Source organism: Streptomyces sp. NPDC058291, from assembly GCF_042880855.1.
Lineage (GTDB): Bacteria > Actinomycetota > Actinomycetes > Streptomycetales > Streptomycetaceae > Streptomyces.
Map to the genome: position 1 here is coordinate 26223 of NZ_JBHVYK010000026.1, position 56959 is coordinate 83181.

Consider the following 56959-nt stretch of genomic DNA (forward strand, 5'->3'; position numbering starts at 1 on the left):
GTGCTCGCCACCCTGTCAAGGTGGAGGCCGCGGGTTCAAATCCCGTCAGGACCGCTGGAGTTCCTCGTGGACTCCTCGGCTGGGTAGCTCAGTTGGTACGAGCGACCGCCTGAAAAGCGGTAGGTCGCCGGTTCGACCCCGGCCCCAGCCACAGCAAAGGCCTCGATCCTCGGATCGGGGCCTTGTTGTATGCCCGGGAGCGTCCCCCGGACAAAAGGGTTCGCCACGAATTTCGCCGAGGTGAGATCCTGGTTCCCGTATGTCTACGCACCCTGCCCCCGCCCTCGGCGCCCTCGCCCCCCGTCTGGCCGAGCTGTCCCTGCGCGACGCGCACCGGCTCGGGCGCCGACTCGAAGGCGCGCGCAAGATCCGCAAGCCGGAGGCCCGCGCCGCCGTCCTCGCCGAGATCGAGACGGAGGTCGCCAAGGTCGAGGAGCGGATGGCCGTCCGGCGCGGCCGCGTGCCCGCCGTCTCCTATCCCGAGCAACTGCCGGTCAGCCAGAAGAAGGACGACATCGCGGCCGCCATCCGTGATCACCAGGTCGTCATCGTCGCCGGTGAGACCGGCTCCGGCAAGACCACCCAGATCCCCAAGATCTGTCTCGAGCTGGGGCGCGGCGTCCGGGGCATGATCGGCCACACCCAGCCCCGCCGGATCGCCGCCCGCACCGTCGCCGAGCGCGTGGCGGAGGAGCTGCGGTCGCCGCTGGGCGAGGCCGTCGGCTGGAAGGTCCGGTTCACCGACCAGGTCAACCCCGACGCCACCTTCGTGAAGCTGATGACCGACGGCATCCTGCTCGCCGAGATCCAGACCGACCGCGAACTGCGCGCCTACGACACGATCATCATCGACGAGGCCCACGAGCGGTCCCTCAACATCGACTTCCTGCTGGGCTACCTGGCGCAACTGCTTCCGCGCCGCCCGGACCTCAAGGTCGTCATCACCTCCGCGACCATCGACCCCGAGCGCTTCTCCCGGCACTTCGGCGACGCCCCGATCGTCGAGGTCAGCGGGCGGACGTACCCGGTGGAGGTGCGGTACCGGCCGCTCCTCGAAGAGGACTCCGAGGACGCCGACCGCGACCAGATCACCGCCATCACCGACGCCGTGGAAGAGCTCATGGGCGAGGGGAAGGGCGACATCCTCGTCTTCCTCTCCGGCGAGCGCGAGATCCGCGACACGGCCGACGCGCTGGAGAAGAAGAAGTACCGGTTCACGGAGGTCCTGCCCCTGTACGCCCGGCTCTCGCACGCCGAGCAGCACCGGGTGTTCCAGCAGCACACGGGCCGCAGGATCGTTCTGGCGACGAACGTCGCCGAGACGTCCCTGACCGTCCCGGGCATCAAGTACGTCATCGACCCCGGCTTCGCCCGCATCAGCCGCTACAGCCACCGCACCAAGGTCCAGCGGCTGCCCATCGAGCCGATCTCGCAGGCCAGCGCCAACCAGCGCAAGGGCCGCTGCGGCCGTACCAGCGACGGCATCTGCATCCGGCTGTACGACGAGAACGACTTCCTGGCCCGCCCGGAGTTCACGGACGCCGAGATCCTGCGCACCAACCTGGCGAGCGTCATCCTCCAGATGACCGCGGCCGGCCTCGGCGACATCGAGAAGTTCCCGTTCATCGACCCGCCGGACCACCGCAACATCCGGGACGGCGTCCAGCTGCTGCAGGAGCTCAACGCGCTCGACCCGGCCGAGAAGGACCCGCGCAAGCGGCTCACCGAGACCGGCCGCAAGCTGGCCCAACTGCCCGTCGACCCCCGGCTCGCCCGGATGGTCCTGGAGGCCGACAAGAACGGCTGCGTCCGCGAGGTCATGGTCATAGCCGCCGCGCTGTCCATCCAGGACCCGCGCGAGCGCCCGGCCGACAAGCAGACGCAGGCCGACCAGCAGCACGCCCGCTTCAAGGACGAGACCAGCGACTTCCTCGCCTACCTCAACCTGTGGCGGTACGTCCGCGAGCAACAGAAGGAGCGCGGCTCCTCGTCCTTCCGGCGGATGTGCAAACAGGAATACCTGAACTTCCTGCGCATCCGGGAGTGGCAGGACATCTACACCCAGCTGCGCACGGTCGCCAAGCAGATGGGCATCCACCTGAACGAGGAGGACGCGCCCGAGCAGAGCGTCCACGTCTCCCTCCTCGCCGGCCTCCTCTCGCACGTCGGCATGAAGGACGTGAAGGACGGCAACAAGAACGAGTACCTGGGCGCGCGCAGCGCCAAGTTCGCGATCTTCCCGGGCTCCTCCCTGTTCAAGAAGCAGCCGCGCTTCGTGATGTCCGCCGAGCTGGTGGAGACGAGCCGGCTGTGGGCCCGCGTCAACGCGAGGATCGAGCCGGAGTGGGTCGAGCCGCTCGCCGGGCACCTGCTGAAGCGGACGTACAGCGAGCCCCGCTGGGAGAAGGACCAGGCGGCCGTGATGGCCGACGAGAAGGTCACGCTGTACGGCGTGCCGATCATCGCCCAGCGGAAGGTCAACTACGGGCGGATCGACCCCGAGACCTGCCGGGACCTTTTCATCCGCAACGCGCTGGTGGAGGGCGACTGGCGCACGCACCACAAGTTCTTCTCCGACAACCGCCGGCTCCTCAGCGAGGTCGAGGAGCTGGAGCACCGCGCCCGGCGCCGGGACATCGTGGTCGACGACGACACGCTGTTCGACTTCTACGACCAGCGGGTGCCCGAACACGTGGTGTCCGGCGCGCACTTCGACTCCTGGTGGAAGCACAAGCGGCACGAGCAGCCCGACTACCTCGACTTCGAGCGGGAAATGCTCATCCGGGAGTCGGCGGAGGCGGTCACCAAGGACGACTATCCGGACTCCTGGCGGCAGGGCCCGCTGAAGTTCCGCGTGACCTACCAGTTCGAGCCGGGCGCGGACGCGGACGGCGTGACCGTCCACATTCCTCTCCAGGTGCTCAACCAGGTCACGGACGAGGGCTTCGACTGGCAGATCCCGGGCCTGCGCGAGGAGGTCGTCACGGAGCTGATCCGTTCCCTGCCGAAGCCGATCCGCCGCAACTACGTGCCGGCCCCGAACTTCGCCCAGCGTTTCCTGGAGCAGGCGCAGCCCCTGCGGGAGCCGCTCACCACGGCCATGGCCCGTGAGCTGAAGCGCATGGTCGGCGTTCCCTTCGAGGCGGACGACTTCGACTGGTCGCGACTCCCCGACCACCTGAAGATCACCTTCCGGATCGTCGACGAGCGGCGGCGCAAACTGGCCGAGGACAAGGACCTGGAGGCCCTGAAGCTCCGGCTGCGGCCGAAGGCGCGCGAGGCCATCTCCCAGGCGGCCGCGGCCATCGCCGAGCGCCAGGGCGGCGAGTCCCTGGAGCGATCGGGCCTGACGGACTGGACGATCGGCACGCTCACCCGCGTCTTCGAGACCCGCCGCGCGGGACAGCCGGTGAAGGCGTATCCGGCGCTGGTCGACGACGGCGACACGGTCTCGGTGCGCCTCTTCGACACGGAGGCGGAACAGGCGGAGGCGATGTGGAAGGGCGCCCGCCGGCTGATCCTGCGCAACATCCCGGTCAATCCGGCGAAGTTCGCATCCGAGAAGCTGACGAACGCCCAGAAGCTCGCGCTGTCGGCCAATCCGCACGGTTCGATCCAGGCGCTGTTCGACGACTGCGCGATGGCGGCCGCGGACCGGCTGATCGCGGACTTCGGCGGGCCGGCGTGGGACGAGGAGTCCTACCGGAAGCTGTACGAGAAGGTGCGCGCGGAGATCGTCGACACGACGGTGCGCACGGTCGCTCAGGTGCAGCAGGTGCTGGCCGCCTGGCAGGCCTGTGAACGCCGCCTGAAGGGCGTGCGCAGCCCCGTGCTGCTGGCGAACCTGGCGGACGTCCGGGCGCAGCTGGACGCCCTGGTGAAGCCCGGCTTCGTGACCTGGGCGGGACTGCGCCGCCTGCCCGACCTGATGCGCTATCTGGTGGCCGTGGACCGGCGCCTGCAGCAGATGCCGACCGGTGTGCAGCGGGACACCAGCCGCATGGAGAAGGTCCACGAGATGCAGGACGAGTACGCGTGGCTGCTGGAACAGCTGCCGCAGGGCCGGCCGGTGCCCCAGCAGGTCCTGGACATCCGCTGGATGATCGAGGAGCTGCGGGTCAGCTATTTCGCCCACGCGCTGGGCACGGCGTACCCGGTGTCCGACAAGCGGATCGTGAAGGCGATCGACGCGGCCGCACCGTGACGACGACATCACGGAGGGTGAGTTCGACCAGCGGGCTCACCCTCCTGTACAGTCCTTCTCGCAGCACAACGCACCATCAAGTGCCGCGAAAACCTGGTCCTGTGGAGCAGTTTGGAGTGCTCGCCACCCTGTCAAGGTGGAGGCCGCGGGTTCAAATCCCGTCAGGACCGCAGTGAAGAACAGAAGGCCCGCACCCCGCGAGGGGCGCGGGCCTTCTGCACGTCAGGCCCGGGTCATCGGATCCGGGCCTTTCGGCGTTGCCCTGGCGCTCTTGACGGCGTCACCGCCGGCCGGTACCCCAGAACCCAGGGGCCGTTTCGCGCGGCGCCCGGGGAGGTAGGAATGACGGCATCGGTCAGGCACGAGACGCGGGCGCTGCTCCGCGCCCATCTGTCGGCCGCGTCGTCCTACCGGCACCTGACCCGCCACTGCCCGATCTGCCACCGCCTGCAACGGCTGGCGATGGACGGCGGCGTACGGGGCGTCCAGGCCCGCGAGGAGGCGGTGGAGGACCTGGCGGGCGAGCCCCCACCGGGGGTCTGACGGCCTGACAGGCCCGGCCGGATCGTCTGTCGCGCAGGGGGCGTTGACGCGCGGAGCACCGGAACGGGTGCTTCCTCTAACGCACCTGAACCGGCGGTAACAAGACCTCTGGCATGTGACGGGTGTCACTGCATGAGTTTTGGAAAAGCAGGTTCTTACCCCGCTCCTACAGGGAGTCGATTTTATATGTGCAATTGCACCACTCCGGAGGATGCCCCCCAGAACCCTCCCAGAGCCTCCCCAGACTCCGACAAGGGTGCTCACAGAGCCACCTGATACCACTCCCGAGACGACCCCCAACGCACAAAAAAGATCGCGCCGGACTCAGCGGAGTCCAGCGCGATCGACGACGTTCCCGGGGGCGAGGGCCTGTTGGGGCAGGACCCACGTCGCTTGGAGCTAGGTTTCGGGCGTCCGCACAGATGGGGGGACCTGACGTGTTGCCCGGTTATGCACTTGTTCAGGCCTCGCTGCGCTGCTGCGGAATGCCCGCGAGCAGTGCGCGGACCTCAGCCTCGCGGTAACGGCGGTGTCCGCCGAGCGTGCGGATCGACGTGAGCTTGCCGGCCTTCGCCCACCGCGTGACCGTCTTCGGGTCGACGCGGAACATCGTGGCAACCTCAGCCGGGGTCAGCAGCGGCTCAGCATCAGGGGTGCGAGCGGTCATGAGCGGCCTCCTCGGGAGAACCGAACCTTCTCGGTTCTTTCCTCTAAATTCTGCACCTTGACCCGCGTTGCCCGAAATGGCGGACGCGAGTCGAGTCGGTTATAGGACGAACGGCTTGTCCTCGGCACTACAACTACACCATCCGTCCAGCCGCGTCGGCCAAACCGATGGAATTGCCCCCCAGGTGTTCATCGGCGACGGAAGACGATGGACCATGCCATAGCGGACAGTCACGCCCCTGTGACGATCAGTCACAGGGGCGCTCAGGAGTCACCAGAACCCCCAAAGCAGTGCAATGCCGAGATTCCCCCCACCATGGAGCATAAGTAGGCGGACGGAGCCCTCCCCGGACTCCTTGTCCTATTTTGGCACGAGGAGGGGCAAGCGGCGCAAGGGCCGCGTACGTGCGGTCCGTCACCCTTGGGACATAAGCCCGGATCGGGACCTACGTCCCGTGAGTTCCGTGAAGTCCCGCTGACCGTACGCTGTTCGAGCGCTTCATGGCCGTGACGCACGTCACTCAGGCAGCCGCTGTCATATCTGTCACACCGTCAGCTGAACGCCCGCCCCGCCCAGGCCCTGCACGCGGCCGGGCCGCCGTGTCAGTTCGCCGAACGCCGGTCCCGCACCGCGCGCCACCGCTCCACGAGCCGCCCGTAGGCCTCGCCCGCCGCCTCGCCGTCGCCGGCCCGCAGCGCCTCGACGCCGTCGGCCACGTCCTTCGCCGAGCGGTCGTCCTCCAGATCGCCGGCCGGCAGCACGTGCACCAGCCCGCCGTAGTCCAGTTCCACCAGCGAACGCGGGTGGAACTCCTCCAGCCAGCGCCCGACGTCCACCAGCCCGTCGATGAGCGGCCCCTCGTCCACGGCGTCCTTCAGCGTGCGCAGCGACCGGGCCACCCGCCGGCGCGCCTGCACCATCGGCGTGCGGTAGCGCAGCACGGGCGCCACCTCCGCCGTCCCCTTCTGGTACTCGCGCTCCTCGTCGGAGACCAGCACGAACCAGTTGAGCGGCACCTGCCAGACCGCGGTGCGGATCCACGGCCGGGCGTCCGGGTTGCGCTCCCGCCACCGCTCGTGGTCCTTGGCGGCCTGCAGCCGCACGACCTCGGGCAGCGCCGCGTCCAGGACCGGGCCGGGCAGCTCCTCGTCCAGCTCGGCCAGGGCCAGCCAGCCTCGCAGCCGGGTGCGCCAGGGGCAGACGCAGAGCACGCCGTCCACCTCGGTCACGAACGCGTCGCCGCTCTCCTGCACCGGCACCGCGACCGGCGGGGTCGGCAGCAGATCGGCCAGCGAGCGGCGCAGCTCGTCCTGGTAGGAGGGCAGCTCGGGGCGGCGGGCGTAGCGCGCCCAGTGGGAGCGCTCGGGCTCGGGGAAGGCGGCCAGCGGCTCGTAGACGCGCAGATAGACCGCGTACGGAACGATCACCGAGGACACCTGGGGCACGCCTGCTCCCTCCCCCTTCGGCCGGCCGGGAAACCCTGCGCATCGTCCGCGAAGCGTCCCACGGAGGTACTCCGCAAGAGGGTGATCCCCGACGCTGCGGGATCAGCGGGGCGCGCAGGCTCTACGCTCGTCCCACAGGCCCCGCCACCCTTACGGCGCCTGCTCCCCGACCCGCCGCTAGTTACCCGGGAGTCACCACAGTGACCGACGTATCCGGCGCACCTGCTGATGTTCTGCACACCCTGTTCCACTCGGATCAGGGCGGCCATGAGCAAGTCGTGCTCTGCCAGGACCGAGCGAGCGGCCTCAGGGCCGTCATCGCCCTGCACTCCACCGCTCTGGGCCCCGCCCTCGGCGGCACCCGCTTCTACCCGTACGCGACCGAGGCGGAGGCCGTCGCCGACGCGCTGAACCTGGCGCGCGGGATGTCGTACAAGAACGCCATGGCCGGTCTGGACCACGGCGGCGGCAAGGCCGTGATCATCGGCGATCCCGACGTGATCAAGACCGAGGAGCTGCTGCTCGCGTACGGCCGTTTCGTGGCCTCGCTCGGCGGACGGTACGTGACCGCCTGCGACGTCGGCACCTACGTGGCCGACATGGACGTCGTGGCGCGCGCGTGCCGCTGGACCACCGGGCGCTCGCCGGAGAACGGCGGCGCGGGCGACTCCTCGGTGCTGACCGCCTTCGGCGTCTACCAGGGCATGCGGGCCTCGGCGCAGCACCTGTGGGGCGACCCGTCGCTGCGCGACCGCACGGTCGGCGTCGCCGGCGTCGGCAAGGTCGGCCACCACCTGGTGGAGCACCTGCTGGCGGAGGGCGCCCGGGTCGTGATCACGGACGTCCGCCAGGAGGCCGTGCAGCGGATCGCCGACAAGCACCCCTCGGTGGGCGTCGTCGCCGACACCGAGCGGCTGATCGGACTCGACGGGCTCGACGTCTACGCCCCCTGCGCGCTCGGCGGGGCCCTGAACGACGACTCGGTGCCGGTGCTGACCGCGAAGATCGTCTGCGGCGCGGCCAACAACCAGTTGGCCCACCCGGGCGTGGAGAAGGACCTCGCGGACCGCGGGATCCTCTACGCGCCGGACTACGTGGTGAACGCCGGCGGGGTCATCCAGGTCGCCGACGAGCTGCACGGCTTCGACTTCGACCGGTGCAAGGCGAAGGCGGCGAAGATCTTCGACACCACCCTCGCGATCTTCGCACGTGCGAAGGCGGACGGGATTCCGCCGGCCGCTGCGGCCGACCGGATCGCCGAACAGCGCATGCACGAGGCGGGCCGGACACAGGGTCGGTGACGTCCGGACAGGGCTTCGCGACGCCCCGTCCGAGGGTTTCGGCGGTACCGGCCGGCGGAAAGTTGGAGAGAACTCTCACTCCTCCGGGCGGGTCGCCCGCGGATTAGTGGTTAAACTCGCCACTGACCAGCGAGGACGGGGCGTCCGAAAGGTGCTGCGCACACGCGCGTGGTACGGGCGACGTACCGTACGGGCGTGGGCTCAGGTACCGTGGGAGCCCTACGACGGGCTCTCCGCGGAGAGGCCGTCCTGGATCATGAACGCGTGTCAACCTGGGGCCGTCGAGCCCCGTCGTTGAGGGGGTCGAGCCATGGGGCGCGGCCGGGCCAAGGCCAAGCAAGCGAAGGTCGCCCGCCAGCTGAAGTACAACAGCGGCGGGACTGATCTCTCACGCCTGGCCGAAGAGCTGGGCGCATCGCCATCGAATATTCCGCCGAACGGTCAACCGTTCGAGGACGATGACGATGAGCAGGACGACGACCCGTACGCACGGTACGCCGAGCTGTACGGGGCCGACGACGAGGATGACGGCGAGGACTCCTCGCAACACCGTCGCGGCGCTTGACCTTGTACTGAGCACCCACCCGGTCGGTGATTCCGGTCACCGGCCGGGTCTTGTGCTGCCCACTCGGTCTGTCCGGCCCGGCGGCTCGCCGGGCCGGTCCGCCCGGCGGGGTCAGCTCGCGTAGTCGCCGACCAGTTCGGCTCCTGCGGCGTGCTCGCCGCGGTCGGTGATCTCACCGGCGACCCAGGCCTCGACGCCTCGGTCGGCCAGGGTGGTCAGGGCGACGTCCGCCGACTCCGCGGGCACGATCGCCATCATGCCCACGCCCATGTTCAGCGTCTTCTCCAGCTCCAGGCGCTCGACCGAGCCGGTCCTGCCGACCAGGTCGAAGATCGGCCCCGGGGTCCAGGTGGAGCGGTCCACGCGCGCGTGCAGCCCGTCCGGGATCACGCGGGCCAGGTTGGCCGCGAGACCGCCGCCGGTGATGTGCGAGAAGGCGTGCACGTCCGCCGTGCGGGTGAGCGCCAGACAGTCCAGCGAGTAGATCTTGGTGGGCTCCAGGAGCTCCTCGCCGAGGGTGCGGCCGAACTCCTCGACGCGCGCGTCCAGCGAGAGACCGGCCTGGTTCAGCAGCACGTGCCGGACCAGTGAGTATCCGTTCGAGTGAAGCCCGGAGGCCGCCATGGCGATCACCGCGTCACCCGTGCGGATGCGATCCGGGCCGAGCAGCCGGTCGGCCTCCACGACGCCGGTGCCGGCGCCGGCGACGTCGAAGTCGTCCTCGCCCAGCAGACCGGGGTGTTCGGCCGTCTCGCCGCCGATGAGGGCGCAGCCGGCCAGCACACAGCCTTCGGCGATGCCCTTCACGATGGCGGCGACCCGCTCGGGGTGGACCTTGCCGACGCAGATGTAGTCGGTCATGAACAGCGGTTCGGCGCCGCACACCACGATGTCGTCCATGACCATGGCGACCAGGTCGTGGCCGATCGTGTCGTACACGCCGAGCCGGCGCGCGATGTCGACCTTCGTACCCACGCCGTCCGTGGCGGAGGCGAGGAGCGGGCGCTCGTAGCGCTTGAGGGCGGAGGCGTCGAAGAGGCCGGCGAAGCCGCCGAGGCCGCCGAGGACCTCGGGGCGCTGCGTCTTCTTCACCCACTCCTTCATCAGCTCGACGGCGCGGTCTCCCGCTTCGATGTCGACGCCCGCGGCTGCGTAGCTGGCACCAGTTGTCTCAGACATGGCTAGGGAGAACCTTCGTGTCGTACGGCGGGTGTGACGGGCCGTCTACGGGCGACGGATCGCGTCGGCGGCGGCCGTGGCGGCCGGACCGGCGGCCAGCTCGGTCTCCAGGAGCTGCTTGCCGAGCAGCTCGGGGTCGGGGAGGTCCATCGGGTACTCGCCGTCGAAGCAGGCGCGGCAGAGGTTCGGCTTGGCGATGGTGGTCGCCTCGATCATGCCGTCGATGGAGATGTAGGCGAGCGAGTCGGCGCTCAGGGAGGTGCCGATCTCGTCGATGGTCATGCCGTTGGCGATCAGCTCCGCGCGCGTGGCGAAGTCGATGCCGAAGAAGCAGGGCCACTTCACGGGCGGCGAGGAGATCCTGATGTGGACCTCGGCCGCGCCCGCCTCGCGCAGCATGCGGACCAGGGCGCGCTGGGTGTTGCCGCGCACGATCGAGTCGTCGACGACGACCAGACGCTTGCCCTTGATGACTTCCTTCAGCGGGTTCAGCTTCAGGCGGATGCCCAGCTGGCGGATCGTCTGCGAGGGCTGGATGAACGTCCGGCCGACGTAGGCGTTCTTCACGAGACCCGCGCCGAAGGGAATGCCCGAGGCCTCCGCGTAGCCGATGGCAGCCGGGGTGCCGGACTCCGGGGTCGCTATCACCAGGTCGGCGTCGACCGGAGCTTCCTTGGCGAGCTTGCGGCCCATCTCCACGCGGGAGAGGTACACGTTCCGCCCGGCGATGTCGGTGTCGGGGCGGGCCAGGTACACGTACTCGAAGACACAGCCCTTGGGCTTCGCTTCCGCGAACCGGGAGGTCCGCAGCCCGTTCTCGTCGATGGCGATGAACTCGCCGGGCTCGATCTCACGGACGTAGGCGGCGCCGCAGATGTCGAGGGCGGCGGACTCGGAGGCCACCACCCAGCCGCGCTCGAGACGGCCCAGGACCAGCGGGCGGATGCCCTGCGGGTCGCGACCGGCGTACAGCGTGTGCTCGTCCATGAAGACGAGCGAGAAGGCGCCCTTGACCTGCGGGAGGATCTGGTGGGCCGCCTCTTCGATGGTCAGCGGCTTGCCGTCCTCGTCGACCTGGGCCGCGAGCAGCGCGGTGAGCAGGTCGGTGTCGTTGGTCGCCGCGACGCGCGGGGAGCGGCCCTCCTGCTTGGGCAGGTCGGCGACCATCTCGGCGAGCTGGGCGGTGTTGACCAGGTTGCCGTTGTGGCCGAGCGCGATCGAACCGTGCGCGGTGGCGCGGAACGTCGGCTGGGCGTTCTCCCACACGGAGGCGCCGGTGGTCGAGTAGCGGGCGTGTCCGACCGCGATATGACCCTGGAGCGAACCGAGCGAGGTTTCGTCGAAGACCTGGGACACGAGGCCCATGTCCTTGAAGACGAGGATCTGGGAGCCGTTGCTGACCGCGATTCCCGCGGATTCCTGGCCTCGATGCTGGAGGGCGTAGAGCCCGAAGTAAGTGAGCTTGGCGACCTCTTCACCGGGAGCCCAGACACCGAAGACGCCGCAAGCGTCCTGGGGGCCTTTCTCGCCGGGGAGCAGATCATGACTGAGTCGACCGTCACCACGTGGCACGCCTCCGAGTGTAGGCGAGGTCCATCACTGGTCCGAATTGGGGATACCCGCGGGTAACTGGATCGCTCGTCGGCGACCGCCTTCGCGATCCTCTCGTTCCCGCAGGTCAGACGCCGATTCGGTGAGTCCGGGAGGGGCGTGGGCCCCGCCCCGGCGGCCCGCGCGCGAAGCCGTCGTCCGGAGGCGAGTGAGGTGTCGCACACCGATCAGGCCGGCGGCGGAGCCGGTCTCACTCCCCGGTCAGCCGGACCCGGTCGCCGTCGGCCGTGCCGAGCGTCTGCGTGTCGGCCTTGATCTCGCTGGTCAGAGCGCCGTCGGCGAGGACGCCGGCCAGCGCGCGCTCGAAGTCCATGGTCCGGGTCCCGCACGCCATCCGGGTCGCCCTGGCGTCGCTGAACCGGACGCCGCCGTCCTGGACGTCGGCCTTGGCGGAGAAGGCGTTGCAGCCGTAACTTCCTGCCGCCTTGCCGTTCTCGATCCTCAGACGGGCGTCCTCGGGAGCCCGGCGCGTCGTGCCGTCCACGGTCACTCCGTCGACCTTCCACGGGACTCCGGTGAGCGACGGCTCGGCGCCGACCGCGCCACTGCCGGCCCGCCGCCCGTCCGCCTGCTCGTCGCCGCAGGCCACGGCGAGCGGCGCGAACGCGAGGACGGCCGCCAGCCTCAGCGTCGACCCGGTCCGCCGCTCGCCGGTGCGCCGGGGGCGGTTCCTGTGCCTGCTCCTGTGCCCATCCATGCCGGTTCGACGGGGCGAGGAGGGTGGGCGGTTCCGCCGCCCGCGGGCGGAGTCCCGCTGAGATCGCGCGCGGCCGCCGGGACGGCACGGACCGCGCGGGTCACAGCGCTCCCGGGGTTCGGTCAGGACAGGAGCGGGAGGAGGGGGGCGAGGTCGGCTCGTTCTCCGCTGGCGCTGACCTTCGCCGTCTCGACGGCGTCCCGCCAGGTCAGGCGGCCGGTCGCGAGCCGGATCCAGGTCAGCGGGTCCGTCTCGACGACGTTGGGCGGGGTGCCCCGGGTGTGGCGGGGGCCTTCGACGCACTGGACGACGGCGTAGGGCGGGATCCGCACCTCGGTCGCGCCTCCGGGGGCACGGACGGCGAGGGCGTCGGCCAGGAGCCGGGTCGCGGCGGCGAGAGCCTGCCGTTCGTACGGGACGTCCAGGCCGGGTACGGCGTCGTTCAGGTCGTCGGTGTGGACGACGAGTTCCACGGTGCGGGTGACGAGGTGGTCGGCGAGGGTCATGGCGCCCGTGCGGGCGGCGAGGAGCCGGTCGCCGGAGGCGCCGTCGAGGGCGGCGACGAGCCGGTCCTCGGCACGGGCGTACAGGGCGTCCAGGTCGGGGTGGGCCGCGGCCAGGGCCAGGGTGGCGTCGGAGATGTCGGCGGAGCGGGCCCGGGTGGCGAACGGCCAGTCCAGGAGGGCGAGGTCCGCCATCGGGGGCTCGTCCCGGTCGAGGTTGCGGCTGACGGTCTCCACCGCCGTCGTCACGTGCGCGGCCAGGTCCCGCACGGTCCAGCCGGCCAGCCGCGTGGGCAGGGCGAGCTGATCGGGGGCGAGCGTGGCCACGGCCCGCCGTACGTTCCCGAACTGCGCGAGGACGGCGGCGCGGATCTTGACGGGGTCGTAGGCGCGGGTGCGCTTCTTGGCCGGAGGCATGCCGGTGAGCCTAGACGGGCGGGGAACGGGCGGGAGGCCGGGCATCGGCGCCGCAGGCGCGGGCGGCCCTGGGCCGGGCCCGGCCGCGACGGGGGAAGGCCCCGCCCGTGGGAACGGACGAGGCCTTCGCCACCGCGGACGCGTCCGGGCGGCTACGCGAGCAGCGCCGGAATGGTGTCCTCGTGGGCCCTGCGCAGCTCCTCCAGGGACAGCTCGAACTCGCCCTGCAGCTCGACCGTGTCACCGTCGACGACGCCGATGCGGGTGACGGGCAGGCCCCGCGCCCCGCACATGTCGTTGAAACGGAGCTCCTCGGAGCGCGGCACGGCGACGACGGCGCGGCCGGCCGACTCCGAGAACAGCAGGGTGAAGGCGTCCAGGCCGTCGGGCACGATCAGCCGCGCGCCCTTGCCGCCGAGCAGCGCCGACTCGACGACCGCCTGGATCAGACCGCCGTCGGACAGGTCGTGCGCGGAGTCGATCATGCCGTCGCGGGAGGCGGAGATCAGGATCTCGGCGAGCAGCCGCTCCCGCTCCAGGTCGACCTTCGGGGGCAGGCCGCCGAGGTGGTCGTGGACGACCTGGGACCACGCCGAGCCGCCGAACTCCTCACGCGTGTCGCCGAGGAGGTAGAGCAGCTGGCCCTCCTCCTGGAAGGCGACGGGCGTGCGCCGGGCCACGTCGTCGATGACGCCCAGCACCGCGACCACCGGGGTCGGGTGGATGGCCGCCTCGCCGGTCTGGTTGTAGAGCGAGACGTTGCCGCCGGTCACCGGGGTGCCCAGCTGCTGGCAGGCGTCGGCGAGGCCGCGGACGGCCTCCGCGAACTGCCACATCACCGCCGGGTCCTCGGGCGAGCCGAAGTTCAGGCAGTCGGAGACGGCGAGCGGCTTGGCACCGGTCGTCGCCACGTTGCGGTACGCCTCGGAGAGGGCCAGCTGCGCGCCCGCGTACGGGTCGAGCTTGGCGTACCGGCCGTTGCCGTCGGTGGCGATGGCGACGCCGAGGCCGGTCTCCTCGTCGATGCGGATCATCCCGGAGTCCTCGGGCTGGGCCAGCACCGTGTTGCCCTGCACGAAGTGGTCGTACTGAGAGGTGATCCACTTCTTGGAGGCCTGGTTCGGGGACGACACCAGCCTGAGGACCTGGTCCTTCAGCTCCTCGCCCGTCGTCGGCCGGGGCAGCTTGTTCGCGTCGTCCGCCTGGAGCGCGTCCTGCCAGCCCGGACGGGCGTAGGGGCGCTCGTAGACCGGGCCGTCGTGGGCGACCGTGCGCGGGTCGACGTCGACGATCTTGCCGCCGTGCCAGTAGATCTCCAGCCGGTCGCCGTCGGTGACCTCGCCGATGACGGTCGCGATCACATCCCACTTGTCGCAGATCTCCAGGAACCGGTCGACCTTCCCCGGCTCGACGACCGCGCACATGCGTTCCTGCGACTCGCTCATGAGGATCTCCTCCGGCGAGAGCGTGGAGTCGCGCAGCGGCACGTCGTCCAGCGTCACGCGCATGCCGCCGGAGCCGTTCGAGGCCAGCTCGGAGGTGGCGCAGGACAGACCGGCCGCGCCGAGGTCCTGGATGCCGACGACCAGCTTCTCCTTGAACGCCTCCAGGGTGCACTCGATGAGGAGCTTCTCCTGGAAGGGGTCGCCGACCTGGACGGCGGGGCGCTTGGAGGGCTTGGCGTCGTCGAAGGTCTCGCTCGCCAGGATCGACGCGCCGCCGATGCCGTCGCCGCCCGTGCGGGCCCCGTACAGGATGACCTTGTTGCCGGCGCCGGACGCCTTGGCGAGGTGGATGTCCTCGTGCCGCATCACGCCGATGGCGCCGGCGTTGACCAGCGGGTTGCCCTGGTAGCAGGCGTCGAAGACGACCTCGCCGCCGATGTTCGGCAGGCCCAGGCAGTTGCCGTAGCCGCCGATGCCGGCGACGACGCCGGGCAGGACGCGCTTGGTGTCGGGGTGGTCGGCCGCGCCGAAGCGCAGCGGGTCGACGACCGCGACCGGGCGGGCGCCCATCGCGATGATGTCGCGCACGATGCCGCCGACGCCGGTGGCCGCGCCCTGGTAGGGCTCGACGTACGACGGGTGGTTGTGCGACTCGACCTTGAAGGTGACCGCGTAGCCCTGGCCGACGTCGACGACGCCCGCGTTCTCGCCGATGCCGACGAGGAGGGCGTCGGACTGGGGGGCCTTCTCGCCGAACTGGCGCAGGTGGACCTTGGAGGACTTGTACGAGCAGTGCTCGGACCACATGACGGAGTACATGGCGAGCTCGGCGCCGGTCGGGCGGCGGCCGAGGATCTCCACCACCCGCTCGTACTCGTCCTTCTTCAGGCCGAGTTCGGCCCAGGGCAGCTCGACGTCGGGGGTCTCGGCCGCGTGCTCGACCGTGTCCAGAGGCGTCCGGCTCATGCGTTGACCAGCTTCTTGAGGATCGAGGTGAAGAACGGGAGACCGTCGGTGCGGCCCGACCCGATGAGCGGCTCGACGGCGTGCTCCGGGTGCGGCATGAGGCCGACGACGTTGCCGGCCTCGTTGGTGATGCCGGCGATGTCGCGGAGGCTGCCGTTGGGGTTGGCGTCCAGGTAGCGGAAGGCGACCCGGCCCTCCGCCTCCAGCTCGTCGAGCGTGTGCTCGTCGGCGACGTACCGGCCGTCCATGTTCTTCAGCGGGATGTGGATCTCCTGGCCGGCCGAGTAGTCGGTCGTCCAGGCGGTGTCCGCGTTCTCCACCCGCAGCTTCTGGTCGCGGCAGATGAAGTGGAGGTGGTCGTTGCCGAGCATCGCACCCGGGAGGAGGTGGGCCTCGGTGAGGATCTGGAAGCCGTTGCAGATGCCGAGGACCGGGAGGCCCGCCTTCGCCTGCTCGATGAGGGGCTCCATCACCGGCGAGAAGCGCGCGATCGCTCCGGCGCGCAGATAGTCGCCGTAGGAGAAACCGCCGCACAGCACCACGGCGTCCACCTGGTGGAGGTTCTTGTCCTTGTGCCAGAGAGCGACGGGTTCGGCCCCCGCGAGGCGGATCGCGCGCTGGGTGTCCCGGTCGTCGAGGCTGCCCGGGAAAGTGACGACGCCAATACGAGCGGTCACTTCGCGGCCCCGGCGACGGCTTCTTCCGACTCGACCCTGACGGTGAAGTCCTCGATCACCGTGTTGGCGAGGAAGGATTCCGCGAGATCGTGGATGCGGGCGAGCGCGGCCTCGTCGACCGGACCGTCAACTTCCAGTTCGAATCGCTTTCCCTGACGTACGTCGGAGATGCCTTCGAAACCCAGTCGCGGCAGTGCGCGCTGCACCGCCTGGCCCTGGGGGTCGAGGATCTCCGGCTTGAGCATGACGTCGACTACGACGCGTGCCACTGGCACTCCCGGTGGTGTGGTGCTGAGCAGGTTCCTGCGGGTGTCTCCAACAGGTGTCTTCAGACTACCCGTACAAAATTTCTACGCGGGTAGAGTTGTAGGAAGCTACGTGACAGCCATCACGATCCGGCGTCGGCCGGGGGTGTACACGAAAAGTTACGGGAAAGATCCCCGGTCGTCCCCGGATACCTATTGCGCCCGGACACGCGGACAGATTTAGTCGGGCTTCACAATGTATTGCCGCGCACTGTACAAATGAATTGGAAATAGCCGAGACTCGGCTACGACGCCACGGCCTGAACCGTTTGTGGCGCCGGACGAAGGGACCGATATTCGTGGCGCAGAAGGTCGTGGTCACTCTCTTTGACGACATCGACGGCTCGGAAGCGGCGGAAACGATCGCCTTCGGGCTCGACGGCAAGTCGTACGAGATCGACCTGAATGAAGGCAATGCCGAGAAACTGCGTAAGGCGCTCGCGCCCTACGTGGAGGCCGGCCGCAAGCGGTCGAAGTCGGGCAAGGCCTACCAGCAGACGGAGGTCGCCCCCGACCCCGCCGCGGTCCGGGCCTGGGCCCAGGCCAACAAGCTGGATGTGCCGGCCCGCGGCCGCATCCCCAAGAAGGTCTACGAGGCGTTCACCGACGCCCAGTGAGCCGCGCCCGTCGAGCCGCACCCCGTGAGCGGCACCCGTCACGCCCCCGCGCGGGCGCGGGCCGACGGCCGGTCACGCGCCCCTCGGACGAACCGACTTGCGCTGCACCCCTCCCGGTCGGCTAGAGTCTGGAGCACGCCGAGGGGCGAGGCCGAAAAGCCCAGCTCACGGAGTACACGCGGGTGTAGTTCAGTAGTAGAACATCCCCCTTCCAGGGGGAAGGCGCAGTGTGCAATTCCTGTCACCCGCTCTGCACCGCCGGTCTGACCAGTCTTCTGGATCAGGTAGGCTGGTGCTCGCGCCGATCGGTGAGAGCCGGTCGGAGGCAATGCGGACGTAGCTCAGTTGGTAGAGCGCAACCTTGCCAAGGTTGAGGTCGCGAGTTCGAGCCTCGTCGTCCGCTCGGGAATCAGACCCCGGTCCACTGGACCGGGGTCTTTTCGTGTGCCCGAACGCGTCGTGTGCCCCGGACGTGGCGCGTGCCCCGCACGTGTCTGCACTTCGGACGTGTCTGCCCTCCCGGCGGGCAGGCGCCGCGAGGGTCGTCTGACATATGTCATAGGGAGTGGTGACACCTCGCACTGCTGCGGGCCTCCGGACGCCGGGAGCCTGGAGGCATGAACACGAATGAACACGTGATCGAGGTCACCGGCCTCCGGCGTGTGTACGGGGGCGGGTTCGAAGCGGTCCGCGGAATCTCCTTCCACGTCGGCCGGGGCGAGATCTTCGCGCTGCTCGGCACCAACGGCGCCGGAAAGACGTCGACCGTCGAGTTGCTGGAAGGGCTGGCGCGGCCCGACGGAGGTCGGATCTCGGTGCTCGGCCACGACCCCTACACCGAGCGGGCCGCCGTACGGCCGCGCACCGGCGTAATGCTCCAGGAGGGTGGATTCCCCTCCGAACTGACCGTCGCCGAGACGGCGCGGATGTGGGCCGGCTGTGTGAGCGGCGCCCGTCCGGTCGGGGAGGCGCTGGCCCTGGTCGGGCTCACCGCGCGGGCCGGCGTCCGGGTCAAGCAGCTGTCCGGGGGCGAGCGGCGGCGCCTGGACCTGGCTCTCGCGGTGCTCGGCGAGCCCGAGGTGCTGTTCCTGGACGAGCCGTCCACCGGCCTGGACGCCGAGGGCCGGCGGGACACCTGGGACCTGGTGCGCGCCCTGCGCGACGCCGGCACCACCGTGCTGCTGACCACCCACTACCTGGAAGAGGCCGAGCACCTCGCCGACCGGCTGGCCATCCTGCACCAGGGCCGCATCGCCGCCGCCGGGACGCCCGCCGAGGTCATGGCCGCCCAGCCGTCCCGCATCGCCTTCGAACTGCCCGAGGGGTACCTCCCGGGCGATCTGCCGCCGCTGGCCGAACTGGGCGTGTGCGGTCACGAGGTCGACGGACGCGTCGTACGACTGCGCACCCGCCAGTTGCAGCGGGCCGCGACCGGGCTGCTGGTGTGGGCGCAGCGGGCCGGGGTCGAACTGCGGCGGCTGGACGTGCGGTCGGCCTCGCTGGAGGAGGCGTTCCTGGAGATCGCCCGGGAGGCGTCGCGCGGCACGGCGAACGGCGGAGCCGAGGAGGTCGCGGCATGAGCGGGACGACGGTGAAGGACACGGCCGGCCGTACGGCCCGGGGAGCGGTCACGACTCCCGCCCGCCGGATGGCCGCCCTCGCGCGGGCCGAACTGACGCTGCTCTGCCGCAGCAGGAGCACGCTCCTCACGGCGGTGCTGGTGCCGCTGGCGCTGCCGGTCGGCCTCGCCCCGGCGATCGACGGCATGCACGTGCAGGACGCCGGGCTCACCGCCGGCCTGGTCCTGCTGCCCGCCGCGATCGGCTTCTCCCTGCTGTTCGGGGTCTATTCGGCGCTGACCGTCATCTACACCGCCCGGCGCGAGGAGTTGGTGCTGAAGCGGCTGCGCACCGGCGAGCTGCGGGACGCCGAGATCCTCGGCGGGGCGGCGCTGCCGGTCCTCGCGACGGCACTGGTGCAGTCGTCGGTGCTGGTGGCCGGCTCGACCGTGCTGCTGGACGTGCCGGTTCCGAAGGCGCCCGTTCTCGCCGTCCTGGGCCTGCTGTTCGGCCTGGTGATGTGCGCGGCGCTCGCGGCCGTCACGGCGACCGCGACCCGGACCGTGGAGAGCGCGCAGGTCACCACGGCGCCGCTGGTGCTCGTGTCGATGGCGGGCTCCGGAGTGGCCGTCCCCCTGGAACTGATGCCCCACGGGCTCGCCTCGGCCTGCGCCTCGCTGCCGCTGTCCCCGGTGATCACCCTGATACGCGGCGGCTGGACCGGGGCCCTCTCGGCGCACGACGCCCTGGGCGCCGTGGGAACCGCACTGGCCTGGACCGCGTTGGCGGTGTTTGCTGTGCGGAGGTGGTTCCTGTGGGAACCCCGGCGCTGAGCGGCGCCGGGCGCCGGGCCCGCGCAGACGCGGACAGGGGGGACCACGGGGAACTGCGTGCACGGGGCACGGGGCACGGGGATGCCAGGACACGGGAACAGGGGGGCATGCGGATGCGCAGGCCGGGGGGCTGGTGGCGGCGCAAGAGCACGCCCGCGAAGGTCGAGACGTACACCCGGTGGTCGTTCCACTTCTTCGCCGCGGCGGAGTTCCTGGCGGTGGTGCTGCCCTTCGCCGGCACACTGCACGCCGAAGCGGGGCCGTGGCTGCCGGCGCTGACGCTCGGCCACTGCGCGCTCGGCGCGGTGACGGCATCACGGGCGCTGGACTGGACGCGCGGCCGCCGTCCCCAGCCCGTCCGGCTGCTGTGGGCGCTCGCCGCCGTCACCGCGGCGGTCGCCGCCACCGCGATCGTCATCGCGGAGCACGGCCCGGACCGCGAGGGCGTCGACGCCGCCGCGGGCGCCGTCTTCGGCGTCGTCCTGGTCTTCGGAGCCGGCTTCACCGCGCTCGGCGTGCGCAGCCGACGGCGGGTGTCCGCGGTCGTCGCCGGCTTCACGCTGGGCGCCGGGGTCGTGGCGTTCCCGGCCGGACTGCCCGGCGCGGCCACCCTCGCGGTCATGGTGGCGGTGTTCCTCGGCGCCGGCTTCCTCGCCTTCACCTCCGTCTTCTCCGTCTGGCTGCTCGACGCCGTCTTCCGGCTGGACGAGGCCCGTGACACCCGGGCGCGGCTCGCCGTCGCCGAGGAGCGGCTGCGGTTCGGGCGGGATCTGCACGACGTACTGGGCCGGAACCTGGCGGTGATCGCCCTGAAGAGCGAGCTGGCCGTGCAACTGGCCCGGCGCGGGCGGCCGGACGCCGTGGAGCAGATGATCGAGGTGCAGCGCGTGGCGCAGGAGTCGCAGCGCGAGGTGCGCGACGTCGTGCGCGGTTACCGGGAGGCCGACCTCGGCGTCGAACTCGCGGGAGCGCAGGGCGTTTTGCGGGCGGCGGGCATCAGCTGCGAGGTGAGCGGGGAGCCCGGCGGACTGCCCGCCGAGGTGCAGTCCGCGCTGGGCTGGGTGGTGCGGGAGAGCACGACCAACGTGCTGCGGCACGGGGACGCGGGCCGCTGCTCGGTGGCGCTGCTGAGGACGGCGGAAGGCGTGGTGCTGACGGTGGAGAACGACGGGGCGGGACCCGGCGGCTCGGGCGGCGGCTCGGGCGGCGGCTCGGGGCTGGCCGGACTGCGCGAGCGGCTGCGGGGAGTCGCCGGGACGCTGGAGGCCGGGCTCGTCGGGACGGGCACGTTCCGGGTGGTCGCCGCGGTGCCGCTGAGCGAGACGACGGCAGTGAGAGAGGTCACTTCATGACGGTGCGAGTGCTGCTCGCGGACGACGAGCACCTCATCCGGGGCGCGCTGGCGGCGCTGTTGTCCCTGGAGGACGACCTGCTGATCGTCGCCGAGGCGGCCACCGGGCCGGAGGCGCTGGCGATGGCACGGGCCCACGAGCCCGACGTGGCCGTCCTCGATCTGCAGATGCCGGGCGCCGACGGTGTGAAGGTCGCCACATCGCTGCGGACCGAACTGCCCGGCTGCCGGACGTTGATCGTCACCGGTCACGGCCGGCCGGGCCATCTCAAGCGGGCGCTTGCAGCCGGTGTGCGCGGGTTCGTCCCCAAGACGCTCAGCGCCCAGCGGCTCGCCGAGATCATCCGCACGGTGCACGCCGGCAACCGTTACGTGGACCCGGAGTTGGCGGCCGACGCGATCGCCGCAGGCGACTCGCCGCTCACCCCGCGCGAGGCCGAGGTGCTCGAACTCGCCGCCGACGGGGCGCCCGTCGCGGAGATCGCGGAGCGGGCCGCGCTGTCGCCGGGGACCGTGCGGAACTACCTGTCCTCGGCCGTCTCCAAGCTCGGGGCGGGGAACCGGCACACGGCGGTGCGGATCGCGCGGGAGCGGGGTTGGGTATAGTTGGCGTCGCGCCACGGCATGTTCACCACGGCGCGGTGCGGACGTAGCTCAGTTGGTAGAGCGCAACCTTGCCAAGGTTGAGGTCGCGAGTTCGAGCCTCGTCGTCCGCTCCATCACCAAAGGCCCCGGTCATCGACCGGGGCCTTTGGCGTCGGCGCTCACGCCCAGGCGGTGCCCGTCAGACGCTCGTAGGCCTCGACGTACTTCGCGCGGGTCGCGTCCACGATGTGCTGGGGCAGCGGCGGCGGGGGCTGCTCGCCGCGGCGGTCCCAGCCGGACTCGGCCGAGGTCAGCCAGTCCCGCACGAACTGCTTGTCGTAGGAGGGCTGCGCGCGGCCCGGCTGCCACTGGTCGGCCGGCCAGAACCGGGAGGAGTCCGGGGTGAGGACCTCGTCGGCGATGACCAGGGTCTCGCCCTCGAAGCCGAACTCGAACTTGGTGTCGGCGAGGATGACGCCCCGGTCGCGGGCGATGTCGCGGGCCCGGCTGTAGACGGCCAGGGTGGCCTGCCGCAGCTGGGCCGCGGTGTCGGCCCCCACCTGCCGGGCGACCTCCTCGTAGGAGACGTTCTCGTCGTGCTCGCCGACCGCGGCCTTGGTGGCCGGGGTGAAGATCGGCGCCGGGAGCTCGCTGCCGTCGACCAGGCCCTCGGGGAGGGCGAGGCCGCAGACCGTGCGGGACTCCTGGTACTCGGCGAGGCCCGAGCCGGTGAGGTAGCCGCGGGCCACGCACTCGACCGGGACCATCCGCAGCGACTTGCAGATCAGGGTGCGGCCCGCCCAGTCGGCGGGGGCCCCGGCGGGCGGCTCCGTGCTCAGGACGTGGTTCGGGACCAGGTCGGCGAGCCGGTCGAACCACCACAGGGAGAGCTGCGTGAGGATGCGGCCCTTGTCGGGGATCTCGGTCGGCAGCACCCAGTCGTAGGCGGACGTGCGGTCGCTGGCGACCATCACGAGGTCGCCCGCCTCGTTCTGGTACAGCTCGCGCACCTTGCCGGTGTGCAGATGCACCAGGCCCGGCACCTGAAGGGGCTCGGGCTTTTCTACGAATCCGGACACGGTTCCTCCCCGTGGTTCTGTCCTGAGAGGCTGATTGTCCCGTACATCGGGACAGACCGAGGACAGCGGGTGGGGTCAGCGGGGGCCTGCGGCGCTGCCCGCGTCGACGGCCCTCGTCAGCAGCGCTTGCAGATGCGGTCCAGCAGGTTGGCCGTGGCGCGCTGGACCCGGGGGTCCACATGGCCCGGGCGGTCCAGGGCCGGTGACCAGGCGAAGGTGCCGGAGGCGAACACCAGGGCTCCCGAGGGGGCGCGGTAGAGGGAGGTCTCCTGGTGGCGCAGGACGCCCTCGCCGTCGCGGTAAGGCGAGTGGGCGAGGAGGATGCGGTCGTCGTGCCGCGGAAGGGGGGCGCGCGGGAAGTAGCGGTCGGCCTCGCCCGCCACCAGGCCCTCGATGCCGTCGCCCTCGACCGCGCCGGTCGCCTCCCACAGCCAGTGCCCGGCGTTGCGCACGATCAGCGGATGCGGCTCGGGCACCCGGCCCGCGTACTGGATGCCCACCAGCTGCTGCTCGGCCCGGTCGATCTCCCGCCACAGCACGGGCTTGCCGGGTCCCTTGCGCTTGCGGCAGGTGAGCAGCCGGCTGGGCACGCCGGACGGCGACGGCCCGAGCTCCACCTGCCAGTAGAGGGAGTTGGCGGACAGGAACACGAGCGAGGTGCCGCTGTCGCGGGCGAGTTCCACGGTGCGGCGCATGGCCGCGGACCAGTACTCGTCGTGCCCCGGGAAGACGAGGCCACGGTAGCGGGACGGGTCGACGTGACCGGCGTGCAGGTCGCGGGCGTCGGCGTAGGCGAGGTCGTAGCCGTAGCGCTCCGCCCAGCGGATGAAGTCGTAGGCGTGGCCGACGTGCAGGGGTAAGCCGGCCCCCGCGTACGGCCGGTCGAAGGAGACCGTGGTCGCCGCGTCGGCCTCGCCGAGGAGACGGCCCCGCTCGTCCCAGGCGTGGTAGAGGCTGGCGCCGGTGCGGCCGTCCTCGGGATAGAGGTTGTAGGCCTGCCAGGTGATGTCGGGCAGCACCAGGAGCAGATCGGCGGGGTGCTGGTCGCGGACCGTGAAGGGGATGTGGGAGCGGTAGCCGTCGGCGGTGGTCAGCACGGCGACGTACGCGCCGACGTTCCAGTACGAGGGGACCTGCAGACGCCAGGAGAGCCACCAGTGGTGGCAGGAGACCGTGCGGTCGGCGGTCAGCGGCGGGGGCTGGACGATGCCGGACAGGCGCGGGCTGGTGGTGATCTTGGCGGCGCCGTCTCCCTCGTACTGGCCGATGCGGTAGACGTCGACGCTGAATTCCTGCGGCGGGTCGACGGTGACGTGGAAGTCGACGGCTTCTCCGGGCGCGACCGCGCCGGTCGAGACGAAGCCCTTGATCTGACGGCGCACGTCGTCCGCGGAGCGGGGGCCGCCGGCTGCCGGCGCGGTGCGGGGGCCGGGGATGCGGGGGCCGCCCGGCGCCACGGCGGGGGCCGCCGGGTCCACGTACCAGGGGACCACCTGGCCGGTGTCGTCGAAGTAGGTCTCGCTGCCGCGCAGCCAGGGCACCGGGCCCTGGCCGAAGGGGTCGGTCACGGCGTGGGCCAGTGCTCCCGACTCCCATCGGCGGATGTGCTCCGGTCCCGGTCCGGGTCCCATGGTGTGCTCCCCTCCCTCGTGCCCCCGCGCCTGCTCGTACGGACGTGACCGCCCTGTGTGTTCGGTCCTGCGCCGCCTGTCCTATGTCGCAAGCCCTTGCCATGGGCTCTATCGGTCCCAGCACATCACATAACGCGCGCAGGCAGTCACTAGTCGTTGCGAATTGGCCGAAAGTGGAATTCACTCCTCCGTTAGCCGCCGGCGACCGGCGGGGGCGAGGCGGGGCGCCGGGCTGTGGGTGGCAGGAGCGCGGGCGCCAGGACTGCGGGCGGCAGGACTGCGGTTCGGGTTCTGCGGGCGGCCGGGAAGCAGCCGTCGGCGGCTGGCGGCTGGCGGCTGGCGGCTGGCGGCTGGCGGCTGGCGGCTGGCGGCGGATGTTCGGCCGGGGCGCGGGACGTGCTCAGCCGAGCCGCACCGGCTTCTCCGGCCGTATCCCGAGCTCCACGAGCCACGTGCGCAAAGGGCCGGCGTCGCCGTCCTCCACGAGGCTGAGGACCCGGGAGGGCAGGTCGGCCACGCGCTCGCCGTCGACCAGGAGGGTCGGCCCGTCGAGCCAGTCCAGGCCCGGTGTCGCGCCCACGGTGTCCATCGCCGCGCAGCAGACCATCGCCGTGACGTGGTCCGCGAGCAGCTCACGGTCGGTGCGCGGGGGCTGGAGCGGGAACAGGGGCAGCGCGGCGTCGTCCCAGAGGGCCGTGTCGGGCCCCTGCCCGGCCGCGAGCGGTCCCGTGTCGGCCGCGGGCACGACCGACGCCTCCTCCCGGCCGACCTCCACACCGAGCCGGGCGGCGAGCGCGGCGCTGCGGGGGTTGGCGGGCGGCGGATCGTCCTCGCCGTCGGGGGGGAAGACGAAGGGCGGATCTGAGGTGGGGGTGGGGGGCGAGCCGGGCGCGGGACGGGAATCCCCGGCGGTGAGGGGGTCGGCGGCCTGGGCCGCGGAGACGAGCGGGAGGTCGGGGGCCTGCCCCGGCTGGGACGCCGGGCCGGAGGCGGGGGACGGATGCTCGTGCGGTCCGACGACTGGGTTCGGGTCCGGGGCGTCCGAGGTCGGGTCCGGGCCGGACGCCGGGCTCGGGGCGGAGACCGCATTCGGGTTCGCCGGGTTCGGGTTCGGGTTCGCCGGGTTCGGGTTCGGGTTCGCCGGGTTCGGGTTCGGGTTCGGGTTCGCCGGGTTCGGGTTCGGGTTCGCCGGGTTCGAGGCGGACGCCGGACCGGAAGTGGACGCCGGATTCGGGTCCGGGGCCGGGTCCGCCCGATGGGCCGGGTCCGCTGTCAGAGGGGGCGCGTCGGCCGGAGGCTGGGCTCCTGTCCGGCGGTCGGGGGCGGGGGCGGACGGGCGGCCGTACGACGTCCGGGCGGCCGGGTGGGTGCCGTCCGTGAGGTGGTCCAGGACCCGGGCCAGGGTGGGGCCGCCGGGGTGGCGGACGGTCGCGGGGTCGGGGGCGCGGCGGACGCCGAGCGCGTCCAGGACGCGGTGGAGACGGGCCGCGTCGGTGCGCCACTTGCGGTCGACGACCTCGTCCGGGTAGTCCTCCCAGGCGACCGGGGACCAGTCCGGGCCGGGCTCCGCCGGGCCGCCGTGGAAGAGGCGGGCGGCGAGCAGCGAGGCTGCCTCGTCGACGGTGCCGGGCTCTTCCAGCAGGTCGCAGGCGGGGCGCTCGCCGAGACGGGAGGCGAAGCCCTCGGCCAGCCGGTCGCGCCGGGACAGCTCGGTGAGGGCGGCGACGACTCCCGCGTCGAGCCGGGAGGGCCAGCGGCCCATCCGCCACGCCGGCAGCGCCACGCGCGTGAGCAGCCGGTCCCAGCCGGCGTACGCCAGGCCCACCTGCTCCTGTGCGACGATCCGCAGCCCGTAGTCCACGGCCTGTGCGCGCTCGGCGGCCGCGGCGGCCACCCCGCGCTCCATCTCGCCGGCGTGCACCTGGCAGCCGTGCAGCATGAGACGCGCCATCCAGCCGATGCCCGAGCAGGCGGGCCGCAGGACGGGGTGCCGGCTGCCCCGCTGGGCGCAGACGGCCACCGCCGCGTCCAGCCCGCGCACGAAGCGCCGGGCCGCCGCTATGTCGGGGTGCGCCGAGGGGCCGGTCCCGGCGACGACCGGGGCGAGGACGGCACGCAGCTCGCCGACGCGCATCCACCACAGGAACGGGGAGCCGATGACCAGGACGGGCGCCGCCGTCGTACGCCGGTGGAGCGGTCCGTGCATACCGCCCGGGCCGGCTATCTCGTCGCCCTCGCGGGGCGGGGGCGGCCCGTGGGCCGGATGGGTGCGGTCCTCCAGCCAGCTGTCGCAGTCCGGCGTGAGGGCTATCGCCGAGGGCGCGGGGACGTCGAGGCGGTCGGCCAGGTCGCGGACCAGCCGGTAGAGATCGGGGGCCGCTCCTTCGGCGACGGCGACCGTGGGACTGACGGCGGGCCGGGCGCGGGCGACGACCAGGCCGATCACTCCGGCGGCGAGCAGCACGACGAGGGCGACGGCGTACACGACCGCGCGCGCGACGTCCCATCCCGGGCCCACGAGGTGCCCGGTGACGCCCCCCGCGCCCAGGATCACGGCGGCGGCCGCGGGCAGCAGCGCGACGGCCAGCGCCCGGCTGCGGATGCGCAGCACGGCCACTGCCCGGGCACGCGCCGCCTGCGCGCCCATCTCCACACCCATACCGGTCACGGCCGGACGTCACCCCCTCCCTGCAGTCCTGTGTCCCCCGGCTGTCTTCGCTGTGCTCACTCCCCCACTGTGGCACCGACCACTGACATCGCAATGCCGGTGGGCCAAGTGCCGGAACGAGGGCCGGGAGGCTTGCGCCGCACCCTAGTTGGCGGTCCGGCCCCCGTCAGCCGGATGCTGCAGGGTCACTCGATGGAATGGCTATGGGGAAAGGTGTATGACGGTGGGCAAGGATCAGGCCCCGGGTTCCCCGGCTCCCCCGTGCGGAGGTTCCTGGTGGCCCGGGGCCTGCGAAACGCCTGATGAAGCACCCGGCCCGGCCTCTGACCGGACGCCTGGGCGGAGGCCGGAGGCCGGAGCCAAGGCCCGAGGCGACGTCTGAGCGAAGGCGGGAGCCGATGCCTGAGCGAAGGCCGGAGCCGACGCCTGCGCGAAGGCCGGAGCCGACGCCTGATCGGGCTTCTGACGTGGGTGGTGCAGTGGGAGGCGCGTAGGACGCGCTACGCGCCCGCCGCCGCCTTCTCGGCGATGTCCGTACGGTGCTGGGAACCGTCGAGTCGGACGCGCGCGACCGCCCGGTACGCGCGGTCGCGGGCCTCGGTGAGGTCGGCGCCGGTCCCGGTCACCGACAGCACACGGCCTCCCGCGCTGACGACCGCGTCGCCGTCCTGCTTCGTGCCGGCGTGCAGCACGTACGCGTGCGGGGCGTCCTCGGCGGCCACGTCGGCGAGCCCGGTGATCGGGTCGCCGGTGCGCGGTGCGCCGGGGTAGTTGTGCGACGCGATGACGACGGTGACGGCCGCGTCGTCGCTCCAGCGCAGGGGCGGCAGGTCGGCGAGCCCGCCGGTGGCGGCCGCCGCGAGGACCCCGGCCAGCGGGGTCTTCAGCCGGGCCAGGACGACCTGCGTCTCGGGGTCGCCGAAGCGGGCGTTGAACTCGATGACCCGGACACCGCGGGAGGTGATCGCGAGGCCCGCGTAGAGCAGTCCGGAGAACGGGGTGCCGCGGCGGCGCATCTCGTCGACGGTCGGCTGCAGGACGGTCTCCAGGACCTCCTCCACCAGCTTCGGGTCGGCCCACGGCAGGGGCGAGTACGCGCCCATGCCGCCCGTGTTGGGGCCTTCGTCGCCGTCGAGCGCACGCTTGAAGTCCTGGGCGGGCTGCAGCGGGACGACGCTCACGCCGTCGGTGATCGCGAAGAGGGAGACCTCCGGGCCGTCGAGGAACTCCTCGATGACGACCCGGTCGCAGGCCGCCGCGTGCGCCGCGGCGGCCTCCGGGTCGTCGGTGACGACGACGCCCTTGCCGGCGGCCAGACCGTCGTCCTTGACGACGTACGGCGCGCCGAAGGCGTCCAGGGCCTCGGCGACCTCGTCGGCGGTGGTGCAGACGTAGGAGCGGGCGGTCGGCACGCCGGCGGTCGCCATCACGTCCTTGGCGAACGCCTTCGAGCCCTCCAGCCGCGCGGCCTCCTTCGAGGGGCCGAACACCGGGATGCCGGCCTCGCGCACGGCGTCGGCGACCCCGGCGACCAGGGGCGCCTCGGGGCCGACGACGACCAGTTCGGCGCCGAGTTCGACGGCCAGCGCGGAGACGGCCGCGCCGTCCAGGGCGTCGACCTGGTGCAGCTCGGCGACCTCGGCGATGCCGGCGTTGCCGGGCGCGCAGTGCAGCGCGGTGACGGCGGGGTCGAGGGACAGTGAGCGGCACAGGGCGTGTTCGCGGGCGCCGCTGCCGATGACGAGGACGTTCACGGGGTCAGCCTAACCGGCGCGGGCGACGCGCCTTGTGCGGGCCGCCGAGGGACGGGCTCCGCGCACCCTGTGCTTTCCTCCAACAACGGCGGTCCGCCGAGGGGAGGTGGGGCGAGGTTTCGGCGGGTTCGGCTGCGGTCCAGCGAGGTGCCGTCGAGCGCGTGCGGCCGGGAGTCCCTCGCTGCCCGTCAAGGGATTCCCTCGCTACTCGTTGGTGAACTCCTCCACCACGGTCGCCCCCAGCTCACGCACGATCAGTTCGTAGCCGGAGAGGGCGGACTCGTTGAGGTCGGGGTCGTCGTCCTCGGGGGTGTCGTCCTCGGGGGCCACCGGTTCCGGGGCGGGCGGTCGGGAGGGGCCCGGTGCGGAACCGGCGGGAGCGGAGGCCTGCATGGACGCCGAGGGGGGTCTGTGGCGGGCCGACGCGCCCCCGGCCGGTCCGGAGGCCGAAGCGGACGCAGAGGGCGAGGTCGAGGTCGAGGAGTAGGAGGCGGAGGCCGACGGGGTCGTCGTCCCGTCACCGCTTGGACCGCCGTAGCCGGCGCCGCCGCCCGGGCCCGCGCCGCCGCCCGGATTGCCGTACCCGCCGGTACCGCCTGGTCCGCCGGACGTCCCGTAACCGCCGGGGGCGCCGCCGAAGCCGCCACCGCCCCCGAAGCCACCGGACGGCGGGGGCGCCGAACCGCCGGACGGGTCGACGACCGCGTCGATCTTCCACTGGACGTTGAACTGCTCGGCCAGCGACTGACGCAGCACGTCCTCGCTGCCGCTGCTCGCGAAGTTGTCGCGGGCGCCGGCGCTGGCGAAGCCGATCTGGAGGGTCGTGCCGTCGAAGCCGGCGACATGGGCGTTCTGGCTGAGCAGGATCCACGTGAAACGACGGCGGTTCTTCACGGCTTCGAGGATGTTCGGCCAGAGCGTGCGGGGATCGGGGCCGCCGGACGGGGGCGCGTACCCGGCGGGCACGGCCGCCGAGGCCGACGAAGGGCCCGGGGCGGCTGCCGGAGCCGGGGCCGCGGGACCCGTCCGGGGGGCGGGGGCCGGGCTCGCGGCGGGCCGTCCGCCGCCGCCCGCGGGTGCGGCCGTGGGCCAGCCGCCGGGTCGCCGCCCGCTGCCGACCGCCGTGGCGGTGGGCCAGGCGCCCGGAGCCGGCTGGGCGGGGGGCTCGTCCTGCGGCGGGACCGACTGGGCGGCGGGCGCGGCAGCGGGAGCCGGGGCGGACGGGGCGGGCGGGGGCGTGGGCGCATGCGCAGGAGAGGCCGCAGGAGGAGCGGCCGGGGACTGGTCGGAGGCGGAGACCGCCGCCGGTGCCGCAGCCGGGAAGGGCGCGGCCCCCTGCCCCGACGTCTGGCCTGATCCCTGGCCTGGCCCCGGGCCCCGAACCGCCGCGCGGGCAGCGGCGGCCCCGGAGCCGGCCGGGGTCGACCCGGCGTCGGCCAGGCCTGCGCCGCCGTGCGCCTCGGAGCCGGGCACGTACCCCATCGCCGGCATCCCGGGCACGCCCTGGACGGGCGCGTGGCCGGGCACGGCGCCGGCCGGCGAGAAGTTCACACCGCGCTCGATGCGGTCGAGGCGGGCCATGACGGACCGCTCGTCCCCATAGGCGGCCGGCAGCATCACACGCGCACAGATCAGTTCGAGCTGGAGGCGGGGCGAGGTGGCGCCGCGCATCTCGGTGAGGCCCTCGTTGACCAGGTCGGCGGCCCGGCTCAGCTCGGCGGCGCCGAAGACGCCGGCCTGGGCCTGCATGCGCTCGATGACGTCGACGGGAGCGTCGATCAGCCCCTTCTCCGCCGCGTCGGGGACGGCCGCGAGGATGACGAGGTCCCGCAGGCGCTCCAGCAGGTCGGCGACGAACCGCCGCGGGTCGTTGCCCCCCTCGATGATCCGGTCCACGACCTCGAAGGCGGCCGCCCCGTCCCCCGTGGCGAAGGCCTCGACGACGGAGTCGAGCAGCGAGCTCTCCGTGTAGCCCAGGAGGGAAGTGGCCATGGCGTACGTCACACCGGCGTCGCCGGCTCCGGCGAGCAGCTGGTCCATGACCGACATGGAGTCACGCACGGAACCCGCGCCGGAGCGCACGACGAGCGGCAGCACGCCCTCGTCCACGGGGATGCCCTCCTTCTCGCACACCTCGCCCAGGTACTCCCGCAGCGTTCCCGGCGGCACGAGCCGGAACGGGTAGTGATGCGTACGGGACCGGATGGTCCCGATGACCTTCTCGGGCTCGGTGGTGGCGAAGATGAACTTCAGATGCTCCGGCGGCTCCTCGACGACCTTGAGGAGCGCGTTGAAGCCGGCCGACGTGACCATGTGGGCCTCGTCGATGATGTAGATCTTGTAGCGGCTCCCCGCCGGCCCGAAGAAGGCCTTCTCCCGCAGGTCACGGGCGTCGTCGACACCGCCGTGCGAAGCGGCGTCGATCTCGATGACGTCGATGGAGCCCGGTCCGTTGCGGGCCAGGTCCTTGCACGACTCGCACTCCCCGCACGGCGTCGGCGTGGGCCCCTGCTCGCAGTTCAGGCACCGCGCCAGGATCCGCGCGCTGGTGGTCTTCCCGCATCCACGCGGCCCGCTGAACAGGTACGCGTGATTGACCCGATTGTTCCGCAGCGCCTGCTGCAGCGGGTCGGTGACATGTTCCTGCCCGATGACCTCGGCGAACGACTCCGGGCGATAACGGCGGTACAGCGCGAGGGAAGACACGCATACGAGGTTATAGGCGACCACCGACATCGGACCCACGCCCGGCCCCGCCGCCCGCCGGCCCCCGCCCGGGAACGCAAGCGCCCCCCACGCACCCGCCAGAGCCGACCTACCCTTGCTGCCTTCCGGCCCTGGGGGAGTTCAGTCAGATAGCGCCGCGTGAGGGGCTTCGCACAGGTTACAGGATCCGAGCGGGAGGAACGAGTTCGCGAGCACTCCTCAACGTCTTGTATTGTTTGCCCCGGAGGATTCGCCTAGTGGCCTAGGGCGCACGCTTGGAAAGCGTGTTGGGGGCAACCCCTCACGAGTTCGAATCTCGTATCCTCCGCCAGTGCCTCACCGGGCACGATGTCGAAGGGCCCCGCTGTTCGCAGCGGGGCCCTTCTTCGTGTGTGGTTGCAGTTTTGGTTGCCCTTACAAGCGACATTCAGAATATTTCGACGAACAGGCAGCTGCACGCCCCCGCGACTCCCGGCGGGCAGTCGGCACCAACCTGCACTGCGGAGGGCCTACGGAACTTGGCGGTAGTCGCGGCCGTCGGCGGCGACTGGGAGGAGTTCGCCTCGCCGGACGCCCTGGCAGCCTTCGCCGACGTCGCTCCCGCGCCCCACGCCTCGTGTCACGGCCTCGGCTCAGCTCCGACCTCGCCGGAAAGGTTCCATGTCGAGGCCAGCCAGGTCAGGTCGGCTCCGGCCTGGCGGCGGGTCGCCAGCTCGTGCGAGAACAGCTCCTCTGTCTTCGTCAGCACCAGCGTGTAGGGGCGTCCCTGCCGCCTGGTCTGATGGTCAACGGGCAGCTCGGCCGTGTCGATCCTGCTGTGCACGTGCCGCCGCCCGTCCTTCGCCAGCGGCCACTCCAGCGTCTGCCGCGAACGGGAGCCGAGGAACGCGCCCAGGGTGCCGCACAGCTCACAGCCGCACCCGGTCCACGCCACCGACCAGTCATCCGCGGCGCGCGGCGCCCGTCGCGCGAGCGCGCCGAGCCGGTCCCCGCACTCCTGTGCCACCGCTGCGAGCCCCGCCGCCCGGGGCTCGCACCCCGCCTGTTCCCGCGCCGCGCGGCGCAGCATCGGCAGCAGGCACTCGAGGACCGTGTCCGGGAAGGAACGCAACGCCGCCATGATCCGGCCGCGCAGCTTCGCGTCGGCCGCTTCCAGAACGCGCAGCAGCGGCAGGCTCAGCTGCTCCAACCGCGCGCGGCGGATCTCGGCCGGCCCGGTTTCGGCCCACAGCCGTAGCTCACCGTCCACCTGGGCCCAGGCCCCGGTCGACAGCAGTTGCGCCACCTCCGGACTCCGGGCGGAGCTCAGCGCCGCGCACAGCTGGGGAAGCCGCTCGGTCCAGTCGTACCGGTGTTCCTCGAAGCGGTTCTGCGCGCCGCCGAACCAGCCCTCGGTGACCTGGCCCAGCCACGCGACGTCGTACCGCTTCGCCACCGCGGCCAGGTCGTCCGCGTGTTCCGGAGTGAGCGCGTCGATCCGGAACGGCTCAAGGAGCATCGCGGCGGTCCCGGGCGCCTGAAGGCCCTCGGCCACCCGCAGCGCGCTCCCCAGCTGCCCGGGCTGTGCCCCACTGCCCTTCCAGAACGGCGCGAGGGACTCGGCCGCGGCGTGTGCGCCGTCCCGGTCGCCCTTGGTGATACGCGCCTGCAGTTCCTCGAGTGCCCACCGCGATCCGGCCTCGCCGCGCGCCGCGAAGGCCCGCTCTCGTGGCCACACCACGACAGCGGCCCGCCGGTACCAGCGGTCCAGCGTGTTGCCGTAGTTGCCCATGTAGCCCTCGTACTGGGAGTCATAGGGCTTCAGGTCCGCACTCGGGGTACTGGCGCAGCTCTCGTAGTCGCGGACGTACAGCGAGATCTGCTCGCCGTCGGCGCCGTCCGGACCGGTCCACCAGTCGAGGGTGATCTCGTCGTCGATCAGCTCGCCGAGCTCGTAGTCCTCGTCGGCACCCGCGCCGTCGACCCCGGCTGCTCCCTCTCCCTCTCCCTCGTCGTCCTCGTCGTCGTAGCCGTAGTCGTCCCAGAGGTCGTACCCGGCCGGAGTGGCGTCCCAGGTCTCCTTCACCTCGGCGAGGGCGAGTACCGCCTCGCACCCCGCCTGGGCGGCCGCGGCGCGCAGCAGCGCGGCACGCTCCGCGTCGGCGCCCTTGAGCCGGTCCCAGCCGAGACCACGTTGGGTGTACTCGTGATCGAGCAGGTAGACAAGACGACGGGGCGGATCGAGGTCCTGGCCGCCGTAGCGCGGCCTGGCCGGTGCGTTGAAGTGTTGCTCCAGGCAGTGCGCCATGTCGTCGAGCGGGCCGGACTCCTGCTCCGGGGCCCCCCGCTCGGCCAGCAGGTTGAACGTGAGGGTCACCCGGTAGCCGCTCCTGACCGGTGTCACCTCGTGCGGGCAGTCGGCGTAGAAGGCCACCAGGCTCAGCTCTGTCTTCGACGCACGGTAGGTCCGGCTCTGCCCGGCGTGCCCGATGACCAGCTCACCGCCGGTGTGTGCCGAGGGCAGCGACAGCACCAGCGTGCCCACCATGGCGTCGTCCTTCTCCGAGTCCTGGTGGGGGAGGAAGAACTGCCCTTTGCCGTACACGAGGAGCGCGTGCGGCTCGGCCCGCAGCCGGGTCGACGCCGGTAGCCCGAGCTCGTCGCGGAAGTGCTCCAGCGCGCCGCAGAGCAACGTCGGCCAGGCCGGGCCGCCCAGCGTGACCTGGTCCGGCGGGATCTGCCAGGTGTCCCGCACGCTGCTGTCGCTCAGGGTGTCCTCCCCCCGGCCGAACAGTGCCGGGCGCGCCACCGCGATCAGCTTCTTCACCTGCGGCGCGCGCAGCGGCAGACGCACCGGTCCGACCCCGGCCACCTCAAGGCCGACGCCGTCCGCCGGTGCTTCGAGCCGGGCGCTGAACTCCGCCGCCTTCGACCCGCCGAGCAGCACGCCCAGCCGCTCCCTCGCGCTTTTGGCCATCGCTCCGTCCTCCCTGTTCCCGCGGCCGTGTCGTCTCGATCCGACTCTACGAAGCAGCGGGACCCCGGGTGACCGTCTCACCCGTATGGGAACGCCTTCCCCGGCACGGAGGGACGGGCCACCGGGAACAGCCGGGTCGGGCCCGCGTGCCCACGCGCGTCCCCCCTCCGCGGACAACGGGAACAGCCAGTCCCCGCACCTGACACCCCGGCGTTGCGGAACAATGGCTCCGTGAACGACGACGATGCGCAACTACTGTCCCAGGTACGGTCGTTGCGGGAGAAGGACAGCGGACCGAAGCGGACCGCGCGGGCCCTCGGACTAAAGCCGGCCCTGGCGAGCGCGCTGGTGCGCCAGGTGGCCCACGAACAGCAGAGCACGGCCGCGCCGACCGAGCGCCCGGTGGTGGGCTGCTGAATCAATGCCGGCTGGAACACCGACCTGGAGCTGTCCGCGGCCCCCGACTGGGCGCGCGCGGACGACCCTGATCACCTGACAGGAGCGTGCCAGCCGGGTCACCCTCTGCGGGTTCCTGGTCGACGTCTACTGCCTCGGCGTCAAGGACACCGTCGGCCCGCAGGTGATGGGCGGAGGATCGCTGGACGCCTACGTACGTGACTACCGGGCGTTCGACCAACCGCCGCTACGGACGGCCTGGAGCAGGCGCAGAGCATCGTGCACGGTCGTGTGGCCTACGCCCGCGCCCTCGGCTATGAGCCCGCGCCGGACTTCGCACGAAGTGCACCTCGGCGCCCAGCAGGTCGCGTGGCTCCCCGGCCTGCGATCGCCTGAGGAACTGGCGCTGGTGGCGGCATCGGGGTGGGTGGCGTGGGCCACCCAGGTTTCCCCATGCGATGCGCCGTTCCTCCGCGCGTCGGCAGCCGCACGCATATAGGGGTACGTTTTATAGATACGTACTTCTACATCTAACCGAGGGGGCCTGTGGACAAGCCTGCCGAGATGTTCGATCGCGATTACGAGTGGTCGGCGCTGACCCGGTTCATCGGCGATGAACAGCCCGGCGCCACGCTCGGAGTGGTCTCCGGTCGGCGGCGCCAGGGCAAGACCTTCCTGCTCGACGCGGCCTGCCGTGCCGAGGGGGGCTTCTATTTCGGTGCGACCGAGGCCGCTGACGCCGAGTCCCTGCGCCGGATCAGCACGGCGCTCACCGCTCATGTCCGGCCCGCCAGCCCCTACCACTTCGCACATTGGGCGGAAGCTGTCGACGCACTCCTGGCCCTCGGCTCCGAGCGCCCCCTGCCCGTAGTGATCGACGAGTTCCCGTACCTCGTCAGAGCCAATCCGGAGCTGCCCTCCATCATTCAGGAGGCGTTCCGTCCGCTGCGGGAGCAGCGCACGGCCTCTCGTTCGCGGTTGCTGCTGTGCGGCTCGGCCCTGTCCTTCATGGGCAAGCTGTTGTCCGGCAACGCACCACTGAGGGGCCGGGCGGGACTGGAACTTGTCGTGCGCCCTCTCGACCACCGCCTCGCCGCCGAGTTCTGGAACATCACCGACCCCCGGCTGGCCCTGCAGGTCAACGCGATCGTCGGCGGTACGCCCGCCTACCGGCGCGAGTTCGCGCGAGGAGACAGCCCCAACGGGCCCGACGACTTCGACGCCTGGGTTGTACGTACGGTCCTCAACCCCGAGACGCCGCTCTTCCGCGAAGCCCGTTACCTGCTGGCCGAGGAGCCTGATCTGCGTGACACCGCCCTGTACCTGTCCGTCCTGGCGGCCGTCGCCGACGGCAACGCCACCCGCGGAGGTATGGCCGGCTACCTGGAACGCAAGGCCACCGACATCGCGCACCCCATCAACGTCCTCGAAGACGCCGGCCTGCTGCACCGCGACGCCGACGCCTTCCGCGACAACCGCCCGACCTACCGCATCGCCGAACCGCTGATCGGCTTTTACCACGCCATCATGCGCCCGGTCTGGGACCAGTTGGAACGGCCCGGCAGCGCCGCCCGGGTCTGGCAGGCCAGCCGTCGCCGCTTCACCAGCAACGTCCTCGGCCCCCACTTCGAACAGGTCTGCCGCGACTGGACCCTCCACCACGCCGACCCCGACCTGCTCGGCGGCCTCCCTGCCCGCGTCGGACACGGCGTCGTCCATGACCCCAAAGCCCGCACCGGCCACGAGATCGATGTGGCGGTCATCGGCATCGCGGACGGCGGCAAGCCGCCACTGCTGGCCATCGGAGAAGCCAAGTGGAACGACACCATGGGCATCGCGCACATCGATCGCCTCCGGCACATCCGTGACCTCATCACCCAGGCCGGACGCTACGACACCACCCGTACTCAGCTCATCTGCTTCAGCGGGGCGGGCTTCAACGACAAGGCCCGCATCGCCGCCGACACCACCCCTGGCATTCAGCTGATCGATCTGGCAGCCCTGTACGGCCAGGCATAACGCCAGCGCTGAGCATGCTGCTGCCTTGATGTTGATCGACCCGGGCGGGAATGTCGTGATCCGGACCCGAAAGCTGAGCAGGAATCAGTCGAATACGCGCACAGGTAGAACGGTTCGCAGCGCCGGCCGGTGACGATGGGCCTGGCATGGCACACCTCCGACCGGACAGAGGGGGACGAATGGGCAAACAGGTCAAGTGCGGGTCGACCCATACCAAGACCGGCAAGCGATGCCAGAAGCCGGCGATGATCGGTTACCCCCGCTGTCAGTTGCACCGCGGCGAGTGGAACCCGCCGCAGAAGAAGAAGACCAAGAAGCGCTAGCCGGCTGCGTTGCGGTTCTCTGACGGGGAGTGCGGAGCCTGGTGAGATTCTCAGGCCAGTGCTGGTGATGGCGTAGCGCTTGCACTGGGTGATCATTGTGCGGCCGTCCGGGAGGCGGCCGGTGACGTCAGCGCCCTTGCCTCCGGAGCCGCCGACGCGGCGGACGTCGGTGCAGCCGTCACACCGGCAGAGAGCCGCGACCAACTCTTCGAATTCGGTGCCGGACATCTTGTCGACAGCCGCGTGGTGGCGAAGGTAGGCCGCCTCTTGGCCAATAGCTCGAATCCGACCGCTGACCTGGGTGAAACGGGGGCAGCCTCGGTTGCAGTTCTGGTTGCATTCACCTCCGTTCAGCAGCGTCCAGAAGCCTCTGGATGCACCCTTCCACCGCAGGTCAGGACACTCCTGATCACTCCCGAACCCCCAGACGAACAGTTGGAAAGCGTGTTGGGGGCAACCCCTCACGAGTTCGAATCTCGTATCCTCCGCCAGTGCCTCACCGGGCACGATGTCGAAGGGCCCCACCGTTCGCGGCGGGGCCCTTCGTCGTTGTCCCGCCCCCGGGATCGAGCACCAGGACGCCGCACACGGTCGAGGGCTCGGCAAGATCAGCGCGGTCGCCCACCAAACCGTCGTCCACGACAGTGAGGCCGGCCACACCGACGCGGGGCCTCGTCGTCCTCAGCACGGGCTGGGTCCCCGGACCGCCTCAGCCGCCCCCCTCCGCCAGCAGGGCGAGTTCGGTCAGGAAGGCTTCGGCCAGGAGGGTCGCGTCCTGGTTGCCCGAGTTGGTGGCGACGCTCAGGGTGTGGCCCCGGGTGCAGCCGCCCAGGGCGAAGGTGGCCGTGTCGGCCGGGGGCACCATGGGGACGATGTTCAGGCTGCGCAGCGGCCGGCCGGCCAGGGTCCGGCCCTGTTCGCGCAGGTGGACGTAGGAGCAGGCGGCCGGGGCGTAGTCAGGGGCGAAGATCGTGCCGCCGGCCAGCGCCATGGTCGCCCCGGGGAGTGCCGCGAGGGTGCCCTCGACCAGTCTCTCGGCGGTGCTCCGGGGCCGGGTGACGGTGGTCAGCAGACCCGTGCAGGCGGTCAGCCGGGCAGCGGGGTCGGCCAGCGTCACCGGCGCGGGGACGCGGACGTTGGCGAACGCGTTGCCCAGGAACTCCCCGCAGTCTTCGGGGCGTTCGTCGACAGGAACCGACAGCCAGACCTGACGCCGGGCGGAGCGGGAGTCGGGGGCGGAGTCCGCGAGCCGGGAGCGCAGGACTCCGGTGACCGCCGCCAGGAACACGTCGTTGGTGGTCGCCGTACGCGCCGGGGCGGCTTCCCGTGCCGCCCTCAGGACGTCGGCGCGCAGCGCGACGAGCGCGTAGGCGGGCTCGCGCGGGCCCCGGTGCGGCAGCGGGACGGCGCGTCCCATGGTCAGCAGGCCGGGTGGGCCGCCCGCCCCCGGAGCGGGGCGGGCCGTCCGCCTCCGGGGGCCGGGCACGGCCAGGGAGGCGGCGCAGTCCAGGGGGCGGCCGTCGTCGAGGAGGGCGCGCAGCAGGGTCGTCAGCGAGCGCCCGTCGAGCAGGCTGTGGTGCATCCGGAACAGAAGGGAGAACTCGCCTTCCGTCGAACCGCGCAGGAGGTGCAGTCCCCACGGCGGGCGATCGGCGGGGAAGGGCGTGTGGAACCACTGCCGCACCGCGTCCCGCAGGGTGCCGTCCGCGCCGTCGACCTGTCGTCCCAGCTCGTGGCCGTCCGCGCGGGCCCAGCGGTGCCGGCCGGTCCACCAGGCCAGGCGCGGCCGCGCGCCACCCGGAGCGACCAGGGTCTGGGTGAGCCGCGGCAGCGCCTTCCACCGCTCCTCCACCAGCGCCCGCAGCTCCTCCAGCGCAGGCGGGGCGCCCGCGAAGTCCAGGGCGATCCCGGCGTTGGGCGGGCCGAACGGCCAGCGGGCCATCCCCTCTTCCAGCAAGGGCAGATGCGATCCGGGCATGAGACTGCTCCTGTCGTGGGCCGTCCCTGTCGTGGACCGGCCCTGTCGTGGACCGGCCGCTCGCGGACGACGTCCTGTACCCCAACGGCCGATCCGACCGGCGGTCACGTGTCGCGCCTCCCGCGGATGTCAACGCGCGGGCCCGCAGGCTCCCTGATGGGGTGACACTGCAGCAGGTTTGCGGTCGGGAGCGGTGCCGGAGCGCCTTTAATCGGGGCTCCGCGTCCGCGTTGGGACGCCCCGTCAGCCGTCCTCGGTCCCCGCCCCGGCTCCGCGCCGGACAGGAGTTACGTGTCGTGCCTGGTACTCGTGCGAATCCCGCGCACATCGCCGTGTTCAACGTCCCGATGCACGGACACGTGAATCCGACGCTCGGGGTCGTCGAGGAGCTCGTACGGCGGGGGCACCGGGTGACCTATGCCGTCACCGAGGACTTCGTGCACCAGGTGAAGGCGGCCGGCGCCGAGCCCGTGTTCTATCCGGACACGGGGGACGGTTCGGAGGCGCCCGAGGAGATGGGCGAGGGCTTCGCCCGGGTCGTCCGGCTGGCCCTGACCGGTCTGCCCGCCCTGACCAGGGCGTACGAGCGGGACCGGCCCGATCTGGTGCTGTGCGACGTCTACGGCCTGGCCGGCCTGCTGCTGGGGGCCCGCTGGCGGACGCCGACGGTCGTGGCGTCGCCCACCCATCTCGCCTACGACGGCATCGTCCCCGAGTTCTTCGGCGTGCCGGGCCTTCCCCAGGTGCCGGGCTTCGCCCAGCTCGTGGGCGCGTTCGCCGAGCACGGGGTGGACAGTTCGCGGATCCAGGAGCTCGTGCAGCCGGAACACGCCGTCGCGTTCTTCCCGCGCGCCTTTCAGCGCAGGGCCGACACCGTCATGGCGCGCCGCGTCGCCTATGTCGGGCCCGCCCTCGGGGACCGCTCGTACCAGGGCTCCTGGCGGCCGCCGCGGCCGGACCGGCCGGTGCTGCTGGTGTCACTGGGCTCCCAGTTCAACCGGCGGCCGCAGTTCTACCGGTCGTGCGTCGAGGCCTTCGCGGAACTGCCCTGGCACGTGGTGATGTCCGTCGGTTCCGCCGTCGCGCCGGACGAGCTGGGGCCGCTCCCCGACAACGTCGAGGCGCACCCGCACGTGCCCCAGCTGGCGGTGCTCGCGCAGGCGGCCGCCTTCGTCACCCACGCGGGGATGGGCGGCACGATGGAGGCGCTGCACCACGGCGTTCCGCTGGTCGCGGTCCCGCAGATGGCCGAGCAGCGGGTCAACGCCGCGCAGATCGAACGCCTGCGGCTCGGCGTCCATCTGCCGCGCGAGACCGTCACTCCGGAGGCGCTGCGCGAGGCCGTCCTGCGGGTCTCGTCCGACCGGGAGATCCGCGCCGGCGTGGCCGCCATGCGCCGGGAGATCGCGGCGGCGGGAGGGGCGGGAGCCGCCGCCGACCTGATCGAGCGGGCCCTGACCGAACAGGCCCGGTAGGCCCGCAGCCCTTTCCTAGGAGTGACGTCTTGACCCACGCCCTGGCGGCCGACATCCGCCGCACGAGCACCCTGCCGGACTGCCGGCCGCACCTGTATCTGCGCCAGGTCCGCATGAGCGACCTGGACTCCCTGAACCACGTGAACAACGTCCGGCTGCTGGAGATGATCCAGGACGCCCACATCGACATGTTCTATCTGCGCCCCGGGCTGCCCGGGCAGGAGATCCGCCCCCGGTTCGTCTACGCACGCCACGAACTCGACTACTCCGAGCCTCTGGTGCTGCAGCCGGAGCCCGTCACCATCACCACCACGATCGGCGAGTTGCGCCGCTCGTCCTTCCGCATCACCAGCCGCGTCACCCGTGACGCCCGGGTGTTCTGCACGTGTGTGAGCACGGCGGTCGCCTACGACCCGGACGCCCGCTGCTCCCGTCGGCTGGAGGAGGCGGAGCGCGACCTGGCGGCCCGGCACGCGACGCCCGAGGCGGGGCTCTGAGCCCCGCCCCCGGGTCCTGTCAGCGTTCGACGCGGACCGGCTTCGACACGCTCACCTGGTCGATGTCGGACACGCGGATCGTCACCTTCATCTCCCACTCGCCCGGCATGGGCAGGTTCACGGCGTCGGACGCCCAGTAACCGCCCCGGTCGGTGATCCTGGAGTCGAGGGGGCCGACGTCCCGGTCGGGGAGGCTGAAGGAGATGCGCAGTTCGGGGACGTTGGCGAAGCCGCCGTCGGGGCCGTAGACCACGGCCTGCACGCTGTTGCCTCCGACCCTGGCCGGGTCGAGGGTGACCTGCAACTTGCCGCTGGCGGTGCCGGCCCCCGGGGAGCCGACGGAGAAGGGGACGTCGGTCACGACGGCCACGGGCAGCCCGGCCGTCTGCTCGGCCGCCGCCGCCTCGTTCGCCGCCCGGCCCGGGAGGGTGCCGGTCAGCACGGTCGTCAGAACCAGCACGACGACCGAGACGGCGACCTCCGTCAGCACGGAGCGGCGCAGCGTCCGACGCCGGTCCTCACCGGCCGGAGCGAGTGGCCTAGGGGCCTGGCGTCCGGAGCCGGCGGCGGGCTGCTCGGAGGGAACGTCCTCGTGATGAACGTCCTCGTCACGGACGTCCTCGTCACGGACGTCCTCGGTCTGGTCTTTCTCGGCCCGGTCGTCCCCGGTCGGCCGGATACCGGACGACGGTGAGTCGTCCGACGGCCGGTCCAGCGAGGAGTCGTCCGACGGCCGGTCCGGTGAGCCGCCCACCGGTTCGGTGACGCGGACTTCCTTCCTCAGCGCCACGGCGACCCCGGCCGCCCCCCTGGCTCCGACCGCCCCGGCCGTCGCGTTCGTGGTCCCGGTGGTCGCGTTCGTGGTCCCGGTGGTCGCGTTCGTGGTCCCGGTGGTCGCCTCGGGCCCGGTGGTCGCCGCGACCGTCTCGGACCTCGCCTCGGCCGCGGCGGGCGCCTCCTCAGCCGTGGCGGTGGTCGTCCGTGCGGGGCCGCGGACCGTCCGGCGCGACCATGCCCCCGCCAGCAGCAGCAGCGTCACCGCGGCGACCTTGGCCAGCAGGACACGGCCGTACGTGGTGTCCGTCAAGGCGGACGCCGAGCCGAGGCCGCGCCAGGACTGGTAGACGCCCGTCACCACGAGGACCGTCACCGACAGGCCCGCCAGCCGGGAGAAGCGGTTCACCACGTGGGAGGGGACGGACGCGCGGTAGAGCAGGGTGAGCAGGGCCGTGAGGCCGCCCAGCCAGGCGGCCATCGCGAGCAGGTGCAGCACCGAGGACGTCATCGCCGCCGGGACCTGGATGCCGGCCGAGGCGTGCTCGGCGGACGCCCAGGTCAGGGTCAGGCCGACCGCCAGCCCGGCGCCGGTCAGCAGCGAAGCGCGTGACGGGCGCTCGCCCCTGCGCCCGTCCAGGAGACCGCGCTGCCCCCGGAGGAGGACCGCGACCGCGGCCAGCAGGGCGAGGCGCACGGCCAGGGCCAGGCCCGGACGGGTGCCCAGGGTGCGGGTGAGGCCCGAGAGGTCCAGGGCCCCGGCCGGGCCGGAGCCGGTCTCGTAGGGGGCCCGCAGCAGGAGCAGGAACACCGTCGACCCGACGAGCGCCCACCAGCCGGTCAGCAGGAGCCTGCGCAGCGGCCGGACGTCCGGCGGTGCGCAGACGGCGACGAAGCCGGCCGTGCCGATCAGGAGGGCCGCGGCCAGGTAGGCGATGTAGCGGCCCATGTTGAACAGGCCGCTGGTGGCCGGGTCCTCGACGGAGGTGCTGGGCAGGGCCGGCGGGACGGCGGAGGGCTTGCCGACGGAGAAGGTGAAGGCGCCGGCGATCGGGTGGCTGTCCGCCGACACGACCCGCCAGGCCACCGTGAACGTGCCGGCGCCGAGGTGGTCGGGCAGCGTCACGCGTGCGGTGTCGGCGCGGCCGTCGGCGTGCTCGGCCTTGCCGGTCCGCAGTCGTTGGTTGTCGGGGTCGAAGACGCGGAAGGAGTCGTCGAGCAGGCCCACGGACTCGGTGAAGGCGAGAGTGAGGGAGCGGGGGGCCGTCTTGACGACGCTTCCGTCGGCGGGGTCCGCGCCGCGCAGGGCCGCGTGCGCGGAGGCCGGTCCGCCGCCGAGGAGCAGCAGGACCAGCACGGAGCCCAGCAGCACCAGCCCCCGAAGCCGCCGCCGACCGCCACCGCTGTGGCGACCAACACCGGGGCGGCCACCGCTGTGGCGACCAACGCCGGGGCGGACGTCGCCGTGACGGACGTCGCCGGGGCGACCGTCGCCGTGACGGATGTCGCCGGGGCGACCGTCGCCGTGACGGATGTCGCCGTGGCAGACGTCGCCGTGACGGACGTCGCCGGGGGGCCTCTCGTCCTGTCGTCCGTTCTCGTGGCCTTCGCTCACGTCACCGCTCCGCCTTGCTCGAGGCCTGCTCGAAACCCGTGATCCGAGACTCGCGTGCTCGCGGATACGTACGCATGCACAGGGCATCCGGTTCACCGTCCGGCCGGACCGAGGCGCGCCGCCGGTACGGGTGCGGGCGGCCCCGCGCCGCCGGGCCGGGCCGGGCCGTCATCCGGGGAAGGCGGCATCCCTGTGCAGGAAGGCGAGTTGGGCCTTCTTCTCCGGCAGGTACACGTCGGGCAGGTCGACCTCGGGGAGCGTGACGACCGGGCCCGCCTCGAAGCCCTGGCGCAGGAAGCGGGCGACGGCCTTGGTGTTGCGCACGTCGGGGTCCACCACGACCCGTCGCCGGTCCAGGCCGAGCAGGACGTACGAGGCGAACACCCCCATCAGCGCCGCCGACCAGCCGGGCGTCGCACCCCCCTCGCCGGCCGGGGCGAGGAGCAGGTGGACGCCGATGTCGCCGGCCCGCACCTCGTAGACCTCGCGGATCCGGTCCGCGGCGGGCTCGTAGGTCTGGAGCAGGGCGACCGGGACGCCGTCCAGCTCGGCCAGGAAGGCGTGATGGGTCTCCAGGGTGGCCAGGTGGGCGTACGTCTCGGCGACCTGGTCGCGGGTCAGGCCGGTCATGCCCCAGAACACGGCCCGCTCCTGGCTCACCCACGCGTGGACGACCGTCGCGTCGCCCTCGGGGTGGAGGGGGCGCAGGCCGACGGCGCCGAATCCCTCGACGGTCTGCTCGTGGACGTATGCGGGCGGGTGGCGGTCAGCCATGGTCGCTCTCCTTCGTCAGCCGTGCCCAGTCGGTGACGACCGGGGCCAGCTCGCCCTTGAGCCACAGGGGCAGCTGGTCGTGGTGGTGGGGGTGGTCGGGGAGGCCGCACGCTCCGAAGGGGACGACCCACAGGCTGTCCTCGCGGCGGGCCAGGTCCCACACATAGCGGGCGGCGGGGCCGCGCGCGGCCAGGTCGGTCCAGCCGGGCACGGCCGAGGTGCACAGCACGCAGTCGTGGTCGCCGTCGAGGGCCGGGGCCTCGTCCGAGGGGTCGGGCAGGGCGCGCCAGGCGGCGAGGCGGTGGGTGTCGCCCCAGCGGGCCTCCGGCTGTCCGGCGAACGCCTCGGCGACCTCCTCGACGGCCTCGCGCACCAGCCGCTGCCGGTCGATCCCGTACAACTCCCGCGCGCGCAGCAGGTGTTCCAGGGCGAAGCCGATGCGCGGGAGCAGGGCCAGCCAGGGGAGGAGGACGTCGGGATAGGCGGGCGGTGCGGTCAGGGCCGCGAAGGCGGGGTGGGCGGCGAGACGGCGGACGAGGGCGCTGCGCAGGGCCGCGAAGCGGGCCGCGTCCCGGCTGTCGGCGTCCATGCGGCGGTCCCAGCGCAGCAGTCGTTCCCGTAGTTCGGCGGCGGGTCCGGTCAGTCCTTCGAGGGCGGACAGGCGGTCCAACAGAGCCGCTGCGGAGGCGAGACGGGTGTCCGTGTGGATGGCGGGCATGTCGGCGGCGGACCACTTCCGGCGCTCGGCGAGCAGCGCGCGGATGCGGTCGGCGCGGTGCGGCGCGGCGAACTCGACGCCCAACCCGGCTGCCGGGCCGCGCTGGTTGGCCATCACGGCGACACCGTCGGTCAGTCCCGCGCGGGGCGTCTCGTGCCAGCCGGTCCACTCGTGGCCGGGCTCCCAGGCGGGGACGAGACGGGTGCCGTTGGCCGCGCCGCGCAGCGGCACCCGGCCCGCGACCCGGTGCAGCAGGCCGCCCTCGACGTCGGCGGCCTGGACGACGTTGACCGGCTCGGCCCACAGGTCGAAGGCGCGGTCCACGTCGGCGACGCGGCGGGCCCGCAGCAGCGGCAGCAGGGCCTCAAAGCCCAGGTCGGAGGTGACGCGGGGCGGGTAGCGCAGGGCGAGTGCGAGGGGGGCGCCGTCGTCGAGGCCCTCGGGTCCGCCCGCGATCACCGGGCCGCGCTCGGTCTCCAGGACCTCCACCTCGACGGTCTTCTCGCCCGCGACGCGCACCAGCTCGGTGTGGCGGGCGACGCGCCGCCAGACGCCGTCCGGGCCGAGCGCCTCGACGCCCGCGCCGGTGCGGCGCAGCCGTTCGCGGTAGAGGTCCTGGTAGTCGGCCATGGCGTTGGTGATGGCCCAGGCGACCGTGCCGGTGTGGCCGAAGTGGGCGATGCCGGGAACGCCGGGGACGGCGAGGCCGACGACGTCGAACTCGTCGCAGGCCAGGCGGATCTGCTGGTAGACGCCGGGGTCCTCGACGAAGCGGTGCGGGTCGCCGGCGATGACCGCCTGCCCGGTGACGGTGCGGTCCCCGCTGAGCAGCCAGCCGTTGCTGCCCGCGGAGCCGGGCCCGTCGGCGGCGAACAGGGCGACCGCCTCGGGGCCCAGCCGCCGGCTGACCTCCTCGCGCCACAGCTTGGCGGGGAACCCGGCGAACAGGATGTGCGTGGCCAGCCAGACGGCGAGCGGGGTCCAGGGCTCCCAGCGGCCGGGGGCGAGGCCGACGGCCGTGAACTCGGGGGCGTCGGCGCCGGACAGCCCCTCGTTGACGCCGTCGACGTACGCCCGTACCCAGTCGGCCGTCTCGGGATCCCGTCTCGCCAGTTCGGCGAAGCAGCGTCTCGCCGTGTCGTCGAGGCGGGCGCGGCGCACGAAGCGGTCCCAGGACAGGGCGTCGGGGCCGAGGAAGGCGGCCGAGGAGCCCCGCGCGCGGTGCCGTTCGACCTCCAGCTGCCAGGCGCGGTCGCGAGCGGTGACCAGCCCCTGGAGACGGGCGAGGGCGAGGGCGCCGCCGGCGCGCAGATGCGGGACGCCCCAGGCGTCGCGGTAGATCTCGGTGGTCACCCTGCGGTCCCTTTACGCTTTAGGTTAGGCTGCCCTAAGTAGTCGTCGTCCGGGAATCGTACGCGAGGGGTGGAGAGTTCATGGCGCAGGGGCGGGGCTGGGAGGGCGCGGTCCTCCGACTGATGCGGGCGAGAGACTTCACCCTCACCGTCACCGGCGCGCAGGACGTCACCGACCGCTACCGCCGACTGCACCTCTCCGACGGGGGGCTGCTCGCCGCCACCGGCGTCCATCCGACGATGTGGGTACGGCTCTGGTTCGACAACGCGGGCCGGCCGCACCAGCGGGCCTACACCCTGGTCGACCCCGACCCGGCGGCGGGCGCCTTCAGCCTGGAGTTCGCCCTGCACGAGGGCGCCGCCAGCGACTGGGCGCGGTCCGCGAAACCCGGCGACACCATCGACGCGACCGTCCAGGGCACCGGCTTCGAACCGCCCTCCCCGGCCCCCTCCCACGTCCTCGTGATCGGCGACCCGGCCTCGCTGCCCGCCGTCAACTCGCTGCTCGGCGACGGGGAGAACGCGCTGGGCTCCGCGCCGGCCACCGTCTGGTTCGAGGGTTCCGCCGACGACGCGGACGGCCTGCCCTTCCTGACCGACCCCGCACGCCACGAGATACGGCACGTGCCCCGCCGGGACTCCGGCGCGCACCTCGTCGAACGGGTGAAGGCGGAACTGCCCGACCTGCTGCGGGCCACCCCCGACCCGTACGTCTGGATCGCCTGCGACACCGGCACCACCCGTGCGCTCTCCGCGTACGTGCGCAAGGAACTCGGCGTCCCCAAGGAGCGGCTGCACGCCCTCGGGTACTGGCGCGCGAGCTGAGGTCGCAGGCGGGATCATCGACGCATGGACGTCACCCTTCACCTCTCCCAGGATCCCGAGGCCGACGAGCTCCTCGGCCGATCCCCGCTCGCCGCGCTGGTCGGGATGCTGCTGGACCAGCAGGTTCCGATGGAGTGGGCGTTCAAGGGGCCCCGGACGATCGCCGACCGGCTCGGCGCCGACGACCTGGACGCACACGACATCGCCGCCCGGGACCCGGACTCCTTCGCCGCCCTGCTCTCCGAGAAGCCGGCCGTGCACCGCTACCCCGGCTCCATGGCCAAGCGCGTCCAGCAGTTGTGCCAGTACCTCGTCGAGCACTACGACGGCGACGCCGGCGCGGTCTGGGCGGACGTCGCCGACGGCAGGGAGCTGCTGAAGCGCCTGGAGGAGCTGCCCGGGTTCGGCAAGCAGAAGGCGCAGATCTTCCTCGCCCTGCTGGGCAAGCAGCTCGGCGTGCGGCCCACCGGCTGGCGGGAGGCGGCGGGCCCCTACGGCGAGCCGAAGTCCTTCCGCTCCGTCGCCGACATCGCCGGCCCGGAGTCCCTGACGAAGGTACGGGCCCACAAACAGGAGATGAAGGCGGCGGCCAAGGCCGCGAAGACAGTGAAGGCACCGAAGGCTCCGAAGGCTCCGAAGGCCGCCACGAGTTAGCGATCCCCGGTCGGACTCCTCCCACCGATCACGGACGGCGGCCACGGGTGTGTCGGCCACCGGCCCGAGCGGCTGCGGGCGCGCGACGGGCGCGCGCTCCGGGGCGGACGTCGGAAGGGGGATCCGGGGCGGACGTCGGAAGGGGGATCGCCCGTCCGGACGCGAGGTGACGGCGTTCTGCCCGCCGGGCCCGGAGTCCCCTGGTCGGTCCCTGGCCCCTGGGAGGCCGGTCGCGCGTCCGCTGAACGGGCGTATCCGGTCCCACCGTGCTGCACCCCGGGCGCGTCGCGGGGAGATGCCTTGCATGAGCACCGCACGCCGTCACGCCCGCAGCCGCGCCTGGCTGCGCGTGCTCGTGCTGCTGCTCGCCCTGCTGGCGTCGGGAGCGCCCGCCGAGCCGACCGCGCCGCCGGCCGCCGTCGCGGGGGCCGAAATCGGCATCGGCGTCGGGGAGCACGACGTCCTCGACTCGGCACTGCGGCCGGCGCCCTGCGTCCACCGTCCCGTCGCCCCTCTGCGCCCCGCGCCCGTCCCGGCTCCGGCGCCCGCCGCCGCGGTTCGGCCGCACCGCACGCCGCCCCCGGCGGTCCCTCCGTACTCCCTGCGCGTTGTGCGCACCGTGGTCCTGCGCTGCTGACGGGCCCCGCGCCGCATCCCGTCAGGTCAGTCAGTACGACGCGAGGAGCACCGCCATGCCCACCGACCCGTACGCGGTCCTGCGCGCCCTGCTGCGCGCGGAGGCCGTCCGCGGCACGCCCGCACCGCGACCGCAGACACAACCGCCGACGCCATCGCAGATGAAGCAGCAGACGAAGCGGCAGCCCCGCCCGGAACCGGCCCGCCCGGAACCGGCCCAGGGCGAGCGGGACCGCTGACCGACCGGCGGGGGCGGGGCCGCGCGGCTACCGCCTCCGCCGGGCCGTCCCGAAGAGCGAGCGGGTGATCTCCCGTCCGATCTGCGTGCCGACGGACCGGGCCAGCGACTTGAACATCCCGCTTCCCACCACCTGCTCCACGACGGACCGCTGCGCATCGGGCGCGGGGCGCTCCGGCTTCGTCCCGGGCGTCGGCCGTGCAGTCCGGGCGGCGCTCTTGGCGTCGGTCGGGGCGGCGGCCTCGGCCCGGGCGGCCAGTTTCTCGAACGCCGACTCCCTGTCCACAGCCTGTGCATACCGGTCGTGCAGCGGGGACGCCTGCACGGCCCGGTCCAGCTCCGCGCCGTCGACCGGGCCCATGAGCGACTCCGGGGCGCGCAGCCGCGTGGCGGCGACGGGGGTCGGCGCGCCCCGCTCGCTGAGCACGGTGACGACGGCCTCACCGGTGCCGAGGCCGGTGAGCAGTTCCTCGAGGTCGTAGGCCGAGTCCGGGAACGTCTTCACCGTGGCCTTGAGCGCCTTCTGATCGTCGGGGGTGAAGGCGCGCAGGGCGTGCTGTACGCGGTTGCCGAGCTGGCCGAGGACCTCGCCGGGCACGTCCTTCGGCGTCTGCGTGACGAAGAACACGCCGATGCCCTTCGAGCGGATGAGCCTGACCGTCTGCGTGATCGAGTCCAGGAACGCCTTCGAGGCGTCGTCGAACAGCAGATGGGCCTCGTCGAAGAAGAAGACGAGCTTCGGCCTGTCCGCGTCGCCGACCTCGGGCAGGTCGTGGAACAGGTCCGCCAGCAGCCACATCAGGAAGGTGGAGAAGAGCTGCGGCTTGTCCTGGACGGCGGGCAGCTCCAGGACCGACACGATGCCGCGGCCGTCGGACGCCGTGCGCAGGAACTCGGCCGTGTCGAACTCCGGCTCGCCGAAGAAGCTCGCCATGCCCTGCGCCTCGAACGCGGTGAGGGAGCGCAGGATCACTCCGGCGGTGGCGGTCGACAGGCCGCCGAGAGCCTTCAGCTCCGCCTTGCCGTCGTCCGAGGTGAGAAAGGCGACGACCGACCTCAGGTCCTTGAGATCGAGCAGTTCCAGCCCCTTCTGGTCCGCGTAGTGGAAGACCAGACCGAGGGACTGCTCCTGCGTCCGGTTGAGCCCGAGCACCTTCGACAGGAGCAGCGGGCCGAAACTGGTGACCGTGGCGCGCAGCGGGATGCCGTGACCGAGGCCGCCCAGGGCGTAGAACTCGGCGGGGAAGCCGGTCGCCGTCCATTTCTGGCCGACTTCCGACGCCCTCGCCCGTACCCGGTCGCTCGCCGTCCCCGGGGCGGAGATCCCGGACAGATCGCCCTTGACGTCGGCGAGGAAGACCGGCACGCCCTGCGCCGAGAGCTGTTCGGCGATCAGCTGGAGCGTCTTGGTCTTGCCGGTGCCGGTGGCTCCCGCGACCAGGCCGTGCCTGTTCAGCATCGGCAGGGGGATGCGCACCGGGGCGGCGGGCAGGCACGCGCCGTCCCACAGCACGGCGCCGAGGTCGAGCGCGGGGCCGGTGAACGCGTAACCGGCGGCGATGCCGGCGGCGCTCGTCGACTCGTTCATCGGCAGCACCTCGTTCCGTTATGCCCCTGTTCCTCACGTCTTTTCCAGCGTCGCACTCCGTCTCCATGGCTGCGCCTGGAACGTCAGGACCGGTAGGCTTTCCGTGTGATCTTCAAGCGCATCGGAAACGGCCGGCCGTACCCCGACCACGGCCGGGAAAGCACCCGGCAGTGGGCGGACGTCGCGCCGCGCCCGGTCCGCCTCGATCAGCTGGTGACCACCAAGCAGCAGCTCGACCTGGAAACCCTGCTCGCGGAGGACTCCACGTTCTACGGCGACCTCTTCGCGCACGTCGTGAAGTGGCAGGGCGACCTGTATCTCGAGGACGGGCTGCACCGTGCGGTGCGGGCGGCGCTCCAGCAGCGCCAGGTGCTGCACGCGCGCGTGCTGGAACTGGACTGACCCAGGCCACCGGGCCACCGGGCCAGAATGGCCGGGAACGGACCGCACGCCCTCGCCGTCAGCTCCACGGGCCCTCGCCGTCAGCCCTCCGCGCGCCCTGCAGCCGCCTCCCGTTGACCCTTTCGGGTTCTTTCCGCTGCCCGGGCCCGGTGTCGGATGATCGTTTATTAGTCACGGCCGCCCGGGCGCACTACGCTGCGCCCATGAGCATGCTGACTCCCCCGGGCATGGGCGGTAAGTACCGGATCACGGGGGACAAATACCCCCGCATGCGCCCCCACCGGCGACGCGGCAGGCTGGCCGTCGTGGTCGTCGCCTGCGGCGCGGTCCTCGGCGTGGCCGGATGGGGCACCCTGCAGCTCATCGACGTCTTCACGGGCGGCGGAAGAACGGCCGCGGCCGCCGGCTCCGCCTGCGCCGAGAAGACTGCCGGAGCGAACCGGACCAAGGTCGGCACCGGCGCCTCCGCCTCACCGGCCTCGTCCGCCGCGGGCGCGGTGCCCAGGCCCGCTCAGATCACCGTGAACGTCTTCAACGCCACGACCCGCAGCGGCCTGGCCAAGACCACCGCGGACGAGCTGAAGAAGCGCGGCTTCCGCATCGGCGAGGTGGGCAACGCCGCCAAGCAGTACGACAAGAAGGTCACCGGCGCCGGGCTCCTGCTCGGCCCCGCGTCCTCCCTGAACACCTCGCTGCCGGTCCTCGCCGCCCAGTTCACCGCCGCCGAGCGCCGCACCGACGCCGCCCGTGCGGGCACGGCCGTCGACCTGATCATCGGCAACGGTTTCAAGGCGCTGACCAGTCAGGCGGACGCGACCAAGGCCCTGACGGCCCTGAGCGCGCCGCGGCCGACGGCGTCCACGAAGAAGGGCTGCTGAAGGACTGCGGGTCCCGTGGGGAGACGGCCTACTCGGCCGCCCCGTACAGCCGGTCGCCGGCGTCGCCCAGTCCCGGGACGATGTAGCCCAGCTCGTTGAGGTGGTCGTCGACGGCCGCCGTGACGACGGTGACCGGGGCGCCGGCGAGCTCGCGCTCCATGACCGCGACGCCCTCCGGGGCGGCCAGCAGCACGACGGCGGTCACGTCGTCGGCGCCGCGCCGGATCAGCTCGCGGATCGCGGCGACCAGCGTGCCGCCGGTGGCCAGCATCGGGTCGAGGACGTACACCTGGCGGCCGGAGAGGTCCTCCGGCATGCGCGTGGCGTAGGTGGACGCCTCCAGGGTCTCCTCGTTGCGGATCATGCCCAGGAAGCCGACCTCGGCGGTCGGCAGCAGCCGCATCATGCCGTCCAGCATGCCGAGGCCCGCGCGCAGGATCGGCACGACCAGCGGCCGCGGGTAGGAGAGTTTGACGCCGGTGGTCGAGGCGACCGGCGTCACGATGTCGACCAGTTCGGTCCGCACGTCGCGCGTGGCCTCGTAGGCGAGCAGGGTGACCAGCTCGTCGGCCAGCCGGCGGAAGGTCGCGGAGTCCGTGCGGCGGTCGCGCAGCGTGGTGAGCTTGTGGGCGACCAGAGGGTGGTCGACGACGTGGAGACGCATGTCCACAACAGTAACGGTGCCGAACCCGCCCGGCGTCCCCACACACAGTGAGCCCCTCCCCCCGGCTTGAGGCGTTCGCCGGCATCAAACCGCCCGTCGGAGGGAAAGTGGGGGACAGGTATGGAGACGGACCGGGGTACCCGGGGTGGTGTGCTGATGCCTGAGCTGCCCGACCTGCCCGACGACAAGTCGTCGGAATCGGCCGCCCGAGCCGAGTCCGACGCCGAGCGGCGCCGACGGCGCGCCCGGTTCCTGCGGGAGCTGACGGAAGCCCGAGAACTGCGCGACCGCGTCCAGCCGCGCCGCGCCAAGACCGCCCGGCTGCGCCATGCGATGCGCATGCGCACGTTCCGCTGGTAGCCCCGGCCGTGGGGGACCCGGGGCGTACGGCACCTGGGGCGTACGGGCCCACGGGCATACGGGACCTGCGGCGTACGGACCTGCGGGCATACGGGACCCGCGGCGTTCGGACCGGACCTCGGGCATACGGGACTCGGGGCATACGGGGAAGATCGTCGCCGTGCCGGGCGCCGTGCGGGGGCGCCCTTGCGGGGGCGCGCGGCAAAGCCGCGTACGATCCGCTCGTGGCCGCAACGAGTGCGCTGGTGAGTCGCTCACGGACGTCACTGCGGACGTGCGATCAAAACCACCGGACACAGGGAGCCGAAGACGTCCCCTGAACGCCTTGTTTCTGTCACGATTCCGAGTGGGTGGGGCTCGGAGCCTGAGCTCTCTCCGCCCGCAACCTCCGCCGGGGGGACCCCCAACCGGCACGCCTAAGACCAGTGGGAGAGTCACGGTGTACTTCGCCGCACTGCTCGCGCGCACCGAAGACGGGTGGGAAGCGAGCGACACAGAGCTCGACGATGTGGAGACCCTGTCGGATCTGGCCGACCTGGCCCGGGAAGCCTCTCCCGACGAGGACACGGTGCTCGTGCTGATCGAGCAGGAGGACTCCTGGTTCGGGGTCGTCCGCATCGACGGCGAGGAGGACCCTCGCATCTACGTGTCCGACGCCGCTGCGGCCGCCCGCAGCTCGTACGGCGAGATCCTGCTCACCGACGAACTGCTCGGCAGAGACCCGGGTGACGAGGACGTCCTGGACGTCCTCGATCTCGACGGGACCGAGGACGGTGAGACCGAGAGCGAGAACGAGAGCGAGGACGACGAGGAGCCCGCGGGCGCGGTGAGCGGCGGCTCCGCCGAGGCGGTGCCGCAGGGCCCGGTCGGCGACGCCGGCATCCTCGACGACCTCGGCGTCGGCGAGAAGGAGCTGAGGGCGCTGTCCGGGGACGCCGTCACCGAGATCGCCGAGGCCCTGGGCGCCTCGGAGGTCCTGGAGACCGTCCGCTGACCGCACCGCAGACCCCGCCGGATCCCGTACGCGACCGCTGGCGGGCCGCGATGCGGCTCGCCCTGGACCAGGCGCGGCTGGCCGCCCGGGGCGGAGACGTCCCGGTCGGCGCCCTCGTGCTGGCCGCGGACGGCGCGACGGTCCTCGCGTACGGCCACAACGAGCGTGAGGCCGGCGGCGATCCGACGGCGCACGCGGAGGTGCTCGCCCTCCGGCGGGCGGCCGAGGCGGTCGGGGAGTGGCGGCTGTCCGGCTGCACGCTCGTGGTGACCCTCGAACCGTGCACGATGTGCGCCGGCGCGATCACCCAGTCCCGGGTGGACCGGGTCGTCTACGGCGCGCGGGACGACAAGGCGGGCGCGGCCGGCTCCCTCTGGGACGTCGTCCGCGACCGTCGGCTCAACCACCGCCCCGAGGTCGTCCAGGGCGTCCTCGCCGAGGAGTGCTCCGCGCTGCTCACGGAGTTCTTCCGGGAGCGCTGAGGCGGCCCCCGAACCGATTTCAAACCGGGGCCCACCTTGCTGTAAGGTCTCCCTCGGTAGCGTGTCCGAGCGGCCGAAGGAGCTCGCCTCGAAAGCGAGTGTGGCGCAAGTCACCGAGGGTTCAAATCCCTCCGCTACCGCTCTGGGGAGAAGGGTCCGGCTCGTTGAGTCGGGCCCTTCTTCGTGTGTGCTGCGCCGTGCGGCCGGCTTCTTCGGTGGCGCGGTCCGGCGAACCGTTCAGGAACGCGCCGTGACGTTCAAAAGCAGTGTGTAAATCGCACTTACAGATACACTCGCCGCCGTCAACACGGGCCCGAGCGCCCACTTACAGGGGAGGCCAGGTGGCGGTGAACGCCAAGAAGATCGCCGTCTACATGCTCGTGGTCTTCGTGCTCTACGTGATCATCACGGACCCGGCGAAGGCGGCGGACTACGTCCAGATAGGCTTCGAGGGCATATCGGACGCCGCCAAGGCCATCGGCGACTTCTTCACCTGGCTCGCCGACGGGGCCAAGTAGCCCGCACCGTCGTACGCCCTGGGAGTGCTCATGATCCGCCACCTGGTCCTCTTCAAGCTCAACGAGGGCGTCGAACGCGACGACCCCCGGGTCGTGCGCGGTGAGGCGGCCTTCCGGGATCTGGGCGGGAAGATCCCGGAACTGCGCTTCTGGGAGCTGGGCTGGAACGTCAGCGACCGCCCCATCGCCTACGACTTCGCGATCAACTCGGCGGTCGAGGACGTGGACTCCCTCAAGCGCTACCTCGAGCACCCCGACCACCGGTCGGGCGTCGCCCTGTGGCGCGAGTTCGCCACCTGGGTGGTTGCCGACTACGAGTTCTGAGCCGTCCCGCTCGGCACGCCGCTTCGGCAGAACGGAGCCCTCCGCCCCACGGCGGGGGGTTTTCGCGCGTTCCCGGAGACGTGAAGGCCCCAACTTGTCGCTCAACACGGCGTTATCGGGTGCTTGCACACAGTGCACATGTCTTGTGATGCTATGACCGCTTTTGACGGATGAGTTGACCGATGTTGACCTGACGAAGAGTTCGACCTGACGAAGAGGTGGCGTTGACCGTGTCGGCCAGTACTGCGCCGCCTCAGGAAGAGGCACCCCCGGCACCCGCTCCGGCACCCGCTCCGGCCCCCGCCCTGGAAACCGTCCCCGAGGCCGCGGCGGAACCCGCGCCCACCCCGGAACGGCGTCGCGGCGCGGACACCCGGGCGCTGACCCAGGTGCTCTTCGGCGAGCTCAAGGAGCTCCAGCCGGGCACGCCGGAGCACAATCGGGTGCGCGGGGCGCTCATCGAGGCGAACCTGCCGCTCGTGCGCTACGCGGCCGCCCGCTTCCGCTCCCGCAACGAGCCCATGGAAGACGTCGTCCAGGTCGGGACCATCGGTCTGATCAACGCCATCGACCGCTTCGACCCGGACCGGGGCGTGCAGTTCCCGACGTTCGCGATGCCCACGGTCATCGGCGAGATCAAGCGCTACTTCCGCGACAACGTCCGCACGGTCCACGTGCCGCGCCGGCTCCACGAGTTGTGGGTGCAGGTCAACAGCGCCACCGAGGACCTCACCACCGCCTTCGGCCGCACCCCGACGACGGCCGAGATCGCCGACCGGCTGCGCATCGGCGAGGACGAGGTGCTGTCCTGCATCGAGGCGGGCCGCTCGTATCACGCGACGTCGCTGGAGGCGGCCCAGGAGGGTGACGGCCTGCCCGGGCTGCTGGACCGCCTCGGCTACGAGGACCCGGCCCTGGACGGGGTGGAGCACCGCGACCTCGTCCGCCACCTCCTCGTCCAACTGCCGGAGCGCGAGCAGCGCATCCTGCTCCTGCGCTACTACAGCAACCTCACGCAGTCCCAGATCAGCGCCGAACTCGGCGTCTCACAGATGCACGTGTCCCGGTTGCTCGCCCGCTCCTTCCAGCGGCTCCGCTCGGCGAACCGCATCGAGGCCTGACGGGACGCCTGGCGGCGATCGTCCCGGGAACCCGGACAGGACACGTCACTCGATCAGGGATCGCAAGCACGACCGAGTCGTCACCTCTGGGAGCGAATCGCTCACCGGGCCCCTTCCCGACGGAATCGCGCTGATAAGCCGTCAGACCCCCTGTTTCCAGGGCTGTTTCGTCACTCACGTGTCGACATGTCACTACAGCGTGTTGCCGACATGTGACATTCTGCCGGAAGAGCGTTTGCCGGGGCTTCGGCTCCGGTATTCAGGTGAAGGCTGACGTTCCTCAAGCGGGGGCGTTGCGCCGCGACCGTCCCGCGACCCAAAGGGGGTGGCATGTCCGCAGAACAGGGCAGCTCGAAGGTGCTCACGCTCACGCTCACGCCGAGCGAGTCCGCGCCCGTCGCGCCTGTCGCGCCCGTCGAGCCCGACGTGCTCGACGACGTCACAGCCCCCGAGGCCCCCCAGGCCCCGGCACTCACGGCCACGGGGGCCATCGACACCCGCACCCTGTCCCGCTCCCTGTTCCTGCGACTGGCGACGCTCGCCGAGGACAGCCCCGAGCGCGTCTACGTCCGGGACACCCTCATCGAGCTCAACCTCCCCCTCGTGCGCTACGCGGCGGCCCGCTTCCGCTCGCGCAACGAGCCCATGGAGGACATCGTCCAGGTCGGCACCATCGGCCTGATCAAGGCGATCGACCGCTTCGACTGCGAACGCGGCGTGGAGTTCCCGACGTTCGCGATGCCGACGGTCGTGGGCGAGATCAAGCGCTTCTTCCGCGACACGTCGTGGTCGGTGCGCGTCCCGCGGCGGCTGCAGGAGCTGCGCCTGGCCCTCACCAAGGCCAGCGACGAGCTCTCCCAGAAGCTGGACCGCTCGCCCACGGTCGCCGAACTCGCCGCGGTGCTGGGCGTGTCGGAGGAGGACGTCGTCGACGGCCTCGCGGTCGGCAACGCCTACACGGCCTCCTCGCTGGACTCCCCGGCCCCGGAGGACGACGGCGGCGAGGGCTCCCTGGCCGACCGTCTCGGCTACGAGGACACGGCCCTCGAGGGCGTGGAGTACCGGGAGTCCCTGAAGCCGCTCCTGGCCA

General features: G+C 72.1%; 48 protein-coding genes, 8 tRNA genes, 1 other RNA gene and 1 pseudogene (2 of these 58 only partly in view). 35 read left to right on the top strand and 23 right to left on the bottom strand.

The window, feature by feature from the left end; all coding sequences use genetic code 11:
* The 5 genes from ACFVYK_RS15885 to ACFVYK_RS15905 all read left to right on the top strand — a co-directional run.
* Positions 1-54 (top strand) — tRNA-Asp (locus ACFVYK_RS15885) (it extends 121 nt beyond the left edge of the window).
* A gap of 23 nt (positions 55-77) precedes the next feature.
* A tRNA-Phe gene (locus ACFVYK_RS15890) sits at positions 78-151 on the top strand.
* A gap of 108 nt (positions 152-259) precedes the next feature.
* Positions 260-4204, top strand: a complete 3945-nt coding sequence (hrpA, locus tag ACFVYK_RS15895; protein WP_389773737.1) for an ATP-dependent RNA helicase HrpA — start codon at positions 260-262, stop codon at positions 4202-4204.
* A gap of 95 nt (positions 4205-4299) precedes the next feature.
* Positions 4300-4374, top strand: a tRNA-Asp gene (locus tag ACFVYK_RS15900).
* A gap of 172 nt (positions 4375-4546) precedes the next feature.
* Complete coding sequence (locus ACFVYK_RS15905; protein ID WP_389773740.1) at positions 4547-4747, top strand: DUF6274 family protein; 201 nt, start codon at positions 4547-4549, stop codon at positions 4745-4747.
* Between the two features lie 460 nt (positions 4748-5207).
* On the opposite strand, the gene bldC is transcribed toward ACFVYK_RS15905, so the two are convergent.
* Positions 5208-5414 carry a developmental transcriptional regulator BldC gene (gene bldC / locus ACFVYK_RS15910; RefSeq protein WP_003949541.1) on the bottom strand — a complete coding sequence of 69 codons (207 nt, stop codon included), beginning with the start codon at positions 5412-5414 and terminating at the stop codon, positions 5208-5210.
* Between the two features lie 602 nt (positions 5415-6016).
* Positions 6017-6859, bottom strand: a complete 843-nt coding sequence (locus ACFVYK_RS15915; protein ID WP_389773743.1) for a hypothetical protein — start codon at positions 6857-6859, stop codon at positions 6017-6019.
* Between the two features lie 200 nt (positions 6860-7059).
* Here ACFVYK_RS15915 and ACFVYK_RS15920 point away from each other — a divergent pair, with 200 nt between their 5' ends.
* Both ACFVYK_RS15920 and ACFVYK_RS15925 read left to right on the top strand, forming a co-directional pair.
* Positions 7060-8160 (top strand): Leu/Phe/Val dehydrogenase, encoded by a 1101-nt coding sequence (locus ACFVYK_RS15920; RefSeq protein ID WP_389773745.1) that lies wholly within the window; start codon positions 7060-7062, stop codon positions 8158-8160.
* A 310-nt stretch (positions 8161-8470) separates the two neighbouring features.
* Entirely contained in the window at positions 8471-8725 is a 255-nt protein-coding gene (locus ACFVYK_RS15925) for a DUF3073 domain-containing protein (RefSeq protein ID WP_306950854.1), read from the top strand.
* Between the two features lie 111 nt (positions 8726-8836).
* Here the strand turns inward: ACFVYK_RS15925 and purM are convergent, their stop codons facing one another.
* From purM to purS, 7 genes are all read right to left on the bottom strand, one after another.
* Positions 8837-9904 carry a phosphoribosylformylglycinamidine cyclo-ligase gene (gene purM / locus ACFVYK_RS15930; RefSeq protein WP_389773747.1) on the bottom strand — a complete coding sequence of 356 codons (1068 nt, stop codon included), beginning with the start codon at positions 9902-9904 and terminating at the stop codon, positions 8837-8839.
* Between the two features lie 45 nt (positions 9905-9949).
* A complete protein-coding gene (gene purF, locus ACFVYK_RS15935; RefSeq protein WP_389773749.1) occupies positions 9950-11476 on the bottom strand; it encodes an amidophosphoribosyltransferase in 1527 nt (508 codons plus the stop codon).
* Positions 11477-11705: 229 nt separating this feature from the next.
* On the bottom strand, positions 11706-12212 hold the full coding sequence (locus ACFVYK_RS15940) for an META domain-containing protein (protein ID WP_389773751.1): 507 nt from the start codon (positions 12210-12212) through the stop codon (positions 11706-11708).
* Between the two features lie 122 nt (positions 12213-12334).
* Positions 12335-13132: a sterol carrier family protein gene (locus tag ACFVYK_RS15945; RefSeq protein ID WP_389773753.1), complete on the bottom strand. Its 798-nt coding sequence runs from the start codon at positions 13130-13132 to the stop codon at positions 12335-12337.
* Positions 13133-13284: 152 nt separating this feature from the next.
* The gene (purL, locus tag ACFVYK_RS15950; RefSeq protein ID WP_389773756.1) at positions 13285-15543 is read right to left on the bottom strand and encodes a phosphoribosylformylglycinamidine synthase subunit PurL; all 2259 of its coding nucleotides are present in this window, start codon (positions 15541-15543) and stop codon (positions 13285-13287) included.
* Positions 15540-16220, bottom strand: coding sequence for a phosphoribosylformylglycinamidine synthase subunit PurQ (purQ, locus tag ACFVYK_RS15955; RefSeq protein WP_389773758.1), 681 nt, complete (start codon positions 16218-16220; stop codon positions 15540-15542). Before purQ ends, purL begins: the two co-directional genes overlap by 4 nt.
* A complete protein-coding gene (gene purS, locus ACFVYK_RS15960; RefSeq protein ID WP_057576348.1) occupies positions 16217-16489 on the bottom strand; it encodes a phosphoribosylformylglycinamidine synthase subunit PurS in 273 nt (90 codons plus the stop codon). Before purS ends, purQ begins: the two co-directional genes overlap by 4 nt.
* A 335-nt stretch (positions 16490-16824) precedes the next feature.
* Between purS and ACFVYK_RS15965 the strand changes: the two genes are divergently transcribed.
* From ACFVYK_RS15965 to ACFVYK_RS16000, 8 genes are all read left to right on the top strand, one after another.
* The gene (locus ACFVYK_RS15965) at positions 16825-17142 is read left to right on the top strand and encodes an Lsr2 family protein (protein WP_389773761.1); all 318 of its coding nucleotides are present in this window, start codon (positions 16825-16827) and stop codon (positions 17140-17142) included.
* 178 nt (positions 17143-17320) lie between these two features.
* Positions 17321-17392: transfer RNA gene (locus tag ACFVYK_RS15970), tRNA-Gly, on the top strand.
* An 80-nt stretch (positions 17393-17472) separates the two neighbouring features.
* Positions 17473-17545: transfer RNA gene (locus ACFVYK_RS15975), tRNA-Gly, on the top strand.
* Between the two features lie 214 nt (positions 17546-17759).
* On the top strand, positions 17760-18722 hold the full coding sequence (locus ACFVYK_RS15980; protein WP_389773764.1) for an ABC transporter ATP-binding protein: 963 nt from the start codon (positions 17760-17762) through the stop codon (positions 18720-18722).
* The gene (locus tag ACFVYK_RS15985; RefSeq protein ID WP_389773767.1) at positions 18719-19534 is read left to right on the top strand and encodes an ABC transporter permease; all 816 of its coding nucleotides are present in this window, start codon (positions 18719-18721) and stop codon (positions 19532-19534) included. Before ACFVYK_RS15980 ends, ACFVYK_RS15985 begins: the two co-directional genes overlap by 4 nt.
* A gap of 113 nt (positions 19535-19647) precedes the next feature.
* Entirely contained in the window at positions 19648-20886 is a 1239-nt protein-coding gene (locus tag ACFVYK_RS15990; RefSeq protein WP_389773769.1) for a sensor histidine kinase, read from the top strand.
* Positions 20883-21491, top strand: a complete 609-nt coding sequence (locus tag ACFVYK_RS15995; protein WP_389773771.1) for a response regulator — start codon at positions 20883-20885, stop codon at positions 21489-21491. The genes ACFVYK_RS15990 and ACFVYK_RS15995 overlap by 4 nt, the downstream gene beginning before the upstream one ends.
* Positions 21492-21528: 37 nt before the next feature.
* Positions 21529-21604 (top strand) — tRNA-Gly (locus tag ACFVYK_RS16000).
* Positions 21605-21649: 45 nt separating this feature from the next.
* Here ACFVYK_RS16000 and ACFVYK_RS16005 read toward each other — a convergent pair.
* The 6 genes from ACFVYK_RS16005 to ffs form a co-directional block, all read right to left on the bottom strand.
* Positions 21650-22549, bottom strand: a complete 900-nt coding sequence (locus tag ACFVYK_RS16005) for a phosphoribosylaminoimidazolesuccinocarboxamide synthase (protein WP_389773774.1) — start codon at positions 22547-22549, stop codon at positions 21650-21652.
* Positions 22550-22665: 116 nt separating this feature from the next.
* A complete protein-coding gene (locus ACFVYK_RS16010) occupies positions 22666-24180 on the bottom strand; it encodes a N,N-dimethylformamidase beta subunit family domain-containing protein (RefSeq protein WP_389773776.1) in 1515 nt (504 codons plus the stop codon).
* A 400-nt stretch (positions 24181-24580) separates the two neighbouring features.
* Positions 24581-26848 carry a hypothetical protein gene (locus ACFVYK_RS16015; protein WP_389773779.1) on the bottom strand — a complete coding sequence of 756 codons (2268 nt, stop codon included), beginning with the start codon at positions 26846-26848 and terminating at the stop codon, positions 24581-24583.
* 500 nt (positions 26849-27348) lie between these two features.
* Entirely contained in the window at positions 27349-28602 is a 1254-nt protein-coding gene (gene purD / locus ACFVYK_RS16020; RefSeq protein WP_389773782.1) for a phosphoribosylamine--glycine ligase, read from the bottom strand.
* Positions 28603-28806: 204 nt separating this feature from the next.
* Positions 28807-31308 (bottom strand): DNA polymerase III subunit gamma and tau, encoded by a 2502-nt coding sequence (locus ACFVYK_RS16025; protein WP_389773785.1) that lies wholly within the window; start codon positions 31306-31308, stop codon positions 28807-28809.
* A gap of 73 nt (positions 31309-31381) precedes the next feature.
* An RNA gene (ffs, locus tag ACFVYK_RS16030) (signal recognition particle sRNA small type) lies at positions 31382-31480 on the bottom strand.
* Between the two features lie 71 nt (positions 31481-31551).
* Between ffs and ACFVYK_RS16035 the strand changes: the two genes are divergently transcribed.
* Positions 31552-31639, top strand: a tRNA-Ser gene (locus ACFVYK_RS16035).
* 288 nt (positions 31640-31927) lie between these two features.
* Here ACFVYK_RS16035 and ACFVYK_RS16040 read toward each other — a convergent pair.
* Complete coding sequence (locus ACFVYK_RS16040; RefSeq protein ID WP_389773788.1) at positions 31928-34264, bottom strand: 2OG-Fe(II) oxygenase; 2337 nt, start codon at positions 34262-34264, stop codon at positions 31928-31930.
* Positions 34265-34495: 231 nt separating this feature from the next.
* On the opposite strand from ACFVYK_RS16040, the gene ACFVYK_RS16045 reads away from it, so the two are divergent.
* From ACFVYK_RS16045 to ACFVYK_RS16055, 3 genes are all read left to right on the top strand, one after another.
* Entirely contained in the window at positions 34496-34681 is a 186-nt protein-coding gene (locus tag ACFVYK_RS16045; protein ID WP_389773791.1) for a hypothetical protein, read from the top strand.
* Between the two features lie 525 nt (positions 34682-35206).
* Positions 35207-36679 carry an ATP-binding protein gene (locus ACFVYK_RS16050; protein ID WP_389773793.1) on the top strand — a complete coding sequence of 491 codons (1473 nt, stop codon included), beginning with the start codon at positions 35207-35209 and terminating at the stop codon, positions 36677-36679.
* Between the two features lie 179 nt (positions 36680-36858).
* Complete coding sequence (locus ACFVYK_RS16055; protein WP_389773796.1) at positions 36859-37002, top strand: hypothetical protein; 144 nt, start codon at positions 36859-36861, stop codon at positions 37000-37002.
* 81 nt (positions 37003-37083) lie between these two features.
* On the opposite strand, the pseudogene ACFVYK_RS16060 reads toward ACFVYK_RS16055, so the two are convergent.
* Positions 37084-37230, bottom strand: a pseudogene (locus ACFVYK_RS16060) (restriction endonuclease); the annotation flags it as partial.
* Positions 37231-37711: 481 nt separating this feature from the next.
* Positions 37712-38980 (bottom strand): wax ester/triacylglycerol synthase domain-containing protein, encoded by a 1269-nt coding sequence (locus ACFVYK_RS16065; RefSeq protein ID WP_389773798.1) that lies wholly within the window; start codon positions 38978-38980, stop codon positions 37712-37714.
* 296 nt (positions 38981-39276) lie between these two features.
* Between ACFVYK_RS16065 and ACFVYK_RS16070 the strand changes: the two genes are divergently transcribed.
* Positions 39277-40455 carry a macrolide family glycosyltransferase gene (locus ACFVYK_RS16070; protein ID WP_389773800.1) on the top strand — a complete coding sequence of 393 codons (1179 nt, stop codon included), beginning with the start codon at positions 39277-39279 and terminating at the stop codon, positions 40453-40455.
* Between the two features lie 29 nt (positions 40456-40484).
* Positions 40485-40952, top strand: coding sequence for an acyl-CoA thioesterase (locus tag ACFVYK_RS16075; RefSeq protein ID WP_389773802.1), 468 nt, complete (start codon positions 40485-40487; stop codon positions 40950-40952).
* 19 nt (positions 40953-40971) lie between these two features.
* On the opposite strand, the gene ACFVYK_RS16080 is transcribed toward ACFVYK_RS16075, so the two are convergent.
* From ACFVYK_RS16080 to ACFVYK_RS16090, 3 genes are all read right to left on the bottom strand, one after another.
* Positions 40972-43098 carry a copper resistance CopC/CopD family protein gene (locus tag ACFVYK_RS16080; RefSeq protein ID WP_389773804.1) on the bottom strand — a complete coding sequence of 709 codons (2127 nt, stop codon included), beginning with the start codon at positions 43096-43098 and terminating at the stop codon, positions 40972-40974.
* A gap of 411 nt (positions 43099-43509) precedes the next feature.
* Positions 43510-44115, bottom strand: a complete 606-nt coding sequence (locus tag ACFVYK_RS16085) for a GNAT family N-acetyltransferase (protein WP_389773806.1) — start codon at positions 44113-44115, stop codon at positions 43510-43512.
* Positions 44108-46186: a penicillin acylase family protein gene (locus tag ACFVYK_RS16090; protein ID WP_389773808.1), complete on the bottom strand. Its 2079-nt coding sequence runs from the start codon at positions 46184-46186 to the stop codon at positions 44108-44110. Before ACFVYK_RS16090 ends, ACFVYK_RS16085 begins: the two co-directional genes overlap by 8 nt.
* Positions 46187-46266: 80 nt before the next feature.
* On the opposite strand from ACFVYK_RS16090, the gene ACFVYK_RS16095 reads away from it, so the two are divergent.
* From ACFVYK_RS16095 to ACFVYK_RS16110, 4 genes are all read left to right on the top strand, one after another.
* A complete protein-coding gene (locus ACFVYK_RS16095) occupies positions 46267-47010 on the top strand; it encodes a siderophore-interacting protein (protein ID WP_389773810.1) in 744 nt (247 codons plus the stop codon).
* A 24-nt stretch (positions 47011-47034) separates the two neighbouring features.
* On the top strand, positions 47035-47664 hold the full coding sequence (locus tag ACFVYK_RS16100; protein WP_389773812.1) for an HhH-GPD-type base excision DNA repair protein: 630 nt from the start codon (positions 47035-47037) through the stop codon (positions 47662-47664).
* A 304-nt stretch (positions 47665-47968) separates the two neighbouring features.
* Complete coding sequence (locus tag ACFVYK_RS16105; RefSeq protein ID WP_389773814.1) at positions 47969-48301, top strand: hypothetical protein; 333 nt, start codon at positions 47969-47971, stop codon at positions 48299-48301.
* A 55-nt stretch (positions 48302-48356) separates the two neighbouring features.
* Positions 48357-48539, top strand: coding sequence for a hypothetical protein (locus ACFVYK_RS16110; RefSeq protein ID WP_389773816.1), 183 nt, complete (start codon positions 48357-48359; stop codon positions 48537-48539).
* A gap of 27 nt (positions 48540-48566) precedes the next feature.
* Here the strand turns inward: ACFVYK_RS16110 and ACFVYK_RS16115 are convergent, their stop codons facing one another.
* Positions 48567-50126 carry a helicase HerA-like domain-containing protein gene (locus tag ACFVYK_RS16115; RefSeq protein ID WP_389773818.1) on the bottom strand — a complete coding sequence of 520 codons (1560 nt, stop codon included), beginning with the start codon at positions 50124-50126 and terminating at the stop codon, positions 48567-48569.
* Positions 50127-50231: 105 nt separating this feature from the next.
* On the opposite strand from ACFVYK_RS16115, the gene ACFVYK_RS16120 reads away from it, so the two are divergent.
* Both ACFVYK_RS16120 and ACFVYK_RS16125 read left to right on the top strand, forming a co-directional pair.
* The gene (locus tag ACFVYK_RS16120; RefSeq protein ID WP_004943146.1) at positions 50232-50528 is read left to right on the top strand and encodes a type II toxin-antitoxin system VapB family antitoxin; all 297 of its coding nucleotides are present in this window, start codon (positions 50232-50234) and stop codon (positions 50526-50528) included.
* A 227-nt stretch (positions 50529-50755) separates the two neighbouring features.
* Positions 50756-51406, top strand: a complete 651-nt coding sequence (locus ACFVYK_RS16125; RefSeq protein WP_389773841.1) for a LytR C-terminal domain-containing protein — start codon at positions 50756-50758, stop codon at positions 51404-51406.
* A gap of 28 nt (positions 51407-51434) precedes the next feature.
* On the opposite strand, the gene upp is transcribed toward ACFVYK_RS16125, so the two are convergent.
* Complete coding sequence (gene upp, locus ACFVYK_RS16130; protein WP_389773820.1) at positions 51435-52070, bottom strand: uracil phosphoribosyltransferase; 636 nt, start codon at positions 52068-52070, stop codon at positions 51435-51437.
* A 165-nt stretch (positions 52071-52235) separates the two neighbouring features.
* On the opposite strand from upp, the gene ACFVYK_RS16135 reads away from it, so the two are divergent.
* The 8 genes from ACFVYK_RS16135 to ACFVYK_RS16170 all read left to right on the top strand — a co-directional run.
* Entirely contained in the window at positions 52236-52430 is a 195-nt protein-coding gene (locus ACFVYK_RS16135; protein ID WP_389773843.1) for a hypothetical protein, read from the top strand.
* A gap of 439 nt (positions 52431-52869) precedes the next feature.
* Positions 52870-53424: a hypothetical protein gene (locus ACFVYK_RS16140; protein WP_389773822.1), complete on the top strand. Its 555-nt coding sequence runs from the start codon at positions 52870-52872 to the stop codon at positions 53422-53424.
* A gap of 50 nt (positions 53425-53474) precedes the next feature.
* Entirely contained in the window at positions 53475-53906 is a 432-nt protein-coding gene (tadA, locus tag ACFVYK_RS16145; protein WP_389773824.1) for a tRNA adenosine(34) deaminase TadA, read from the top strand.
* Between the two features lie 55 nt (positions 53907-53961).
* Positions 53962-54046: transfer RNA gene (locus ACFVYK_RS16150), tRNA-Ser, on the top strand.
* Positions 54047-54247: 201 nt separating this feature from the next.
* Positions 54248-54424, top strand: coding sequence for a hypothetical protein (locus ACFVYK_RS16155; RefSeq protein WP_256919961.1), 177 nt, complete (start codon positions 54248-54250; stop codon positions 54422-54424).
* Positions 54425-54454: 30 nt separating this feature from the next.
* On the top strand, positions 54455-54748 hold the full coding sequence (locus ACFVYK_RS16160) for a Dabb family protein (protein WP_389773826.1): 294 nt from the start codon (positions 54455-54457) through the stop codon (positions 54746-54748).
* A 224-nt stretch (positions 54749-54972) separates the two neighbouring features.
* Positions 54973-55869: an RNA polymerase sigma factor SigF gene (locus ACFVYK_RS16165; RefSeq protein WP_389773829.1), complete on the top strand. Its 897-nt coding sequence runs from the start codon at positions 54973-54975 to the stop codon at positions 55867-55869.
* Positions 55870-56199: 330 nt separating this feature from the next.
* A protein-coding gene (locus tag ACFVYK_RS16170; RefSeq protein ID WP_069773420.1) for an RNA polymerase sigma factor SigF crosses the window boundary here: on the top strand, positions 56200-56959 show its 5' portion. It continues 158 nt past the right edge of the window; 760 of the gene's 918 nt are visible here — the first part of the coding sequence; it begins with the start codon at positions 56200-56202; the stop codon falls past the right edge of the window.

Bases quoted from the DNA above. Each gene is read 5' to 3' on its own strand.
- ACFVYK_RS16125 (WP_389773841.1), top strand. From the start codon at position 50,756: ATGGGCGGTAAGTACCGGATCACGGGGGACAAATACCCCCGCATGCGC.
- ACFVYK_RS16110 (WP_389773816.1), top strand. From the start codon at position 48,357: ATGCCCACCGACCCGTACGCGGTCCTGCGCGCCCTGCTGCGCGCGGAG.
- ACFVYK_RS15905 (WP_389773740.1), top strand. From the start codon at position 4,547: ATGACGGCATCGGTCAGGCACGAGACGCGGGCGCTGCTCCGCGCCCAT.
- ACFVYK_RS15995 (WP_389773771.1), top strand. From the start codon at position 20,883: ATGACGGTGCGAGTGCTGCTCGCGGACGACGAGCACCTCATCCGGGGC.
- ACFVYK_RS16095 (WP_389773810.1), top strand. From the start codon at position 46,267: ATGGCGCAGGGGCGGGGCTGGGAGGGCGCGGTCCTCCGACTGATGCGG.
- ACFVYK_RS16040 (WP_389773788.1), bottom strand. From the start codon at position 34,264: ATGGCCAAAAGCGCGAGGGAGCGGCTGGGCGTGCTGCTCGGCGGGTCG.
- ACFVYK_RS15980 (WP_389773764.1), top strand. From the start codon at position 17,760: ATGAACACGAATGAACACGTGATCGAGGTCACCGGCCTCCGGCGTGTG.
- ACFVYK_RS16055 (WP_389773796.1), top strand. From the start codon at position 36,859: ATGGGCAAACAGGTCAAGTGCGGGTCGACCCATACCAAGACCGGCAAG.
- ACFVYK_RS15940 (WP_389773751.1), bottom strand. From the start codon at position 12,212: ATGGATGGGCACAGGAGCAGGCACAGGAACCGCCCCCGGCGCACCGGC.
- tadA (WP_389773824.1), top strand. From the start codon at position 53,475: ATGCGGCTCGCCCTGGACCAGGCGCGGCTGGCCGCCCGGGGCGGAGAC.
- purL (WP_389773756.1), bottom strand. From the start codon at position 15,543: ATGAGCCGGACGCCTCTGGACACGGTCGAGCACGCGGCCGAGACCCCC.
- ACFVYK_RS15925 (WP_306950854.1), top strand. From the start codon at position 8,471: ATGGGGCGCGGCCGGGCCAAGGCCAAGCAAGCGAAGGTCGCCCGCCAG.
- ACFVYK_RS15990 (WP_389773769.1), top strand. From the start codon at position 19,648: ATGCGCAGGCCGGGGGGCTGGTGGCGGCGCAAGAGCACGCCCGCGAAG.
- ACFVYK_RS16085 (WP_389773806.1), bottom strand. From the start codon at position 44,115: ATGGCTGACCGCCACCCGCCCGCATACGTCCACGAGCAGACCGTCGAG.
- ACFVYK_RS16065 (WP_389773798.1), bottom strand. From the start codon at position 38,980: ATGCCCGGATCGCATCTGCCCTTGCTGGAAGAGGGGATGGCCCGCTGG.
- ACFVYK_RS16100 (WP_389773812.1), top strand. From the start codon at position 47,035: ATGGACGTCACCCTTCACCTCTCCCAGGATCCCGAGGCCGACGAGCTC.
- ACFVYK_RS16115 (WP_389773818.1), bottom strand. From the start codon at position 50,126: ATGAACGAGTCGACGAGCGCCGCCGGCATCGCCGCCGGTTACGCGTTC.
- ACFVYK_RS16160 (WP_389773826.1), top strand. From the start codon at position 54,455: ATGATCCGCCACCTGGTCCTCTTCAAGCTCAACGAGGGCGTCGAACGC.
- ACFVYK_RS16010 (WP_389773776.1), bottom strand. From the start codon at position 24,180: ATGGGACCCGGACCGGGACCGGAGCACATCCGCCGATGGGAGTCGGGA.
- ACFVYK_RS15945 (WP_389773753.1), bottom strand. From the start codon at position 13,132: ATGCCTCCGGCCAAGAAGCGCACCCGCGCCTACGACCCCGTCAAGATC.
- purM (WP_389773747.1), bottom strand. From the start codon at position 9,904: ATGTCTGAGACAACTGGTGCCAGCTACGCAGCCGCGGGCGTCGACATC.
- ACFVYK_RS15985 (WP_389773767.1), top strand. From the start codon at position 18,719: ATGAGCGGGACGACGGTGAAGGACACGGCCGGCCGTACGGCCCGGGGA.
- ACFVYK_RS16105 (WP_389773814.1), top strand. From the start codon at position 47,969: ATGAGCACCGCACGCCGTCACGCCCGCAGCCGCGCCTGGCTGCGCGTG.
- hrpA (WP_389773737.1), top strand. From the start codon at position 260: ATGTCTACGCACCCTGCCCCCGCCCTCGGCGCCCTCGCCCCCCGTCTG.
- bldC (WP_003949541.1), bottom strand. From the start codon at position 5,414: ATGACCGCTCGCACCCCTGATGCTGAGCCGCTGCTGACCCCGGCTGAG.
- upp (WP_389773820.1), bottom strand. From the start codon at position 52,070: ATGCGTCTCCACGTCGTCGACCACCCTCTGGTCGCCCACAAGCTCACC.